This window comes from Pedosphaera parvula Ellin514 (assembly GCF_000172555.1).
Taxonomy (GTDB): Bacteria; Verrucomicrobiota; Verrucomicrobiia; order Limisphaerales; family Pedosphaeraceae; genus Pedosphaera.
On record NZ_ABOX02000019.1, the window covers coordinates 1 to 57,671 of the forward strand.

Below are 57,671 nucleotides of genomic sequence, written 5' to 3' on the forward strand. Positions count from 1 at the left end.
GTTTGGACGCGCGTGTTTGCTTTTGGCGATCAAAATGGCGGAGGAGGGCAGCACACAGGCTTGGACTACTGTCATTATGCCGGCGGCAACTGGCAAAATCTTAATTTGTCGACCACCAGTGGAGGCGTGTATGCGAACAACCCTGGTGGCATTAACGGACAAACAAATGTTCACGTGACGATTGTGGTCGATCCACTTGGAAATCGAATGTTTTATTACAATGGGACGGCGGTGGCCTCGAATCCTGGTGTCAATGGAGGCAGTGTTCCGGCATTGAGTGGCCTAATCGACAGCACCTGCCTGATTGGAAAATCTTTGTATGATGTGGACGCGTTATTGGAAGGAGCCATTTCGGAATTCCGCATCTACCAGGGAGTTATCAGCCCATCCACGCTGGCGTTGAATGATGCCGCGGGACCGGACAATTATGTCACCACTCCGGGCGCTTTACAGGCAGTTCATCTGTCGAGCCCCGCCAATCCGCTGGTTGTAAATCAGAACTCGCAGGAAAATTTTCTGGGCGATTTTGCCAATGTCACCGGGGTGAATCTGAACTTGTACGGCGGTGCCAGTTACGTATCTGGAAATACAAATATTTTAACCGTCAATTCGACGAATGGAACCGTCCACGCCGTGGCATCTGGAACGACCACGGTTATTGCCAGTTACGGAGCCATGAGCGCCACCAACTCACTGACCGTGGTAACCATTCCTGCCGTGTTGACGCATCGTTACAGCTTCAACGCAGATGCCAGTGACTCAGTAGGCAGCGCGAATGGCACACTCATGGGCGCGGCGACAATTGCCGGAGGGAAGGTTGTGCTGGATGGCTCAGGCGGAACCTATATCGACCTGCCAGGCAATATCATCAACATCCAGACCAACAAAGCTGTAACGCTCGAAGCGTGGGTTGATTTTGGCAGCACTCCTAATTGGTGCCGGTTGTTTAACTTTGGCAATGACGGCGGATCCAGCGAAATTTATCTGGCTCCGAACGGACCAGGCAACGGTAATCAACATCGTATCAGCGAAAATATTTCCGGCGGTCGCAATACGGATTGGCGAGGCGCATGGGCCAATCTGAGTGCGCACATTACTGTGGTCATTGATCCGCCTACCGGCACCATGAGTCTCTATCGGGACGGTGTCCTGGAATACGCACGGTATGATGCGATTGCACCGCTTTCACTCATTTCGACAAATCTAGCCGTGATTGGCCGCTCCCTGGTGGGGGTGGATCCTTACATGCCGGGTTCGATTGATGAGTTCCGTATTTATAGCGGTGCCTTGACGCCGGCTGAAATTGCTTTAGCTCATCAGAACGGTCCTAATTCTATTAATCATGACCCGGGTGCACTCGTCTCGATTCAGGTCGCACCCACCGTGTACCCGGCTTTTTCCGGTGTAGTTCCGCCGGTTGTGCTGGCAAATTATGCCAATCTTACAAACTTCCACCTTCAGCCCAACAACAGCGCGGTCATCAATGGCCTGACTGTGACGTCCAGTGATCCCTCGATCATCAAAGTCGGTGCAAACAACATGCTTCAGACTTTCCGACCAGGCACGGTGACGCTGACTGCAAATTATCTGGGCAAGGTTTCGAGTGCGACGGTTACAGTCGAAAACACTGGCACGCTCACCCATCGATACAGCTTTACAAGCGATGCGAACGATTCGGTTGGAACTGCGAATGGAGCTTTGCAAGGCGCAGCCACTATTTCCGGGGGCAGTCTGGTGTTGGATGGAAGCGACGGAACGTATCTGGATTTGTCACCGGGATTGATCGAGGGCTATGATGCAGTGACAGTAGATAGTTGGGTCACTTTCAATGCCGGGGCGCAATGGGCGCGCTTGTGGTTCTTCGGTGACAGTCAGGCGAATGAATTGTATTTGGCGCCGCAATTCGGGCTCCCGAATCCAACTCACAGTCTTATCACCGGTTTCCCGATCGGTGGCGGAGGCGTGAACAGCAGCCCGTCCTGGCAAAATCAAACACTCCACATTACCAGTGTTTACGGAAATGGGGTGATGGCAGTTTATACCAACGGTGTCCTTGAGAGTGGTACAAGCTCCTCAATTGGCCTGGTCAGTGAGGTCGGGAATTCGTTGTGCTGGATTGGCCGGTCCCCATACGCTGATCCCTATATGAACTGCTCGGTTGACGAATTCCGCATTTACCGCGGGCAACTTAGCCCCGAAGAAATATTGGCTACGCAGGTGGTGGGAGCGAACCAATTGCTTACTACGAGCGCCGCGCTTAACGCGACCAGCGCCTCCGGCAACACGGTGCTCAAATGGCCGGTGGCGGCGGCCGGTTTTTCAGTACAGGCGCGGCCCGCAGTCGGCAGTGGCAACTGGACAACGCTCACCAATGCCCCGACCTTGGTAGGCGGCAACTGGCAAGTAACGGTGCCCGCATCCGGCGCGGCCCAGTTTTATCGCCTCTGGAAATAACCAGACAAGTTGTCTTGCCAGCCCGCCCGCGAGGGAGACAAGCCAGATGAAAACGTCTCGCACCGTTAAGGCAGGCATTGCCTTTACGCTGATTGAATTGCTGGTGGTGATTGCCATTATTGCGATTCTGGCCGCGTTGCTTTTACCGGCGCTGGCCAAGGCCAAGGAACGTGCCAAGCGCGCCAATTGTCAAAGCAACCTGCATCAACTGGGCCTCGCAACCCAGATGTATGCGAGTGACAATCAGGACAATTTGCCTGACCTGCAAAACAATGGTGTTTGGTTTTGGGATATGTCACGGTCTGCCGCCAGCAACCTGCTGGAGAACGTCAAACGCACCGATAGCTTCTATTGTCCCAACGAATTTTATCTTTACCAGGACAACGGTCCACCTGATGCCTGGAATGCTTTTCCAAACTATGTGGTGACGGGTTACATCTGGTTATTCCCCAATGCGCCGGGAATAACTGCCAGCCCAGCCTTGAGCGGCACGAACATGGTGACGAAAATAACGAAAGGACGCGCGGATTTGTCCGTCTCTGACACTGAGATGATCGTGGATGCCACCATCTCAGTCCTTGGTGCCAGTGGTGCCCGCAATTACTCTGGCTTTGCTGGTGCAGGCGGCAGCAAGGTGAAAACCGCGCATCTCGAAGGCAAGCTTCCCACGGGCGGCAATATATGTTTTCTGGATAATCACGTGCAGTGGCGCAAATACGTAGCCATGACGAACAAGATTTCGCCTCGTGGTTTGCCGCAGTTTGAATTCTAACCTCCCCGATAGTAACAATTCTCCGCTTTCATATAATCTCCGAGAACCGCAGTGCTCATGTTGATAATCGTACGGCTTTGCTCCAGGTCATTGTCACGGTTTTGTATTGTTCAGGATCTTGTGAAAGCTCGCCTTTCCCGGATGACAAATTATGCCGAAGGAAGTATTCTCCACCCATAATCTGATGTCTCCTCGATTGTTTCTGCCGATGATCGTGCTCGTGTCGTTTTTCTTTAACGCGGCGGCGGCAGTGCCAACCCGGGCAATCTCGCCACGCGGCTATCTTTCGGCGCACGATCCTTCGACCATGATTCAGTGCAAGGATCGCTATTACATTTTCTCCACCGGGCAAGGCATCTTATCGCGGTCTTCCTCCGACCAGGTTTTCTGGTCTTCCGGTCCGGCAATATTTACCAATCCACCGGCCTGGACAACTGCTGCGGTGCCAGGTTTTGCCGGGATATTTTGGGCCCCGGACATACTATTCTTCAACAATAAATATTATCTGTACTACGCCGTATCGACCTTCGGCAGCCAGGTATCGGCCATTGGATTGGCAACAAACACCACGCTGGATCCGATCGACCCGGCGTATCAATGGATCGATCAGGGGCCGGTAATTCAATCGACGAATGGTTCAGCCTACAACACCATCGACCCCAGCTTTACGTGGGATAATGCAGGCAACCTCTGGATGGCTTTTGGGTCTTATTGGAACGGCATTTACCTGGTCCAATTAAGCACGACCAACGGTATGCGCGTGGCAACCAACTCGCCGACATATCACCTTGCTTACAACGGTTCGATAGAGGCTTCGTGCATTTACCGGCGCGGTGGATATTATTATTTGTTCGTGAACTGGGGTTCGTGCTGCTCCGGCGTGAACAGCACCTATAATATTCGTGTCGGCCGCAGCACCAATATTACGGGCCCCTATCTGGATCGCAATGGAGTGGACATGGTGAACGGGGGAGGCACTTTGTTCATGCAGGGGAACGGGAAATACGACGGACCGGGCCACGTTGGAATTATTTCTGATGGCCCGAACCAGTGGTTCACCTACCACTATTACGATGCAAATGCCTGGGCACCGCAATATGGGGCTTATGGGAATGCCGATTTTGATTTCGTGCGGCTCGCCTGGACCGCCGACGATTGGCCGACGTTCACCAACGACTGGTCGGCAACTTATCGCTTTCAGGCCGACGCTGCAGATGACCAGGGCCAATATTCCGGATTGCTCCAGAACGGAGCGACGATTCAGAAAGATTCAGTTCACGATCACGTTCTTAATTTGAATGGAACGAACCAGTATGTCTGGCTGCCGCCGGGAGTAGGCAACGCCAAGACTTTTGTAGCGGTCGTGAAATGGCGCGGCGGCGGGGCGTGGCAACGCATCTTCGACTTTGGCGTTGATACCAGCAAAACCATCATGCTGACGCCGGCGTCCGGGGATAACGTGCTGCGTTGTGACCTCAATCCTGGAGGGAATCTCCAAACTGTGCAGTGGAATCAGCCATTGCCCAGCAATGTTTGGACGCATGTGGCGTTGACTCTGGACGGGACAAAAGGGGTTTTGTACGTCAACGGCGCGGCCGTGGCGACGAATAACGGAATGAACCTGTTGCCGGTGAACGTCGCTTCGCAAACCAACCATCTAGGACGGAGCAAATTTACCGCCGACCCTTATTTCAACGGCCAGTATGCCAGCTTTCGCGTGTATGGACGCGCGCTTTCAGCACAGGAAATTGCTGCGCCGCTGCCGCTCATTTCGGAACCGCACGCTGGTGATGTGTGGTGGCCGGGTGAGTCCATTAACTTTAATGGAGAGGCTACTGATTTTGCTGACGTGCCACTCAGCAGCAGCAATCTGAGTTGGCAGATCAGTTACGTGCAGGACAGTGTGACAAACCTCGTGTTTGGACCGGCCTCAGGCATCTCCAGCGGAATTTACCTGATCCCGACGAGCGCGACGGGTAATGGGAATTATGTGATTACTTTGACCGCCACCGATAATTTTGGCCGTCAGAGTTCCAAATCCATTACGCTTTCCCCGGCGAACCGGGATGCCGGCTGGTCCTCCTATTTTCCGTTGCGTAATAACGCCGCCGATGCGCTGGGGCATTTTAATGGAACACTGAACGGCGCCGCTTCCTTTGTGAATGACAGTGAGCGTGGCCAGGTGTTGAACCTTTCAGGAGCCAATCAATTTGCAACCCTGGCTGGAGGGGCGGGTGCATTTCAAACTTTCATGGGCTGGATCAAGTGGAATGGAGGAGCAGCGTGGCAAAAGATTTTTGACTGTGGAAATGACACCAGTCGATACACCAGCCTGACGCCATCGGCTGCCAATGGCAAACTGCGGTTCAACATCAGTCTCAACAGCATTCCCGGAGAACAGATAGCAGATGCTTCTGCTGCGTTGCCGGTGGGAGTTTGGACCCATGTTGCAGTGGTGCTGAACGGAACGAGCGTGATGTTATACACCAACGGGGCTTTGGTGGCATCAAACCTGTATGCAAACCTGGTTCCGGCAAATCTAAATGCGACGAACTTTTATTTGGGCAAGAGCCAATGGCCAGATCCTTACTTTAATGGGCGATTGAGTTCGATACGGCTCTTTTCCAGACCGCTCGCATCGTGGGAGATTGCCGCGCCTCAGGTCAGCATTGCACAGCCGGCACAAGGCTCAATGTACCAGCCCGGAGATACCATCTCCTTTTCGGGAACTGCCAATGATTTTTATGATACTTCCATCAGTCCCACCGGACTTGTTTGGACGGTGTCTTTCATCAACGGGAGCACGACCAACACTGTCCTTGGACCACTGTCAGGCTCAAGTGGCGGCAGTTTCAATATCCCAACTTCGGGCGCTGGGGCAACCAACGGGTATTATCGCATTGCGCTTTCGGGCACGGATAGTTCCGGTCTTTTGGCCAGCAATTCGGTTTCGATCTTTCCGTTGCCGAACGCATCCGGGACTGAATGGAATGCCTTTTATCCCTTTGACTCAGGAGCGCGGGATGCGGGCAATCGTTACAACGGCAGCCTTTTCGGCGGAGCCGGTGTAACCACTGATCCGACCGAAGGAAGCGTTTTGAACCTGACGGGTGGAAATCAATACATGAACTTGCCGGCTACAGTTGGCATTGCCCGCACCTTCAGTGCCTGGGTGAAATGGCGCGGCGGAAATGCGTGGCAACGAATCTTTGATTTCGGTCGCGATACCCAGCATTGGTTCTTTCTCACACCGAAAGACTCCAGTGGAATGATTCAATGTGGCATCAGTCCGGAGGCCTCAACGTACGTGCAGGTGATTGAATCGCAAATTCCCTTTCCGCTCAACCAATGGTGTCATGTGACTGTGACCATGGACGGTCGTCAGGGAATTCTATTTCTAAACGGCAATGCCATCGCGGTAAACAACAGCGTGAATGTCTGGCCATCGGATGTGGTTCCAGTCAGGGCTTTCATTGGCCGGAGCGAGTACTCCGGTGATCCTTATCTGAATGCGCAACTCGACTCAGTGTATCTCGATTCCGAGCCGCTTTCCTCCCTGCAGGTGATGCAGAACTTTTTGCAACCCACTTTGCGCATGGCTTCGGGTTCGGGTCAGATCGGCCTTTCATGGCCTGCCTGGGCTGGCAGTATGCAGCTCTATACAGCCCCCAGCCTCTCAGGCGCCTGGACTGTCGTCACTAATACGCCGCTGAACTCCGGGACGAATTTCAGCGTTACACTTTCTCTCGCTGACACAAACAGCTACTTCCGCCTGCAGTGGCCTTGAGCCTGCACGAGACGTCCAGTTGTGGAGCGTAAAGGAGGGCTTTGGCAAGGCGTCCAGCTTCAGAAACATCCCCACTTGAAGTCGTTTCAACTGCGTACGAGTTTTATTTGGAGCGTTATATGAATGCAAACATTTTGGTGGGAACGGCAAGCTGGTCAGATCCCGGTTTCATTGCAGACTGGTATCCCCATTCAGTTTCGGCGGCAGACAGGTTGCGCTGGTATGCAGAACACTTCAACCTGGTGGAAGTTAACTCGACTTTTTATCACATTCCCGCCGCGCGCGTGGTGGAGCGATGGTGTGAGCAGACGCCGGAGGGATTTGTGTTTGACGTAAAGTTGCATCGATTGCTTTCACGCCACAGCACCAAACCGGAATTTTTGCCCGCGCGACTGCGGCCGAGCGGGGCCGCGAAGGATAAGAAAGTGCCACTCACACCCGCACTGGAAAAGGCGGTGCTCAAAAGTTTTCTCAGTGGGATTCGTCCCTTGGAAGATGCGGGTAAAGTGGGTGCGCTTTTGTTGCAGCTTTCACCCAGCTTCAGTCCCAAGAAAAACAACCTGACTGAGCTGGATACCATCTATGAGGCGTTGGAGGGCAGGACGCTGGCGGTGGAATTGCGGAATCGGGACTGGGTGACGGGTAAGCAATTGGAGGACACAGAAAAGTATTTTGCAGAACGGGAAATCACTTTTGTGAACGTGGATGGACCAAAGGATACGCATTTCATGGTAATGCCGGGGATTGACCTGGTGACCAATCCGAAGCTTTCCTATCTCAGGGCGCATGGACGCAATGCGAAAGGATTTGTGCGCGGACGGGATGTGGCGACACGATTCAATCACGATTATAAGAAGCCGGAATTGAAACAGATTGCGGAGCGTTCCATTAGGTTAGCCGATCAAGCCAGACAGGTTCACGTGGTCTGCAACAACAATTTCTCCAACTATGCTCCGAAGGCGGCGGCGGCGCTGCAGAAGATGTTTCAGGAGAGAGGTGTTGAAGTGGGAGATGCAGATAAGGCGTTCGCGTTTTGAAGAAGCCGGTTGAGAAACCGGCGCTCCGGGGGGCTGTGTTTCCAGGCTCGACTGAGCGGGTTCAATGGTTGCGAGTGTTCATTTAGCTTTTCATTGGTACTTCCATGCGCAGATAGGAGGATGCATTGGGATTTTACCAGCGGCGCACACGGTAAAACTGCTGGGCGTTGGTGGCGGTGGGGTCGGTGAGAAAGAGCGTGCTGCCATTGCCGGGAACGAGTGGCAGGCTGGTCCAGTTGGTGTCGGAAAGGGAAGCCTTATATTCCAACACGTAAACTTTTCCGCTTTGGGTGGGCAATGAAAGTTTGAAAGTATTGGAACTGGCGGACGGATTACTCAAGGTGGAGTGGGTGACTGGTGGACAGTTTCCGATCAATGCCAGGCTTTGAAACCGGCCAGCGGCAATGGCAACGACGTTAGTGAGTCGTGGCGGAACGTTGGTCTGACCGTAGATGTGCATTCCCCACGCAATGACCGTGCCGTCGGATTTCAGCGCCAGGTTGTGATAATCACCGGCAGCAATGGCCACGACGTTGCTCAAACCGCTGGGGACATTGGTTTGGCCGTTGCTGTTCTCGCCCCAGGCAACGATGGTGCCGTTGTCCCCAAGCGCCAGGCTGTGAGAATAGCCGGCGGCGATCGCCACCACATTGCTCAACCCTGGGGGGACACTGGTCTGGCCAGAATAGTTATTACCCCAAGCGACGACGGTGCCATCGAATTTCAGCGCCAAATTGTGTCCATTGCCTCTGGCGATCGCCACGATATTTGTCAGCCCGGGCTTGCTGGCATTTCCGACAACCGTCCCATTGGTCATTAACGCGAGATAACCGTCATAATTCGGGGTAATCGCCGCGACATTTGTCAGTCCCGGAACGGAACTCTGATACGAATAGACCACGGTGCCGTTTGTTCTCAATCCGAGGGTAGCAGGTCCAGCCCCGGCGATAGCCATAAGATTGGTGTACGTAAATAATGTGGAAGAACCCGGCCAGCTCACCGCCTTGCCGCTTGAATTCAAGGCCAAACAATCAGACGGGCCGCTCCCACCGCTTGATATGGCGATGATATTGGTCAAACCGAGGGAGAGATTGGTTTCGCCAGATACTCCACCCCAGACTGCAACTTCTGAAGGTGTGAGCGTGACCACCTGGCTGATGAGGTTGGTGTAAGCATTGGTAAGAACGACATTGTAGGAACCGAATTGAGCCGGTTGCACATTTGTGAGAACCAGAAAATAGTTGGTTGCGCCGGGGATGTCAGCGCCATTGAACTGCCATTGGTATCCAATGGGGTTCACTCCGATCGCGGCAACATTCAATCTGGCTGGACCACCGATCCACGCTGCCTGGCTTGTTGGCTGGCTGGTGATGGTCAATGGATTGATCGTCAAGGTGACGTTCGAACTTGTCAGGGTGGTGGTGGCATCGCTCGCGGTGACGTTGTAGACCCCGGCCCAACTCATTGACGGATCGATGATTTGCATCGACCCGCCCTGGACAGGTCCAGCCCATGGATTGCCATCGTGAGTCCACTGGTAGGCAACGGGTGAAAGGCCTCCCACGTTGAAGGCAACTGAAACAAGTGTTCCAGCCCCCGCATTGATGGTCGTGGGGGAGATTGAGCACGAAATCCAAGGAACTACAGCCAGCGAGGCATTCGTAGATGTGGACAATCCAAATGAGTTGCTGGCAATGAGGCTGTAGTTGCCCGACTGGATCACCAACGCGTTGGTCAGCGTGAGCTGGCTGTTCGTGGCTCCAGTCAAGTTTGTTCCGTTGAACAACCACTGATATGTGAACGGTCCCTGTCCCACCAGCGCCGAGGTGAATGTCACTTGCGATCCGCCATTCGTAGTGAGGTTGCCCGGCTGAACCGTGACGAGCGAAGGCAACACGGTCAAATAAGCATTGGAACTCAGCGTCGTGCCAAACGCGTTGCTGACGACCACGGCGAAAGCAAGTCCTGAATCACCAAGCTGCGCCGCTGGCCAGATCAAGCTGGTATTTGTCTGGGCAGGGAGATTCGTGCCGTTGCAGAGCCATTGGTAGCTCAGAGGCAGCGAACCAATGGCGCTGACGGAAAATACGGTGTTGGAGGTGGCGGGCACGAGCTGGTTGACGGGTTGTTGAATCACCACCGGCGCTGAAGTGCTGACCGTCAACACAAATGGCACGTGATAGGATCCGTATGTATTGGTTAATGCCAATTCGTACGGGCCGCTGTCAGTCAGCTGGGCATTCGTAAAATTTAACGCTGTGCTGGTCGCCCCTGGGAGGTTCGTTCCACTGAACTGCCATTGAAACGTGGAACCAGAAACGGTAGGCGCAGTCGTCGCGGAAAAACCTGGTGCCATGCCGGTGTAAACGGATTGATTCGTCGGCCATTGCAGGAGGCTGGGCGCGCCGTCGTGGATCACCAGAACATGTTCGCCGCCACCGGAAATGGCGGTCACGTTGGTCAAACCCAACGGTGCGATATTGAGGCCATAGGTGCTTGTGCCCCAGGCCAAGACCGTGCCATCCGATTTCAATGCAACGCTGTAAGCCCCACCCGCGGCGACTGCCACCACATTACTTAAGCCAGTAGGAACATTGGTTTGCCCGGAACTGTTGTCACCCCAGGCCAGGACCGTGCCATCGCCCCGCAAAGCCAGATAATGCGCTCCGCCCACCGCGATGCTGATGACGTTGGTCAAACCAGGCGGCATTGCCGGTTGGTAAAGACCCCATTCGACCACCGTGCCGTCGGTTTTCAGTCCCAACGCGTAGCCAGTGTTGGCAGAGTTTGCAGCGATGGCCTTGATGCCGGTGGCCGAACCTGCCTCTGAAACCTGGCTGTTGGCGTTATCTCCCCACGCGGCTACCGAGCCGTCGTTCCGGAGCGCCAGATTAAAATAATTGCCTGAGGCAATGGCCACCACATTGGTCAATCCTGCGGGCACGTTGGCCTGGCCATAGCCGTTGTAACCCCAGGCCACGACCGTGCTGTTGTTCAACAAGGCCAGACTGTCATTATCACCCGCCGCGACGGCGACGACATTGCTCAATCCCGTCGGCACACTTGTGGCACCGAGAGAAGAGAGGCCCCAGGCGGAAACCGTGCCGTCCGCACGCAATGCAAGACTGTGATTCCATCCGCCGGCGATGGCCACCGCGTTCGTCAAATCTCCCGGCACGTAGGTCTGACCGGAATCACAATAACTGCAGAAAATCGCACCGCGCCCCCATGCCGTCACCGGTCCGCTGGCCCGGGCCGAAAGCGAAAAACAAATGCACCCCAGAATTGTCAGGATGATGGGCAAGAAATGGACTTGGCGTTGTATGTGAATCTGAGATTTCATATGTTGGTCCCCTAATACAACCGGAGATGCTGATTTCGTGAGTTTCTTCATGCTCCCAGGTTTTGCAAGTCTTTTCACGCCAACGCCTGCTCACTGCGCTGATACAGTTCAAACACCTGCGCGCTGAAACATTTGCCAGCAGCGGCAGCAATTTGGAGCGGTTGGATTATGTGAAGTGCGTTTGTGTGTTTCGGGCTCGAGTGATCCAGGTTTGCAGATGCAGCGGTGGTTCAAGGCTGGGAGCAGGGCACCCTGGAGGGCGGACAACTTGCAATCGCGGGTTGTTCGAAATGATGAGGCGCGCAGGCTGACGGGCAAAAATGTCCGTGATAGATACAAAATGTCCGTACCGGGTACATCATTGGCTTTGACCTTGAGTCGGGTGGGGGAGAGAATGGTGTTTGATGAAACAGGAGTCTGCATATGAACGTGTGTCGACGGGCAGGAGGAATGGGAACTCCCAGATGGATGGGGCGGGCAGTGGTCTGTCAGCTCGGGTTAAGTCTGCTTATCTCGGGCTAACTCGCGCTAACTCGGGTTATCTCGTGTTAAAAATTCTTGCAGGCGTATGGACCTGGATTTTGGGTGTTAGAATTCGTGTTTCGAATGGGAAAGGTCTAACGGTATATAACGGTAAATAACGCCTTATAACGCCAAATAACGGTAGAAATTTTTTTTATGGGAGCAAGAGTGAACAGAGGGGGATGGACGAAGGTAATGGCCAGAGGCATGAGGGCGGTATTCAGACCAATCGAGAATCGGAAAGCATTGGTAGGTATCGGAAGCCAACGGAAGGTATCGGAAGGTTCAGGAAATTTCGAATGGCCAGTTTCAACTTCAAAATGGGAGATTCGGACGGTGGATGGCGGTAATAGACGGTGGATGGCGCTGGATGACGCCAATTTTTTTTTGATGCTGAATTTTGGGTGCTTTTTTAATGGAGGAATTGTGAAAAAATGGCCAAAACGGGGAGGGGGAGGATGAATTTCCGGGACGCAAATCAAGACCTTTGGAAAACGCGGAATTTGTCATATCTGCCCTTTGCTTCCTGGGAAAGTTCGTCTAAGTTAAGCGATTGTATTGATCGACAAATTCGCGACACATGGCAAAAGGTTTCATAAAGATTGGCGGGGCTCGTGAGCATAACCTCAAGAACCTCACCTTGAGCATTCCCCGCGACCAACTGGTGGTCATCACCGGTTTGAGCGGTTCGGGGAAGTCGTCGCTTGCCTTTGACACCATCTATGCCGAAGGACAGCGGAAATATGTGGAATCGCTTTCTGCCTATGCGCGGCAATTTCTCGACCAAATGCAAAAGCCGGAGGTGGATTTTATCGAGGGACTTTCGCCGGCAATTGCGATTGAACAGAGAAGTTCCGGGACCAGCCCACGGTCGATCATTGCCACCACCACCGAGATATACGATTACCTGAGGTTGTTATTTGCGCATGTGGGGCAGGCGCATTGTCCAGAGAGTGGGGTGCCGATTGTGGCTCAGACAACGAGCGACATCGTGGACAAGATTCATGCGCTGCCTGTCAAGACGCGGGTGATGATTTTGGCTCCGGTTGTGCGCGATCAAAAAGGAGAGTTTCGCGATGTCGTGGAGCGCCTTGGTCGCGAGGGATTTGTTCGCGCACGCATCGATGGCGAGATGGTGGAGTTGGCCAGTAATGTCAGAGTAAAGCTGGATGCGAAGCAGAAGCACACGATCGAAGCGGTCGTTGATCGGTTGGTGATGGATGAGAAGATTCGCGTGCGGTTAAGTGATTCGGTGGAGACGGCGTTGAGGTGGGGAGAAGGACAGTTGTTGACTTTGCACCAGTTGCCGGGAACGGAATCGACCACCAGCTGGATTGAGACCCTGCATTCCAACCGCAATTACAGTCCTGCGACTGGAATGAGTTTTGAACCGCTCACTCCCAAGCATTTTTCCTTCAATTCACCTGCAGGCGCGTGTCCGGTCTGTCATGGGTTGGGACAGAAGATGGTTTTCGATGAAGGGCTCATTGTCCCTGATCCTGAGAAATCTTTGGAACAAGGTGCGATTTTGCCATGGCGCAGAGGTGGCAAGCGGATGGTTGTCTATTACAAGAGCATGCTGCGCGGTGTGACCGCCCAGTACCAACAGAATCTCGAGGCTCCGTATAAAACCTTGCCGGAAGATTTTAAAAAAATTCTGCTGTGGGGTTCGGGCTCCACCGAGATTGAGTTCAACTTTTGGCGTGCCGGCAAGATGAGCAAGGTGAGCCGCGCGTTCGAGGGAGTTGTTCCGAATCTCGAAAGACTCTATCAGGAGAGCGAAAGTGAGTTCACGAGGAACCGGTTGAAGAGTTTCATGAGCCCTCAATTTTGCGATGCCTGTGGAGGGCGGCGGCTCAAACCGGAAATTCTTGCCGTTACCATTGGCAATGCGGAGCTGAAGGAGAAATTTGGAACCAGGAGTTCCAAGGAACCAAACATTCCCGGGCTTTCCATCATGGATGTCTGCTCCCTCTCAATCGAGGCTGCGGATGATTTTTTTACCAAGCTCAAACTCTCCGAATTTCAACAGAAGATTGCCGCTGAAATTATTCGGGAGGTGCGTTCCCGGTTGGGTTTCCTTAAGAATGTTGGCCTCGGCTATTTAACTCTAAACCGTGAGAGTGGCACCTTGAGCGGTGGCGAAGCGCAACGCATCCGCCTGGCCACCCAGATTGGTGCGGGACTGGTCGGGGTGCTTTATATCCTGGATGAGCCTAGCATCGGTCTGCATCAACGTGACAACGAACGGTTGTTGAAGACCCTCGAAGGGCTGAGAAATCTGGGTAATTCTGTCCTAGTCGTGGAACATGATGAAGACACCATTCGTCGCGCCGATTACATTCTCGATTTGGGGCCGGGCGCCGGAGTGCGCGGCGGAGAAATTGTTGCGGCTGGAACGTTGCCTGAAATATTAGCCTCATCGCGCTCTCTTACCGCCCAATATTTAACTCGCGAGCTCTCGATTGCCGTTCCCAAAAAGCGGATAAAACCGACTCAGGACCGTGGCTGGCTGGAAGTGTTGGGCGCCACCGAAAACAATCTCAAAAACGTTGATCTGCGAATTCCCCTGGGAACACTCACCTGTGTAACGGGAGTGAGCGGTTCGGGGAAAAGTACCGCTGTGGACGACATTTTGCGGCGGGCTCTCTTTCGGAAGTTTCATGGTTCAAAGGAACGGCCAGGGGCACATCGTGAACTGAAGGGATTCGAGAATCTGGATAAGGTCATTGTTATTGATCAGACTCCCATTGGACGGACACCGCGAAGCAACCCAGCGACTTATACCGGGATGTTTAATCACATTCGTGATCTCTTTGCCAAGCTGCCGTCAGCCAAGATTCGCGGCTACGAAGCGGGCCGGTTTAGTTTCAATGTAAAAGGCGGTCGGTGCGAAAAATGCCAGGGCGATGGACTCATCAAAATCGAAATGCATTTCCTGCCACCGGTGTATGTGACCTGCGAAGCGTGCAATGGCCGGCGATATAACCGCGAGACCCTGGAGATTAGCTATAAGGGGATGAATATTGCCGACGTTCTGAACATGACCGTGGACGAGGCGGTGACATTTTTCAGAGCAGTTCCGCAGATTTACGAACCATGCCTGACACTGGCGGATGTGGGATTGGGCTACATCGGTTTAGGCCAGTCGGCCACGACGTTGAGCGGCGGTGAAGCGCAAAGAATCAAGCTAGCGTCCGAGCTCAGTCGCAAGGCGACCGGACGAACGCTTTACATCCTTGACGAACCCACCACTGGCCTGCATTTCCACGATGTCGCAAAATTGCTCGAAGTCCTTTTCAAGCTCCGGGCCTCGGGAAACACACTTCTGATTATTGAACATAATCTCGATGTGATTAAAACTGCTGATTGGATCGTCGATCTTGGACCGGAAGGTGGATCGGGCGGAGGCAGGATCGTGGCTCAAGGAACGCCTGAGGAAGTGGCTGAGTGCCCGGGCAGTTATACCGGCCAATATTTGAGTCGCATCTTGAATGAAACTGTTGGATAAAGAACATCTGAATGAAGTGGAATTTTAAAAGAATCGCTGGCTGCTGGGGTTTTCTGGCCCTGATTCAATTCCTTTTTGCCACGGTCAATTGTAGTGCTGCCGCGACACCAGAAAGCCACGCCTTTGAAGTGGCGGCGGACTTTTTCAAGTCCCACAACTGGGAAAAGGCTGAGGAAAAACTTGCGGACTTTGCAAAGAAATATCCGACATCAGAATTTTTTGCTGATGCGGTTCTGCTACAGGGCGAATCACGTTATGCGTTGGGGCGCGATTCGGGCGTCGTTGAGTTGCTCTCCACGGAGATGCCACATGCAGGAAAACTGGCTGACCAATATCTCTATTGGACAGCTGTGGCCTCCTACCGCAGTGCCAACTATAAAAATGCGGCTGACTCCTTTTCTCGAATCGTCACCGTGTATACCAATTCGGCAAAAAGAGCGGAGGCAATTTTCAGCCAAAGTCAGACCTTGGGAAAAATGGGAGCGTGGCCCGAAGCAATCAAGGAACTACGACAACCTGACGGAGCCTTCCAGCAATTGCTCAAATCCAACCCGACGAATGAATTTGCCATTAAAGGGGTGCTTCTGCTCGCCGAAGCCGATCTGATCCAGAAAGATTACCAGGCCGTATCGGAAGACCTGCGAATTATTTCCCAGCAAAAACTGACCCCGGAGTTTAAGTGGCGAAGTCAGTTGTTGTTTTGTCGTAGCTTGTTTGAAGCCGGGAAAACGGACGAAGCATTACAGGCCGGTACAAATTTGAACACCCTGGCTGTCGAGACCGGCAACCTGGAATTCATTGGTGAAAGCGTGGCGTTTCAGGCAAATGTGTTGGAAAAGTTGGGACGTCTGGCTGACGCCGTGGAGGTCTATGAGAATTTTGAGAAAAAACTTTCTGCAGAGACTCCCAAGGCTCTCCGACGACAGGCGATTTACAAAATCGTTGATCTGAACCTAAAGCAAAACAAACTCGACATCGCAACCCAGAAATTAGATTCATTCTTAAGTAAATTTCCTGAGGACAGAACAGCGGATGTGGCGTTGTTGACATTGGGTGAACTGCAATTGAGGCAGGCTACAACCACCGGACTCACGCCCGCCACCGCGGCAGTGACGTTGCCAGGCACAAATCTGCTTTCACTGGCCAAGGCAAATTTTCAGAAACTTATTAATAGTTTTACGAACAGTGATTTTGTGGGCGCTGCTCAGCTCAATCTGGGATGGTGTTTGTGGCTGGAAAATAAACCTGCCGAGAGCCGGACTGCCTTCAGTAACGCTCTGCAGAGATTGCCCCAATCGGAGTCCCAGGCTGTGGCACGTTTTAAACTGGCGGACATCCAATTCACGGAAAGAGATTTCCACGGTGCACTCACCAATTACATACCGGTGGTTGAGGAATATAAAAACTTTCCACTCGTGCGCAGTAATCTCTTTGAGCGTTCACTTTATCAGATCACCCGGGCTGCGTTGGCCGAAACGAACATCACTCAGGCATCGCAAGCCATGGCAAAGATTCTGGATCTCTATCCGAACACTCTTTTATCAGACAGTTCTGCACTGCTCGTTGGGCAGGGGATGACGGAATATGCTAACCCAGCCGGCGCGCGTGATCTCTTACAGATGTTTATAGAGAAGAGTCCGACCTCGCCGCTTTCGTCAGAGGTTAGACTTGCGATCGCGCATACGTATGAGAAGGAAGGGAACTGGCAGGCGGCAATTACGAATTACGATCGCTTAATTGTCGACTCCACGAATTCGGCCGTGCTGCCAAGAGTTGAGTTCTCACGGGCCATGGCAAACTTCCGGGCCGGCTATGAAACGAACGCTTATTCGATTTTAACCAATTTCGTGGTCAAATTTTCCACCAATCAACTCGCTGCCAAGGCCAAATATTGGATTGGCGATTACTTTTGGCGGCAGGAGGATTTTCCGAGGGCCGAGCGCAGCTATAAGGAAGTCTACCAAAATTGGCCTGCCGCCACCAATGAGGGATTACAGGCCCAGATGATGGCTGGTCGTGCGGCGATGGCTCGTGAGAATTATTACGATGCCACTACTTACTTCACCAATCTGACCATCCTGCCGCAATGCCCGGCTCCCTTGCGCCTGGAAGCGCTTTTTGCCTACGGCTCCGCGATGATGGGACTCGCACCTCTGGACACCACCAATAGCGTCGCCCATTACAACACAGCCATCGGGATCTTCCTTGATATTCAGAAGAATTATTCCACCAACAGTGTCGCTCCCATGGCTGCGGGAGAGGTGGGCAACTGCTATCTGCAAATGGCGGTTCAGGACGCTTCGCAATACGATCGTGCCGCCACCTATTATAAGCAGGCAATCGATTCCCCGGTGGCAGACGTCCATACACGAGGCCTCGCCCAGCTTGGTTTGGCAAAAACGCTGGAAGGGTTGGCTCATACGAACAAGACCGCAGCCGAGCAGGGCCCGTTGTTAAAACAGGCGATGAACCTCTGTGAAGAAGTGGTTTTCACCGCGAATCTTCGCGCGGGAGAGGAAGCCGATCTCTATTGCATCTCGCAAAACGGTTTGGAGGCGGGAAAACTGGCTGAAGAACTTGGATTATGGGAGCATGCCCTTAAACTGTACAGCACGCTCTGTGAAAAATTACCTCCCTTGAAGCCCACGCTGCAGGAAAGAATCACCAAAACCGGCGAGAAACTGGCTCGTCAAAAAGCGGAGCACGGCGTTTGACATCACGATAATCGACGGTTAAATTTCAGTAGTCCGAATGAACACATCCACACCAGCTGATTCCGTAATAACCGTCACCGAAAATGCTGCCAGCCAGATCCGTCACCTGGTGGCGCAGGATCCACAAAATGCAGGCAAACATTTGCGCGTATATGTGGAGCAAGGTGGCTGTTCCGGAATGCAGTATTCCATGGTCTTTGATGAAAAGCGTCCCGATGATTTGATCACCGATATGCATGGAGTCTCCGTCCTCGTGGATCCCTTCAGTGCCAAATATATTACCGGATCGGTGGTTGATTTTAGTGACAGTCTTAACAGTGGGGGATTTAAGATCTCCAATCCAAACGCCAAGCAGAGTTGCGGCTGTGGAAAATCTTTCGACGCCTAGCAGCCCTGTCTGCCAGGTGAAAAAGGCCGTTCCGTGCGATGCGGAACGGCATTATTGTCAGGAGAACCTTTTGGATCACGTTTCGCAAACCAAAAGAATCAAATATCCAGAATCACACTCGCGCTCCAGCCGTTGTCTGTCTTTTCCAGTGCGAAATGATGCAAGGTCACGGCTTTGACGTCTGCGCGCTGGCGATGCCGAACCGGATCGAGCTTTTCTCCATGCGCCTCGCCGGCAAGCTTCCAGTTGTTGCCTTCCCGCGTAATTTGAATCGGCCTCACACGCAAAAGCAATTGCTCGCTATCCTTTAGGTAAATCAACTCCTGCAGCAGATCGAACAATAACATGTCCAACGCACTGTTTGCCAGGCGAAGCTCTCGTCGCTCCTTGAAATCAATGCTGTCCAGATTGTCGATCATCACCTCCATCGTGGCATCCGCGGCCGAAACGAAGACTTCTTCCAGGCTCCTTCCCATGGCCCGAAACGCGATATCAGCCATCGCAACTCCTTCCAGAAATTCGTATGACATAAGTTATGATGCGTCCACTTTGTGTAAAGTGGCAGCTTCCTCACAGGCTCTCAGGCGATTAAGCATCAACTCCTTTGCGTTCGCTAATTGCCTTCCGATGAAAACCAGCACCGTATCTTTGTGGGCGAACGGCTCGAAGTTCCAACGCCCGGCAACGAAGTTGAATAGATAAATTCCGTCGGTGAACCGGATGAAACCTTTCGCGCGATAAACGTCCGGCGCAAGGTTTGCGGCAAATTGCTCGAACTTCTCCCGGTCGAAGATCACGGCGGAGGAATAGCTGAATGAGTCGAACTCGAGTTGATGCACGTGGTGTGGTGGCTCTACTGTTCGTTCCCGCGCGATACCGAAGAGCAAATCCATATCCACATGACAAAATTGCGTGCGGACAATGGGAGCGGTTTGATTGAGTTGTTGCAGTTTCTCCTCCAATGGATGCAACTCGCGTTCCGGGACCAAATCAACTTTGTTCAGGAGCAGCAGATCCGCCGATTCTATTTGCATGCGCGTCGTATGACCTAACGATGGAAAGTTGAGCAAGCCATCCGCATCCATGATTGAAACGATGCCATCCAATCGCACGCGAGAGAGCCTCTCTTCAATGTCGAAAACCAACGCTTCTGGTTCAGCGACTCCGGTTGTTTCCAGCACAATCTTCTCTGGATCCACCGTATCAATCATCTCATTCATCGCGGCCTCAAACTCGCCGATCAACGAACAACAAACACAGCCGCCGGCCAATTCCTTGAGGAGGACGTTTTTTCCTGCGATGACTGTGCCGTCAATCGGAATCTCACCGAATTCGTTCATGACCACTGCCATCGGCTTGGAGACAGAGTTCAAGAGATGGCGGAGCAGGGTAGTCTTTCCGCTCCCCAGCGGTCCGGTGATGATGGTAATGGGCGTGCGCACCTGCATTTTCATCCTTTGATGTTTCCGATGGGGCTGAACCGGGCGACACGTTTGCACAGTCCAGCAGTTTCGGCGGCGTGGATAACCTCATCGATGTCCTTGTAAGCGCTGCCAGCCTCCTCCGCCAGTCCAGCCCATGACGTACTGCGAACATAGATGCCTCGCTGCTCCAGATCGTGTTGAAGCTTTTGTCCACGCCATAGTTTGCGCGCCTTGGTCCGGCTCATGGTACGGCCACTGCCATGCGCGGTGCTGAAGAAGGACTGCGCGCCGCTCGGCACTCCGACCAGCAAATAGGAACCAGTCTCCATGCTGCCGCCGATAATGACAGGCTGGCCGAGTTGCTTGTACTGTTCTGGAACTCCCGCCATTCCCGGTGCGAACGCGCGCGTTGCGCCTTTACGGTGGACCAACAGCATTCGCTCCTGATTGCCCACACGATGACGTTCCAGCTTTGCGGTATTGTGCGCGACGTCATATACCATGCGCAAACCCAGGTCCTCAGCTGAACGCTGGAAAATCGTCGAAAACACTTTGCGGATATGGTGAAGAATAACCTGACGATTGGCGAAGGACATGTTGATGCCGCACTTCATGGCGGCGAAATAGTTTTGCCCTTCGGGAGAGTTGAACGGGGCGCAGGCCAGTTCCCGGTCCAGGATTTTGATCCTGTATTTGTTCTCCATGACTCTCAAAAAGATTTGCAAATAGTCGGTTGCCACCTGATGACCAAAGCCCCGGCTGCCACAGTGAAACATCACCACTACCTGGTCCGGGGCCGTGATGCCAAAAGCGTGTGCTAATTCCTGATCAAAGACGTTTTCCTTTCGGGCCACCTGGACTTCCAGGTAGTGATTTCCCGAGCCCAGGGTGCCGATCTGGTTGAGGCCGCGATCGATGGCGCGCTCGCTGACTTTCAGAGCATCGGCTCCGTCGATGCATCCCTGTTCCTCCGTCAGAGCCAGATCCTCCTCGCAGCCGTAGCCGTTGGCCACGCACCAACGCGCGCCTTCCTCAATCACCCTGCGGAATTCTTCGCGCGTGAGTTTAAGAATCCCGGCGCTGCCCACACCTGCCGGCACTTCTTTGAAGAGCGAGTTTGTTAATTCCTTGATGCGCGGCTTAACCTCGCGCTCAACCAGATTAGTGATCACCAGGCGCATCCCACAGTTGATGTCGAAACCGATCCCACCCGGAGAAATCACGCCGCCTTGCTCCACATCCATGGCGGCGACGCCACCAATCGGAAAACCATAGCCCGAATGTCCATCCGGCATGCAGAGTGCATATTGGGAAATTCCAGGAAGAGTGGCCACGTTGGTGATCTGTTCGTAGACAGTTTCGTCCATCTCCTGGATCAATTTCTCTGTAGCATAAATCCGGGCTGGCACGCGCATGCCCTTTTCGCAATCTCTTGGGATCTCCCAAAGTGTGTCTGAAATCCGCTCAACTTGTAACATGAGTAGTCCTCCGATCCCCGGTCGTTGGCTCGCGGCTTCCGATTTGCCAGTCTGCTAAAAACCTCAACTCTGTTCCCCGCTGGTGCAAGATCCTTCTTCAGCCAAATATTCGAATATGCCTTAGAAGTTGACAGTTTGCTTCTCCATCGCCGTTCAGCATGAAGCAAAATGGCATTTTTGCTTTGCCTTTTATTGAATAAAGGTTTTATTGGCTTCAGATGATCGGCAACCTGCTACAACCTGAACTCGTAGAGCTAATTAAGCAGAGAAATTTTGCGCAATTGAGGGAAATCCTATGCGGGTTTTCACCGATGGAAATTGCGGAGATTTTTACCGACCTGCAATCGGACGATGAGGCGGTGCTTATGCGGATCCTGCCGCACGAGACCGCTGCCGAGGTTTTTGAATATCTTTCGTTGGAGGAGCAGGAGCAGTTGTTACATTCCCTCGGCAGTGAACAGGTGGCGCAGATACTTAATGATATTTCCCCTGACGATCGCACGGCTTTGCTTGAGGAGCTACCTGCTGCCGCCACCCAGAAATTGCTGAATCTGCTATCCCCGAATGAGCGTAAAATTGCTTCCGACCTGCTGGGCTATCCAAAGGATTCCATTGGTCGGCGAATGACTCCGGAGTATGTCGCCATCAAGCAGAGTTGGAATGCGCAGGAAGTCCTAAACTACTTGCGCGTTGAAGGCAGGAAACGCGAGTCCTTAAATCAACTCTACGTGGTCGATGAAAAGGGCAAGTTGGTGGATTGGGTGCGGCTGCGAAATGTCGTGGTTGCCGATCCTCAAACTCCGGTCGTGGAACTCCTTGAGAACCGTAATCTGGCTTTGCGCGCCACGGACGATCAGGAAAGTGCCGTGGCCGCTTTTAGGAAATATGATGTGACGATTCTTCCGGTGGTGGATTCCAAGGATGTTCTCGTAGGCGTGGTCACGGTGGATGATATTTTGGATGTGGCTGAAAAGGAAGCCACGGAAGACATTCAAAAGCTGGGCGGTATGGAGGCCTTGGACGCACCTTACCTGAAGATCACGCTGCTGCAGATGGTCAAAAAGCGCGCGGGCTGGCTTTCGATCCTGTTCGTCAGTGAAATGTTTACGTCCACGGCGATGGGCTACTTTGAAGGTGAAATTGAGAAAGCTGCCATCCTTTCCATATTTCTTCCGCTGATTCTTTCGAGTGGCGGTAACTCCGGATCGCAGGCCACCACGCTTATTATCCGAGCCATGGCGGTCCGTGATGTGGCTCTGCGTGATTGGGCGCGTGTCTTTCGCCGGGAACTCATGGCTGGGCTTTCGCTCGGATTCGTCCTCGCAACGCTCGGATTCGCCCGCATTTTCATCTGGCAACACCTCAAGTTCAAGGATTACGGCCCGCATTATATGAAGGTGGCTCTCACCATCAGCGGCAGTTTGATCGGGGTGGTGCTCTGGGGAAGTCTCGTCGGTGCCATGTTGCCGATGGTTCTGCGCCGCTTGAAATTCGATCCTGCCGTCTGCTCCGCACCGTTTGTGGCAACTCTGGTGGATGTGACCGGCATCGTGATCTATTTCAATGTCGCTTACCAGTTGCTGCACGGAACACTCCTATAATTTTAAGAAAAAACTCGCTCTTTAAAGAAATTCCACGAAACTAATTTTCTGAAGGCATTGTGCTGCGAGGAGTCACGGCATTGCACTCAAAACTGGAATCATGGCATTTGAGATATCAGCACCTCGCCCGCAGCGCAATTTTAGCTGGGTTGATCTGGCAGTTTTGGTCGGACTGGTGGCAGTGATCTATGGAATCACTGCCGTGGCCAGGGAATGGTCCGGACAACTGCAACCGGTCGCAGAGATTCACCTGGATTTAAGGTATCTTCCACTTTATACCCTGTTTAGCCTCACCCGGGGAGTCATTGCTTATGTCATCTCCTTTTTCTTCACGATGACTTACGGTTATGTGGCCGCCCGGGTGAAAGGGTCTGAACGGGTGATGCTTCCCATGCTGGACATTCTTCAGAGCATTCCAGTGCTTGGATTTCTTCCGGGATTCGTCCTGGGTTTGATTCATCTTTTTCCGCATCGCAACCTGGGACTGGAAATCGCTTCCGTATTGATGATTTTTACCGGACAGGTTTGGAACATGACTTTCTCCTTTTACTATTCTTTAAAGTCGGTTCCAGAAGAGCTGAACGCTGTTGCCCGACTTTCGAAACTAACATGGTGGCAGCGCTTTCTGCGGCTGGATTTGTCTTATGCCGCCTCCGGGTTGGTTTGGAACAGCATGCTCTCCATGGCAGGAGGTTGGTTCTTTTTGACGGTCAGCGAAGCGTTCGTGCTGGGTTCGCATGATTTTCGATTGCCCGGTCTGGGCTCGTATATGAGCCTCGCGATCGAGCAGGGGAATGTCACCGCGCAGGTAATGGGGGTGGTGGCCATGGGGTCAATGATAGTGTTTTTGGACCAATTGGTTTGGCGACCGGTTGTTGCCTGGTCCCAAAAATTTAGCGATGAGGATGCCTCGACCCGCGGAGGAACAGAATCATGGCTTTGGGACCGCGTTCGCCGTTCCCGTCTTTGGGGACCTTTTGTCCGCTCGCTTTCCAAACTTTTGCCGCGAGCCAATAAGATGCTTTCGGCCGGCCTGCCTCAGCCGCAATCCCGTTCTCAAAAACGAGTTTTTGCTCAAATTCTGAAATGGTTTTTCGTTATTGCTGCGCTCTCGGGGGCGATATTTGCCGGAATAAAATATTTTCAATTATTGCATTCACTCAGCAAAGCTGACTGGAAGTCGATCCTGCTCAGCACGGCAATGACCTTCGGACGAGTGATTGCGGCGGTCGCTCTGGCCTCGCTTTGGACCATTCCGGTTGGCGTAATGATTGGGCGCAACCCTCGCTGGTCCCGTGCCATGCAGCCGATTATTCAAATGGTAGCCAGCTTTCCCGCCCCGATGTTGTTTCCGATTGTGGTAGCATTAGTGCTCTCCCTGGGGGGTGGGCTGGGCATTGGGTCTGTCTTTCTCCTGCTTTTGGGAACTCAATGGTATGTTTTATTTAACGTGATTTCGGGTAGCAGCGCGATTCCTCGCGAACTCTGGGAAGTATCACGATTGAAACGGTTGTCCCTGTCCGCACGTTGGCGAAAATTGATTTTGCCGGGAATATTTCCGTCACTGCTGACAGGCTGGATCACAGCCATGGGCGGCGCCTGGAATGCCAGTATCGTCGCTGAATATATGAAATATAAAGGACAGACACTTAGCACTATCGGACTTGGGGCGCTTATCAGCCAGGCAACGGACGAGGGCAGATTCGCTTTGCTTGGGGCCGCGGTGGGAGTCATGTCATTTACTGTGGTTCTGGTCAATCGCCTTGTCTGGCGTCCCTTGACTCACCAGGCCCAGACCCGTTACAGCTTGGATAATTGATTTATGGCAGAACTTCTTTTGGAAGCCCAACACATTTCTCACCGTTATGATCTGGCCGGGAGCAAGGCCATGGAGATCCTGCGCGACATCAGTTTGCAGGTGCGTGAACATGAAGTGGTGGCCATGCTTGGCCCATCCGGGTGTGGAAAATCCACATTGCTGCGTATTCTGATTGGCCTGTTGAAGCCGACTTCGGGCGAGGTCTTGTACCGCAATAAGAGCATGCAAGGTTTGAACCCTTCGGCTGCACTGGTATTTCAAAATTTCGCCTTATTTCCGTGGCTCAGCGTCCAGCAAAATATTTCCATGGGGCTGGAGAACCTGCCCTTGTCCGATGCTGAAAAGAGGCAACGGGTCCGTAAAGTAATCGACAAGGTCGGACTGGAAGGGTTTGAGGAAGCTTTTCCCAGAGAACTGTCCGGCGGTATGAAACAGCGCGTTGGCATTGCGCGAGCCCTGGTAGTCGAACCGGAAATTCTTTGCATGGATGAGCCATTCAGTGCGCTGGATGTGATGACCGGCGAAACGCTCCGCAATGAGGTCGTCGATATTTACACGGACAAGGCGTCGCCGGTGAATAGTATTCTAATGGTCACGCACAGCATTTCGGAAGCGGTATTCATGGCCACGCGCATTGTGGTTTTGGGAGCAAATCCGGGAACGCTGCGAGCCGTGCTCGATAACTTCCTGCCTTATCCCCGCGATGAGCATCATCCGGACTTTATCAGGCTAAGTCGACGGCTCCACGCGATTATCACCCAGACTGTGATGCCGGATGAGGTGGTGACACCTGCCGCACCTCCGACGATTCCCGGCATCCCCAATGTTTCTTTACTTGCCACCATCGGCCTGCTGGAAATTCTGGAGAACGAAGGTGAAATGGAATTGTTCGCTTTGGCCAAACAAGTGGACAAAGAGTTTACCCAGATGCTTTTGTTCGTCAAAGCCGCCGAATTGCTTGGCTGGGTAACGACTCCCGGGCAGAATGTTTTGCTCACCTCCGAGGGGAGGAAGTTTCTTGCGGCCGATGTGAATGCTCGCAAGCAATTATTAAACGCCAAGCTGCGGAGCATCTTTGTTTTTGATCTCGTGCTGCGTATGTTAAAAAATGCGGAGAATCATGAACTGGAAGAAGAGGTAGTCCTCAGCGAACTCGCCATGCTTTATCCTCACGAAAAACCGCACCGTGTTTTACGCACCATAATTGCCTGGGGACGTTATGCCGAACTATTCAAATACAACAGCACCCGCAAGGTAATCTATCCCTTTGACCAACCGTCCAGTGGCTCCGAAACGGAGGTTCCAGTGGGCGCGGATAGCGGTATGGAGCCTTGACGCGGCTAATTCAGCGTCCTAGTGTATTAAACGATTTACGGGGAGCCGACCGGTCCCACATGGGTGGGAAAAGGCTGAGAGTGTTGTGCGGGAGCGCAACAGACCCTTTGAACCTGCTCCAGGTAATGCTGGCGAAGGGAACTGAGCTTCTCCAGACTTCCCCGGAGCATTAGCAGATTGAACTGACGCGTACGCGCGCGAATTTAAAACTCAAATTAGAACGACATTATGATCGCACCTAGAGACTCCATCGAGCCAAAGAGTTCGGACCAGTTGCCTAATTCAAAACGCGTTTACGTGCCCGGCAATCTGCATAAGGATATTCGTGTGCCATTCCGCGAGATTACGTTGAATGCCACCAAAAATTTCAAGGGCGAGACTGAACCAAACGAAGCGGTGCGGGTTTATGATTGCAGCGGTCCCTGGGGTGATCCCGGTTATCAAGGTGACGTGACCAAGGGCTTGCCGCGCCTGCGTGAGAAATGGGTGATTGCCCGTGGTGACGTGGAAGCCTACGACGGGCGCAGGGTGAAACCGCAGGACAATGGATATCTTTCGGACGTCCATGCACAGAGCTCCGCTCAGCGAAACAACTCAGCCATCTCAGCCTTGAGTGCTCCGGAGTCAGCCACACACAGGCCACTGCGCGCTTCCAAGGGCCATCCTGTTTCGCAATTGTGGTATGCGCGTCAGGGAATCATCACCCCGGAAATGGAATATATCGCCATCCGCGAAAACATGGGTCGCGAAGCGGCGATGGAACTCATCGAGAATAAGAATGGAGATCGACGAGTGCTTAATCAGCAGCATCTCGGCAATTCCTGGGGCGCCAGCATTCCCAAATTTATCACGCCTGAGTTTGTGCGTGATGAAGTGGCTCGCGGTCGCGCCATTATTCCGGCGAATATCAACCATCCGGAATTGGAACCGATGATCATCGGGCGCAACTTCCTCGTGAAAATAAATGCCAATATTGGCAACTCAGCCGTCGCATCGAGCATTGAAGAAGAAGTTGAGAAGATGCGGTGGTCAACCAAGTGGGGCGCGGACACGGTCATGGATCTTTCCACCGGCAAAAACATTCATGCCACACGGGAATGGATTCTGCGCAATTCGCCTGTCCCCATTGGCACGGTGCCGATTTATCAAGCTTTGGAAAAGGTCGGCGGCAAGGCGGAAGAACTGACCTGGGAAATTTATCGTGATACGCTGCTTGAACAATGCGAGCAGGGGGTCGACTATTTCACCATCCACGCCGGCGTGCTGTTGCGTTTTATCCCGCTCACTGCGAATCGTGCGACCGGTATCGTTTCGCGTGGTGGCAGCATTCTCGCCAAGTGGTGTCTGGCTCATCACAAGGAGAATTTCCTCTACACCCATTGGGACGATATTTGCGAAATCATGGCTGCTTACGACGTCAGCTTTAGTATTGGTGACGGATTGCGGCCTGGTTCCATCGCCGACGCGAACGATGAGGCGCAGTTTGGTGAACTGAAGGTCCAAGGCGATTTAACCAAACGTGCCTGGGATCGTGGTGTGCAGGTCATGAATGAAGGTCCTGGTCACGTGCCAATGCACATGATCCAGGAGAACATGACCAAACAGTTGGAATGGTGCCATGAAGCTCCTTTCTACACGCTCGGGCCGCTCACGACTGACATCGCACCAGGCTACGATCACATCACCAGCGCCATCGGTGCCGCAATGATTGGATGGTATGGCTGTGCGATGCTTTGCTACGTGACTCCGAAGGAACATCTCGGCTTGCCCAACAAGAAGGATGTGAAAGATGGCGTGATCGCCTACAAGATTGCCGCCCATGCCGCTGATTTGGCCAAGGGCCATCCCGGTGCGCAATTTCGCGATAATGCCCTTAGCAAAGCCCGCTTTGAATTCCGTTGGGAAGACCAGTTCAATCTCAGTCTCGATCCTGAAACCGCCCGTGAATTCCACGACGAAACTCTGCCTCAGGATGGAGCCAAGAGCGCACATTTCTGCTCTATGTGCGGCCCACATTTCTGCTCCATGAAAATCACCGAGGACGTGCGCAAGTACGCAGCGGAGCAGGGGATCGCCGAAGAAGAAGCCTTGAAAAAAGGCATGGCTGATAAATCGAAGGAATTTGTCGAGAAAGGTGCCGAGGTTTACGCGAAGGCGTAATTTCCCTGTTTCCATTTAGCAACGTTTAAATGCCGCGGTCGAAGTATTTATCTTCTCCGCGGCATTTGCGTTTCGCCGCCGGTCAGGGGAATTTACCCGGGTTAAGGAAGGCTCCGGGTTGGTTGAAAAGGAAAACGTTGCACAGTACTTGCGCTTGGTGCGGTATGCCTTAAATTTCCAGCTGTGCCGATTTTTTATGAATGTGAGCGCTGCACTGCCTGTTGCCGCTGGCCGGGCCAGGTGCGATTGAGTGATGATGAGATTACCCGCCTCGCGGCTTTTAAAGGATTGAAGGATTACGATTTTATTCAGCAATTCACCAGGTTGACGCAGGATCGCCGTGGGCTTGCCTTGAAGGATAAGGAAAATGGCGAATGTATCTTTTTAGAACAGAATGGCTGTGCTGTTCAGCCAGTGAAGCCGCAACAGTGCCGGGATTTTCCGAATCTTTGGAACTTTCCCGGATTCGAGAAGGTTTGTCATGCGATCCCCAAACTGGTGAGTCCAGAAGAATACGAACGGCTGATAAAAAGAGCCACCAAGCCGGCCAACGAACTGGATTAGCCGAGTTTCTGACCTGGCTTTAAACTGTGCCCTGTCAGAAAGTCCTGTGCATTCATCCTCCGTCCGCCCTCGCGTTGCAAAGTGGTTACTTTCAAAGCCTTCTCTCCGCATGCGATGATAATGCCAGTTTTGTCTGCGGACAGGATTTCTCCAGGATTACCCGATGCTCCTTCAATCACTTCGGCCTGCCATATTTTGAGGAGCAAAGGTTTGGGCTCGGCTGGGAGGTGGGTAAACGCGCCTGGCCAGGGGGTGAAGCCGCGAACGCGGTTCCATAACACGTGAGCTGGTTGAGTCCAATCGAGCTTGCCGTCCTCTTTCAAAATCTTCCTGGCATAACTGACTCCTTCCACAGGCTGAGGCCGGGCGATAATCTTGCCGGACACGAATTCGCGAATGGTCGGAACCAGAAGCGCCGCCCCAATCTGTGCAAGCCGGTCATGCAAAAGCTGGGAGTTATCCTCGTGCTGAATAGGAGTGGTCTCCTGAGTCAGGATGTCACCCGTATCGAGACCGGCATCCATCTTCATGATGGTAACGCCTGTCACCGGTTCGCCATCGAGAATAGCCCATTGAATAGGCGCCGCTCCGCGATATTTTGGCAGGAGCGAGGTATGAACATTCAAGCAGCCGAAGCGTGGCAATTCCAAAATCGATTTTGGCAGGATCTGTCCGTAGGCAGCAACGACGATCAAGTCCGGTTTAAATTCTGCAAGGCTCTGTACAAATTCCGGATTGCGGGCACGTTCGGGTTGCAGGACAGGCAACGCATGCTTCAATGCGACCTGTTTAACTGGAGAGGGCTGTAATTTTAAATCCCGGCCTTTCGGTCGATCGGGTTGAGTGACCACGGCAACTACCGAAAAATCAGTTTGTTGGGTCAATGCTTCCAGACTGGCGCAGGCCAGTTCGGCGGTACCCATGAAAATGATGCGCAGGCGCTCCATGATAAAGAAGGAAAGGCCTTTGCTAACGGGTTATCAATTTGCGAGGCGCCTGAGCTCGCCGTTGCGGTCGTGCCTCAGGTTTCAAAGGTGAAGCTTTAGTCTCGCGCTCTCCCAATGAAGTGGCACAGCGGGAACAAACATATTCGTGTAACTCGCCTGATGGCAGGACCAGCAGGAGCCTTTCCCTGACAGGCTGCGATCGTTTGCACTTGGGGCAATATAGTTCGCTCGCGGTAAACGCTCCAAATTGCTGTGACATGCTAAATTTTTGTGATGTGACGCAAGATGTCGAACATGACCTTGGCAGGTGTCTGGGTCGAATCAATCTTGTGTACCATCTCCTTCCCGTAAAAATTTAGCACAGGTTTGGTTTCGCGCTCGTAAGTTTTCAAGCGATGTTTGATCACTTCCAAACTGGCATCATCCAACCGGTTTTCTCTCAGCGCCCGACGTTGGAGACGCTCCACCAATTTGTTCATGTTCGGACAGCGAAGATAGAAAATGGCACGCACATCTAGCGTATCTTTTAGCATTTCAGCCTGGGCTACGTTGCGTGGAATGCCATCGAGAATCAGCGTGTCGGTATCCGGATTAAAACGTCCCGATTTCTTATTGTTTTCGATAAACTGTTCCCAAAGTTCCACTGTGGGTTTATCGGGAACGAGCGAACCACGATTGGCATATTCGAGAAAAATGCGACCAATGGGACTGTCCGGCTTCAGGCTGCGAAATACATCGCCACAAGCGCAATGGAAGAAATTCGGGATGGTTCCCAGAATCTTACCCTGGGTCCCTTTGCCCGCTCCAGGGGCGCCAAACAGGAGTGTCGTGCGGTACTTCATACGTGGTCAGTCAGTTTTTAATCTTTTATGGCAGGATGGGTTCTGCGGCAGGTCCCGATTGCTTTTAGATTTATGGTGCGTCCCTATGTTTGACCTGCACTTCCTGAATCTCGATGAAAGGGATGGTTACATCATGAGAAGCGCCTTCTTTTTCCACCTGCAGGTTAACTTCGGTCATGGACACGCGGCTGATGCGCTGAGCAGTGTAGGTGCCGCGACTGGAACGAACGTTCATGACCATGTCCCTATCAGCCTCGGCGCGAACAACGGCAAAAAACCCCGGTACCTGGGTTTCAAAGAACCTGCGGTTAAAGGTAAATTGTCCTCGCGCAAAAATCTTGGCTGGGGGATATGAAGTCGCAACCGGTTGGGCTGCCGTGTGCGCAGCAGAAGCGACTTCCGCCGCGGAAGCTTCTTCTGCGGCAGCCGGAATCGGTTCCTCGATATACTCTTCGGCAGGCGGTTGCCACTCGGTCTCCTTGTGTTTTATCTTGGTCGGCATCGACAAAAATATAATGGGCCCGATGATGGGTAAAACAGCTGCCACTCCGCAAACCAATCCCGGAGACTGGGCACGGAAAAGCGCAATTTCATACGCCGCGTAAATGTTGGCGGCATAAATCAACACGAAAAGAAAAATTCCAATTCCCGAAGTAAAGATGCCGCCAATAAGCGACCGTGTGGCAGGCCGTTCCAGGCGCGGCACTGGTCGGATCTCGATTTCGGTTCGCTTGGCTTTATCCTGAGCGCTCAGCTCGATGAATGGCTCAACAAACTGGGCCGCCTTGGGATTGCCCTGTAGATCCTTGAGGTTATCCTGGGAAAGTTTTGCCCAGCCGATATGGTCGCTGTACTTGCCATCCGCCTGACGCAGAACGATTCCTCGCTCGTCCATGGAGACGACATCACCAGCCACGGTCTGACCGTCGGTAAGATGCAGAGTTTGAGTTTCAGCATTAGCCGTCCCGTTCAACAGGCCAAAGAGACCCAAAAGAATACAAAATGAATAAAACTTATGCACAATGGAATTTTGCATAGGAGAGGGACGCAGGCCAAGGAAGAAAATTAACATTAAATGTCAGATTAAGAGCCAGATCGGCAGTTCAGGAAGGTTTGGATGGGGGAAGATCCTGCAATTCGGGAACAACGCTGCCCAGTTCTTTGAGCAAATCCTCCACGATCCAGTTGTTTCGGGTGGCGGTTAATTTATCCGCAGTGGCGCCATGTTGCCAAACAGCATAGCGAAGCGTCTTTAACGGATCAACTTGCAAGGTGGGCTGGGCGAGCAGCCCGGCCAGGTATCCCGACAAGGCGTCACCACTGCCGCCCTGGGCGAGATAAGGGTTTCCAGATGGATTTACGTAAATTTCACCCGAACTTCGACCGATAAGTGTTTGATTTCCTTTTAAAACCACCCAACAGTTGCCAAGGCGTTTGGATACCTCACGCAAGGCATTCGGGCGGTTCGCCTCGACCTGTTTGGCTGAACAACGCAGGATGCGGCTGGCTTCGCCGGGATGCGGTGTGATGACACGGATCGCATTCTTGGGGAAAGGAGCCAGAGGCAACCAATCAAGCGCGCTGGCATCAACCACTACCGGAACCGCGGCATCACGCCACACATGTCGCGTCATCATTTTCATGTCATCGGGAATGTCCCCGGCAGCCAGACCGGGCCCAATTAGGACGGCATTGAAATCGCCCGGCAGGCTGAGTTTCGAGTTCCAAATTGAAACCATTACCGCTTGCAACTGTGGTGCGATGGAATGATAAACCTCTTCATTGGTATATAACGTGATTAGGCCGGGTTGAGCACGCTGGGCGCCGCGTGCAGCTAATACTGCCGCGCCATGATAACCAAGGCTTCCCGCTATAATGGCAATCCTGCCAAAATTTCCCTTGTGTGCGGTTGCGGGACGCTCAGGAGGGAAATTATTAAAATCTTCGGGAAGCGTCCAATTTGTTTCGCCAGTGAATGGACATTTTGCCAGTCCAATGTCCGGCACGACCTCCAAACGACCAACATAAGGCCAAGCCGATGGAAGCAGGAGCCCTTGCTTTGGCGCACCCAGAGTCATGGTAACAGAAGCCCGGATTGCAGTGCCCATGGGCTCGCCCGTATCCGCATTGAGCCCTGAAGGCACATCAATGGAGAGAACCTTCGTTTGCAAATCATTAATGCGCTGGATGAGTGCGGCCCAGTGTTCGTCCAGAGGTCGGTTAATTCCAATGCCGAAGAGGCCGTCAATTATCAAGGCCGGGCGCTGGTCGAGAATCTGATGGAGCTCGGAAATTCCTTCCTGCGGATTCGAAACGTCTTGGAGGTAAACAGGCCAGTCAGCCAGGTGCTCACGCGCACGTCGCGCGTCATTCCCATTATTGCCTTTGCCAGCCAGAACGAGAACAAGTTGACCGGGACGAACCATTTGCGATGCCCGCCGGGCTACAAGCTGGCCAACCCGCATAATGACTTCGGATTCCGTTTTGCCGGCTTCCCAAGAGGCCTTTTCCCATTCACGCATTTGCGCGACGTTGATAACAGGTATGGGCATGGCGAAAAATTTAACTATTTCTCAGCAACAGAGAATTACTGGGCTGCGGTCCAAACAAAATTGGCAACCGTGTCATGGCACCAGGTTTCTGGACTAAACTTTCTTATATAGGTTCTCAACATATTTGCCGTATCCGTTGAAAGGCTCGGTTTTTACCAGGTCACCACTATCAATCATTCGCTCAGTGGCTTGTGACCAACGTGGGTGGGGAACTGCCGGATTTACGTTCGATTCAAAGGGATATTCACTGGGAGCAAGCGTTTCCCACAGTGTGGCCGGTTGGGTCTCAACTAAATCAATCTTCACAATCGATTTGATGCTTTTGTACCCATATTTCCACGGAACAATGATCCGAATGGGAGCGCCATGCTGTTTCGGCAGCGGCTTGCCATAAATGCCAGTCACCACCATGGTCAGAGGGTTCATGGCTTCTTCCAAACGCAAACCCTCCGTGTAGGGCCAGGGATAATCGCTCAGTCTTGCAATTCCCGGCGCCTGATCAGGCCGGTTGAATGTTTCGAACCGCACAAACCTGGCCCCGGATTTTGGTGCGATTTTATCAAGCAGTTTTTTCAATGGAAACCCGGTCCAGGGAACAATCATTGCCCAGGCCTCCACGCAACGGAAACGATAGACCCGCTCCTCCAGCGTCATCATCTCGATCATTTCCTGCACATCCACCTTCATCGGTTTTTCAATCAGGCCACCGATCTGGATGGGCCAGGGTGAAGTCACAAACTTATCAGTGAGCTTGTGCACCCGATCTTTCACCGTGGAGAACTCGTAAAAATTATTGTAAGTGGCGGCAGTCTTTTCATTCGTCAGTGGCCAACCGGGATTGAACTCGGGATTGCGCGGCGCGGGATATTTGGAAGAATCTGATTTGGCCGACTGCACCGCACCGGTGGTAACACCAGAACCTGAACCGCCGGATTCGGATACAGGCTTGGAACAACCGATCATTGTGCTGGAAAGGATTCCAGCTCCCAGAAAGCCCATCTGCTTCAAAAAACTCCGGCGATTCCAATAGAGTGACTCAGGAGTCACCAATTTTTCAGGAATGTGCCAACCGGGTCGTTTAATGATGTTAGCCATAAACGTAAGATGAGTCAGAATTGCAAATATTCAAAGTTTGATTTCGATTTATCCGCCTCAGTCCAGATAAGGCTCAATGACCTGTTTCCAAATCTTATATCCTTGCTCATTCATGTGCAAACGGTCACTCACATATATTTCCGGGCGCGGTTTGCCTTCCGGACTAAGCATGGGATGAAATACATCTATGAAGACGAGGTTGTTTGCTTTGCAGAAGGTTTCAACCAATTGATTTGCCTGCTTTACCTTTTCGACTTCCGACCAACGTGAAGGATTCGTGGCGATGGAGATAAAAGCAATTTTTGTTTGCGGCAGCTTCTCGTGGACTTTGGTTACAAATGTCTTGAAGTCGCTGAAAACCTGTTCAGGACTTTTCCCATAATTAATGTCATTGCCTCCGGCATAAATGACAATCATTTTGGGTTGATAGGGGATTACAATCCGATCGGCAAAGGCAATTGAGTCGCTGATATGTGAGCCGCCGAATCCACGATTGATCACCTTATGCGTGGGAAAATCCGCTGTCAGGGTGGTCCACTTCCGGATGCTGGAACTACCAACGAACAAGATGACGTTCTTGGGAGGAGGATTAGTTTTGTCCGCAGCCTCAAACGCGGCAATTTCCTTTTCGAACAGCGTTTCACTATGCTCTGGTTTTGTTTTGGTCTGGGCATGACCTGTGACTGAGAAAAGGGAAAGTAGAAGGGCAGCGGTAACAAAAGTTCTGCGGGATAAATGGTTGATCGACATGATTGGATAATGGTTGGATGAAGATGGCAAATAAAGACAAAATATAGCCTGTTTGTGCACTTTTTACTTCATGCCGGAGGACGGTTGAGCCATTGTTAATCCATGGGTTCGTTATCCGATGAAGAAATCAAACACGCAGTAAAGCAGGCTCTTGCCGAAGATGTCGGCACCGGAGATGTGACTACCCTTTCCACCGTGCCTGAAACCGCCAAGCTGAAAGCGGTGATGAAAGCTCGCGAGCCTCTAGTCGTCGCAGGATTGGCCTTTGCAGAAACTGCCTTTCGCGAACTCTCCGCCGACGTAAAGCTTCAAACTGGCTCAAAAGATGGTAAGGCCCTCAAAGCAGGACAAGACCTGTTACATATTGAAGGACCAGCGCGTGCCGTCCTCACTGCAGAACGGGTCGCCCTGAATTTCGTGCAACGACTCTCCGGTGTAGCGACCATTACTGCCCGATATGTCGAAGCCATCAAGGGGACTCGCGCCAGGATTTTGGATACACGCAAAACCACTCCCGGTTGGCGGCGCTTTGAGAAATATGCGGTCGCCTGTGGTGGAGGGCAGAATCATCGCATCGGTCTTTATGACATGGTGCTAATCAAGGACAATCATCTTGCCGCCTTGCGGGACGAGTTGCCAAATGCCATTGAAGTGGCCGTGAAACGGGCGCGGGAGAAGTACCCGGAGCTCAAGGTGGAAGTGGAAGCGGACACACTTGAGCAGGTGGAGCAGGCTGCTTCCGCCGGGGCGGACTTTATACTCCTGGATAACATGAATCCGGACCAGTTGCGTGCCGCCATCCAATTGATCAAAGGCCGCTCCCAAACCGAAGCCAGTGGCGGAGTGAACCTATCCACAATTCGTGGGATTGCGGAAAGCGGGGTTGATTTTATTTCAGTAGGTGCGCTCACGCATTCGGCGCGGGCGGTGGATATTGGATTGGATTTTGAAGAATAAAGTTGAAATGACAATCGACACTCAGATTCTCGCCGCCTTGCGTGCCGCCGGAACCAACGGCGTGGCGGGCACGGAACTTTCTCAGAAACTGGGCATCAGCCGGGCGGCCATTTGGGCGCGGATTGAAGAGTTGCGCAAGTTGGGTTATGAAATTGAGGCCAGCCCGCATCTTGGATATTGCCTGTTGAGCGTTCCCGATGTGTTGCATGCGGATGATTTGCTTTCCAGTCTTAAGACCGAAGTTATTGGCCGCGACATCCGTGTTTTCGAGGAGACTACTTCGACCAATGATGTGGTCGAACGTCTCGCTCGCGATGGCGTCAAGGAAGGGGTCGTGGTCTTTGCCGAATCACAGACGAAGGGCAGGGGAAGGTTGGGACGCATATGGATGTCGCCCGCACGTCAAGGATTATGGTTTTCCATTCTGCTTCGACCGCAGTTGCGGCCCACCTCAGTGACTCAGTTGACCATTGCGGCTGCGACTGCCTTGTTCCGGGCTATTCGCAGCCAAACTGGTGTCAGGCCTGAAATTAAGTGGCCCAATGACATTTTGATAGATGGGAAGAAAGTTGCCGGCATCCTTACGGAGCTGAGCGCCGAACTGGACAAGGTCAAATATATCATTCTTGGCGTCGGTGTGGACGTCAACTTGAGCGCCGCTGATTTCCCACCCGAACTGCGTAAAATTGCCACTTCGCTCAAGGTTGAATCCGGTCAGCGGATAAATCGCGCCGAACTGGCAGTCAGGATTCTTCAGGAAATGGATCGGGATTATGAGCGGGTATGCTCTGGCCAGTTTGAATCCGTGGCTGGTGAGTGGGCGGAACACTGTTCAACCATTGGACGTAACGTCACCATTCATGTAGGTGATAGAAAAATACAAGGCTGCGCGGAGTCCCTGGATACAGATGGGGCATTGCTTGTGCGCACCCAGCACGGCCACCTGGAAAGAATCATTGGTGGCGATGTCAAGCTGGAGAAATAGAAACTACATTCATTCACTAAGAAAACCATGATACTGCTTTTCGATATTGGTAATACCAATACTCATCTCGGACTGGCTGATAAGTCACGGGTGATCCGGCAGGCGAATGTTCCCACTGCCAGTTGGTTTAAGGGTGAGGCCGGTAAATTGGTGGAAAAGTTTGTCGGCAGGAATAAACTGGAGGGAGTCTCCATGTGCAGTGTGGTGCCCCGTGCCACGCCCAGAGTCAAACGGACCGCCAAGCAGACTTGGGGACTGGACTGTCTTGAATTGAGTCCTAGAACGATTTGCGGAGTGGGAATCGAATATCCAAAACCAAAAACAATTGGACCAGATCGTTTGGCAAATGCGGTAGCTGTCACTCATCATTTTGGAGCTCCGGCAGTCGTAGTCGATTTCGGCACCGCTGTGACTTTTGACGTCGTTGATGTTGCGCGGAACTATGTCGGCGGCATTATTGCCCCGGGCCTGGCTGCCATGACGGAGTATCTTCACGAAAAAACCGCGCTACTGCCCCGGATCAAGATTCGCGAGGAAAAAGCTGTTATCGGCAAGAATACCCGGCAGGCAATGTTGATCGGCGCTGTCCACGGTTATCGCGGTCTCATTCGCGAACTTATTGCCGAACTTAAGCGCGATTTGAAAGCTTCAAGGCTGCCGGTCGTGGCCACCGGTGGTTACGCCGAATTGATCGCGGCGAAATTGCCGGAAATTACTGCTGTCGACCAGTTGCTCACCCTGGAGGGGTTGCGGCTCGTTTGGAATGGAAATAAGAATTTGAAAACCGCCGGATCACGGTGACAAGGATTTCAATCACTTTCTCAACCCTCGACACAACACGACTTTATTGGCAATCTCCGCCCGAATGAATCGCATTGTCGAACGCTTCGCCGGACTGAAAAACCGCGGGCAAAAGGGATTTGTCGTGTATATTGGCGCTGGTGATCCCAATCTTGAAGCCACGCGCCAGTTGGCGCTCGCTTTTGATAAAATCGGCGTGGATGTGTTGGAGTTGGGTGTCCCCTTCAGCGATCCGTTGGCAGACGGCCTGGTAAACCAACTGGCCGCCCAACGCGGCTTGGAGTCCGGCACCACACCCACCAAGGTTTTGGAGACGATAAAATCCATTCGCAAGGAATCCAAAATACCGCTCGTCCTTTACATTTATTTCAACTTGCTGCATCGCCACGGGTTTCAAAAATTTATTCAGGACGCAGCTGCTGCGGGTGTGGACGGCTTGCTTGTTCTCGATCTTCCGCCGGAGGAGTCTGAGAACTATGAGGCAATGATGCGTGAGGCTGGACTTTGCGTGATTTATCTCGTGGCCCCCACCACGCCGGATGATCGCATTGGGCTGATTGTGAAACGTGGAATGGGATTCATCTACTATGTTTCGCGCGAAGGGGTAACCGGCATGCAAACCAAGGTTTCCGACACCATCTCGACCATGACGGCAAAGATTCGGGCTCATACCCAATTGCCCATCGCGGTCGGGTTTGGAATTTCGAATCCCGAGCAGGCGCGCGCGGTGGCGGCCAGCGCGGAAGCCATAGTTGTTGGCAGCGCAATCGTGAACCAGATTGCTCAGCATGGGAAGAGCCCGGATTTGGTTCCCAAAGGTCACTGAATTTGTAAAGTCACTGGCGGATGCAAATTAAGAAATAGTTTTGGTTTAAGCTCGTTCTGAACCAGAGTTGAAGCTGAAAAAGGATTATGCGAGGCAAAACTGATACGAATAATCGGTACGTGATCATCATGGCTGGCGGCAAGGGTGAACGATTCTGGCCCGTAAGCCGTCAAAAGACACCGAAACAACTCATTACACTGCTGGGGAAACGTTCCTTTCTACAGCAGGCGGTTGATCGTGTTCTACCGCTGGTGCCTCTCAAGAACATCATCATTATCACCAATGAAGTGCAGGCGCCGACAGTGCGTAAGCAACTACCGAAGTTGCCGAAGGAAAACATCATTGCTGAGCCATGCGGCCGCGATACCTGTGCCGCTGTCACTCTGGGTGCGGCCATTGTTGGCGCCCGTTCAACCACTGCCGTGATGGCAGTCCTGCCCGCCGACCATGTTATTCCCGAGGAGAAAAAGTTTCAGCAGGTACTTTCGGATGCATTCAATCTCGCGGCACGGGGCCAGGTTATTGTGACCATCGGCATCAAGCCAACTGAAGCAGCCACAGGTTATGGTTATATCCATACCGGCGCAGCGCTTCCAACTCCTGAAGGTGCAAAGCCGAGCAAAACAACCTTCTACAAAGCTGAGCGATTCGTCGAGAAGCCTGACTATGACAGGGCTGTGGAATATCTAAACAGCGGGCAATACCGTTGGAATGCCGGAATGTTTATTTGGTCTTTTGTTACCGTGACCGAAGGCTTGCAGAAACATCAGCCGGAAATGTACGAAGCCTGCCAGCGCTGGTTCAAGGTCGCCAACAATCCCGCCAAACTGAAGCGGGTTTTGGAGAAGGAGTATCCGAACATCAAAAAAATCTCCATCGACTTTGCTTTGATGGAACACGCACAGAACGTGGTAGTGGCGGACGGATCATTTGAGTGGGACGATCTCGGTTCCTGGACAGCCCTGGCGCGACATTTGAAACCCGATGCTGAAGGGAATTGTGCCGTGGGCGATTTCATTCATGTCGATGCCGCACGTAATATTATCTTTGATGCCCGCACAAAAAACCGCACTCCTATTGCTGTGGTTGGACTGAGGGATTCGATTCTGGTTCAGACGGATGATGCCATTTTGCTCGCCCACAAGAGCCAGGCCCAGAAAATCAAGGAATTGGTGGTCAAACTCACCAACGATAAAGCCTACAAAAAACTTGTTTAAACCGAGTTACCCTAAAAACCATGCTTGGCTAAAAAACTTTCTCCAGTTGAATCTCCTCTTTCTCCATCCCCGATAGAATAAAGTAAAACTCGCTGCCTTGGCCAGGCCAGCTCCTGACGCCAATCCGTCCCCCGTGGGCGATGACAATTTCTCGTGCGATGGATAGACCCAGTCCGGCGCCGGTCTTTGTCTGGCCGGGCACACGATAGAAACGATCAAAGATGTGGTCCTGATACTCCTCCGGAATTCCAGGACCGAAGTCACGCACGATAAACTGGACATCGAAATCATCGGACCACCTCGCCGAGAAAATGACGCGGCTTCCGATGGGAGAGTATTTGATGGCGTTGTTTAACAGGTTCGTGAACACGTGGTCAATGCGCTGGCGATCGACCCAGACGAGAGGCAATTCCGGATCCACCTCGCACACGAGATTCAGTTCACGTGCGGCGGCGGCATCATGCACAATGTCATTTATGTGCCGGACCAATTCAGCTGGCGAGGTCTTCTCTTTGTACAGGTCAGAATTGCCTTGCTCCAGCCTGGTCAAATCGAGCAGGTCATTCAAAATCCGTAATAGTCGTTCTGAATCATCGCGGGCGGTTTCGATCAATTCGGATTGCTTGGGAGTTAACACGCCGACAGTTTTTTCCAGCAAAAGATGAAGCACCATCCGGACACTGGTCAGAGGTGTTCTGATTTCATGGCTGACGGTGGCGACCAGATTGGTCTTGGCATCGTCCAACAGCCGAAAGCGGGTGACATCATACAAAACAATCGCCACGCCAAAGAGATCTTCATCCTCATTCCTCATCGGAAGAATGCGAGGCAAATAAAACCGTTCATCTCCCCCCAACCTGAAGTGAACCACTTCCTTAAAGCTGTTGGGCAGGAAACTCTCACCATCAGCCAGCGCCTTGCGAGCCGTTTTCTGCAGCCGCTCGGGCAGCTCATTTTTCAGGTCCAAGTCTTCGGCAAGATCCATGGCGGCCGGATTCATCAACTCAATCCTGCCTTCCTTGTTGAGTACAAAAATGGGATCAGGAAAGGTGGCCAGGGTGGACTCCATGGTTTTGTGAAGCCGAATGATTTTCTCCGCCGTGGTTTCACGATAGGCACGCAACCGTGCGGCCATTTTGTTAAAAGATTCCGCCAGGTCGCCGAGTTCATCACGCGTGGTAACCGGCACCAGTTGGTCGAGGTTTCCTTCACCCAATTCATGGGTCGCGCGCGTGAGGGCTTGTATGGGCTGCAGAATGGAACGGGCGAGATGGAAACAGGCATAGCTGGCTATTACCAGGGCTATCAACATTCCAATGATCATCAACTGGGTGACGTAAGTGGAGATTTTCTTTACATTTTGCGTGGTGGCCAGGATGGCATTTTGGTTTTCGTTATGAATTTTTTCCAATTCGGAGAAAAGGCCGTCGTGTGCTGGAATCAAATTCCGCTGATATACCTGTACCTGCGTGTTGTGGTTGGTATGAGAGAGAATGTTTCTGCCGGCATCCCTGAAGGCCTCGTAGAAGACTTTTAACCGGAGATCAGCCGCCTGCGCAGCCGCCGTCTTGGGATTGCCCAGGTGAATCGCAAGACTTTCTTCAAATGCCTTCCGGTTTTGCTCGAAAATGGACTTCCCCAGGCCCTTGCTCGCGCGGTTGGCCTGCGGATCATCCAGGAGCAGGTTCTTGACCGGATCCCACATGCGATCCAATGCATAGGTCATTTCCTTCGCCGCAATGACACTGCGGTAATTTCCAGTGACGTTTACATCGACGTTGGCGGTAATTCGTGAGAAGAGGACGATGGCATAAATCCCAATTGCCAGCAGGATTACCACGAAAGGAACCAGGCTCAAAAATAAACGTGTACGCAACATAATGCTGGAATATTTTCTGGTAAATTAGTGCGATTTTAATTCCCCCCACCAGAAGAATTTCTTCCACAGGGCGAGGCTGGGCAGTTGGTTTCTCAAAGTGATATTTTCTTGCGTTTGCGATAAAGGGTGGCGGGATCAATGCCAAGGATTTGAGCGGCCTCTTCCATGGTGGTGGTGCGTTCGATCACCTTTCTGATGTGTTCGTTTTCAAGCTCCTCGAGCGTAATCAGGGCGCCTAAGTGAGTGGATCGGCTTTCATTCAGAAGCACTGACTGGCTCATCTTGTCGGGAAGGTCAATGACTTCCAGCTGGCTGCCACCAGCCAGGATGACTGCTCGCTCCACTATGTTCCGCAACTCGCGGAGATTACCCGGCCAATTATAATTTTGGACCGCCTGTTCTGCCGCTGGCGAAAAGCCCTTGATCTGTTTGCCACATTGTTTCGCGAAAAAACGGAGGTAACCGTTAGCGATCCGTTGAACGTCCGCTGAACGTTCCCGCAGGGGAGGCAGACTGAGGGAAATGACATTCAGACGGTAGAAAAGATCTTCCCGGAACTTGCCCTCCTGAACCGCCTGTTCAAGATTGCGATTTGTTGCCGCGATCACACGCACGTTGGCATGACGGATCTTGTTTTCACCGACCCTTTCATATTCCTTTTCCTGTAAAAGTCGCAATAACTTCGGTTGAATCTCCAGAGGTAGATCGCCAATTTCATCCATGAACAAGGTGCCGCCATCGGCGAGCGAAACTTTGCCCCACGTTTCCGTGATTGCTCCAGTGAACGCACCTTTAACATGGCCGAATAATTCGCTCTCCAACAGCTCACGGGAAAGACTCGGGCAACTTACCGTCACAAAAGCATTTTCCCTCTGAGGACTGTTTTCATGAATGGTCCGGGCCAAAACCGTCTTGCCGGTTCCGCTTTCGCCAAGGATCATAATGGTCGCCGGGCTCCCGGCAGCCTTGAAGGCAATCTCAAAAACCCGCTGTACTGCCGGCTCGGAAGTGGTCAGGTCAGTGGTGGGAGAGTCTGTGGACAAACGGGTTTCCAACTCAGCTACACGGCCTTCGAGCTTGCGACGCTGAACGATTTTTGACAGCACCTGCCGAAGTTGGTCGGGGGTAAAAGGCTTTGCCAAAAAATCCACAGCGCCAGCGCGAATTGCTTCCACTGCGTTTTCGATGGTTGAAAAGGCCGTAAAGACCACAATGTCCAGACGAGGATTGATTTTCAGCAGCTTGGGAAGAACATCCAATCCATTTTCACTACCTAACTTCAGGTCCAAAAAGGCGACATCGAAGTGCGAGCCATCAAGGTTTTTAAGGGCCACGGCACTGGTTTCGGCTCCCAAGGTTTCATACCCCATGCCTTCCAGCGCTATGGCGGTGGTTTTCCGAATGTTTGCCTCGTCGTCAATTATCAGCAGGCGCATACAATTTTGAATTATTTCGGCTAATGATAGCCTATTGAAGTTGAGAAGGTAAGTGTTAAAAATATGGAAATAGGAACGACTTTTACCAATGCGGGAACGGAAAAGAAGAACCCCAAACTCTGGGATAAGGGGAAGCAGAGTTTGGGGTTGGGGGTGGGACAAGTCCGTTTATATGTAACTACACGATAAAGCTGATTTGAATATCTCCGGTACCTGCATGCTATTTCCCTCTCGGATTCTTCGTAACCCTTTTCTTTTCACAAGTGCTTGCTGGTTAAAAGTTGGGTGGCTGATTGTCCGGAGCGGAGATATCCCATTTAGTTAAACTTTGATTTGGCGTTCTCATACGCCTGCTGCAGATTGTTAAATGCCGTCGTACAGCCGTCTTTGGCTTTGTCCCAAACTTCCTGGCTCGAACTCTTTAACTCATCAAACTTTTTGCCAACCGTATCTCTTTGTTCCCGCAGGGAAGAGATGGTCTTGTCTGCCTGAACTTTGGCATCATCCTTGTAACTCTCAGATTTTTTTGACAATTCACCGATCTTGGAATCCAGGTCTTTCATTTGCGTTTCAAATGCTGAGACGACCTGATCCTTGCTCTTTCCGGCGAAATCCCTGGCACTGCCCAGTGCGTCTTTTGACTTTTGCACCGCATTGTGGGCGGCCGCACTAGCCGCATCGGCGGATTGATCCTCACGAGTGCACCCCACAACCGTTGTGGTAATAAGCAGTGCAGCAAGATAACAATTCATTTTCATTCGTTCTTTTGTTTCCAATGGTTTCACACTCGTTGGATTTTTCGGACCAAATCTAAAGTCAAGCATTCAAGCCCGTTTGCGACCCACAATTAAAGACACTAAAAACATGATTAAAAAAATGGCGAACAATAATTGCGCGATCCCCGCTGCTGTGCCGGCAATGCCGGTAAAACCAAGTAACGCCGCGAGCAACGCAATGATTAGGAAAGTCAGAGTCCAACTTAACATATCAATTCCTTTGTCAGGACGATTTGGGATTGGGGAGGTTTTAAAGCAGTTGCCTGCTTGGACTGGCGACTTGCCACAACACTGGAGCAACGAATTTGACCACGGATTGGGTGGATCTTGCGAATGTGTATTTCCCTGGCCTCATCGACCCACCACGCAGGCTGGATAACGCGAGCTACCTGAGGCGCTGCTTTCATCCCGAGTTTTGCTGGTTTATCATTCATGGTTGCTTCTCCGTGTTGCAAGTTCACCACTAAGCGTAAGGTGTGCCAAGTGGAATGGTAGAACATAAACCCTTGCGGGTCAGGAGCTAATAAATATTAAGAAAGCTTGGCTGATTCGCGTCCAGGGTGTTGTTTCCATGCAAGATGCGAACTGCTCTGTCTCAGCGAATTGCACAATGCACGAACAACTCCTTCGAATTCAGAAGAAAAAAACCGATCTCCGGCGGGCCTGCCGAAGATCGGTTTGAAAAATGAAAGGCGGGCTACGATTCCCGAACTGTGGCCTGAATGGTGCGCTTCAACTGTTCCACCAGTTTTTCCTGCGCCGCGTTTACTTCGGCATCCGTCAGGGTGCGCTCTGGATTGCGGTAGGTGAAGGCATAAGCCATGCTCTTTTGTCCATCCGGGACGTTCTTCCCTCTGAAAACGTCAAACAGTTCGATCGCCTCAAGGTTTTGGGGCTTGGTTTGCCTGACCGTGTTTAGCACCGCTTCGTGCGTCGTAGCTTCTGGAACCAGCATGGCTACGTCGCGGCGAATGGCAGGATAGGCCGGAAGCGCTTTAAAGGTCTTGGATTGATTGCGACGGGCGAGCAGGAGATCGAGATTCAACTCGGCGAGCAACACCGCATCGCGCAGGTCATAATGTTTTGCCAAAGCGGGTAGTAACTGGCCCATCTCGCCAAGGGCATTCTTCCCGAGACTAATCGTGGCCGATTCAAGAAAGAGCCCGGTGCTGTCCGGGCGACGGGCATGGTTCACTCCACGCACGCCGAAGTGTTCCAGGAACTCTTCGAGAATGCCTTTTAAGTCATAGACATCAACTTTGGGCTTCGCGGTCCTCACCTGACCAGAACAGGGAATGACGCCGTCCGGTAAGGGCAATTGAAACCCGACGCTCTTCCTTAATCTGGCCATTCGTTTGCGTGAAGACACGGCCAATTTCAAATAGCGCTACATCCCCATTCTTTCTGTTTAGGTTATGGTGAAGCGAATCCAGCAGGCCTGGGAGCAGACTTGGCCGCAAGACGTTCATTTCACTGCTGAGCGGGTTTTCCAACGCAACCAAATCGGCACTGGTCAACCTGGCGGAAGCATCTGAAATTAATGTCTGGCCCTGGGCTTCATTAAGTCCCAATCCGGTGAGCAGGCGACGGGCTTCAGAGATTTCATCGAAGATGGGATCAAACTCATTCAATCCAATGACGCCGCGCGGAGGTGTGGCGGGAATATTATCGATTCCATACATCCGGGCGATTTCCTCGACGAGATCAATCTCACTCTTTAGGTCAACCCGAAAGGTTGGCACTTCAACCATGCAATATTCATCCGCATTTTGGATGGGAACCTGCAAACCGAGTTGGCGCAGATACTGCAGGTTCTGTGTGGGCGTAATTTTCACTCCCATCAAGTCACTGACTTTATGGTGGCGCAGAGTGAGCTCCTTGCGATGAGCCGGGTGAGGGTAAGCATCAATTACTCCCTCGCAAAGCTGACCGCCAGCCGTTTGAAGAATGAGTTGCGCAGCGCGCTGGCTGGCCCAATCGCAGATGCCCACATCAGCACCACGTTCGAAGCGGTAGGAGGATTCTGTGCGGAGCTCCAACTTTTTGGAGGTGGCGCGAATATTCTGCGGTTTGAAATACGCACTCTCAATCAGGACATCAACTGTCTGATCGTTAATCTCCGTGTTCTGTCCACCCATGATGCCGGCAAGCGCAATTGGCTTGGTTTCATCCGCGATGAGCAGGGCTTGATTTGTTAATGTGCGTTCCTGGCCATCAAGCGTTTTGAATTTTTCACCTTCGAGGGCGCGGCGGACCACAATCGTAGGACGAGTGCCTTCTTTTGCCTGCAACAGGTGATAATCAAACGCGTGCAACGGTTGGCCAATTTCCAGCATCACATAATTAGTCACATCAACAACGTTGCTGATGCTGCGAATGCCAACCTTTTCGAGGCTGTTGCGCAGCCAATCGGGGCTGGGACCAACTTTTACACCACGAATGATGCGCGCCGAATACCGCGGGCAGAGTTCTGCATCTTCGACGCGAACACCCACCAGGCTGTTCACCTTGTCTTGGGATATGGAAGTCGTCGGGATTTCAATGCCTGGCATCCTCAATGGATTGCCGGTGACTGCGCTGATCTCGCGGGCAATGCCAATCACGCTGTTCAAATCGGGACGGTTGGGCGTGATCTCCAGGTCATACACCACATCTCCAGCTGAACGACCGAGATATTCCGCAAAAGGCTGGCCCACCTTGGCGTCGGGAGAGAGAATCAAAAGTCCATCCACCTGGTCCGGCAGGCCGAGTTCTTGAGGTGAGCAGAGCATGCCTTGAGATTCCACACCGCGAATCTTGCCCACCTTGATGGTGAAAGGCTGCTCACCGGGCTTGGCGGGCAGGGAGGCTCCGGGAAGAATTAGCGGCACCTTGTCACCAGCACTGAAATTCTGTGCGCCGCAAACGATCTGGCGTTCGGTCATGCCGTCGTTGACCCGACAAAGCGAGAGACGATCGGCATTCGGGTGCTTGTCTTTGGTGATGACCTGCGCGACTACAACTCCTTCAAATTCGCCGCCGAGCTTTTCCACGCCCTCCACCTCGATGCCAATCATCGTCAGGCGATCCGCCAATTGCTCGGGCGACCAGTTGAAATCCACGTATTGCTTAAGCCAGTTGAGAGTGACTTTCATGGGATAAATCGAATCAAAATTGTTTCAGAAAACGCACATCGTTCTCATAGAAGAGACGGATGTCATTGATTTCATAACGGAGCATGGCGATGCGTTCGATGCCGAAACCAAATGCCCAGCCAGTCCAGATTTCCGGATCATAGCCGACGGTTTCGAACACCTTGGGATGCACCATCCCGCAGCCGGCAATTTCCAGCCATTCCTTCCCCATCTTTCGAACCATCGCGCTCGAAAAATCGATTTCAAAACTTGGCTCTGTATATGAAAAGTAATGTGGGCGAAACCGGACTCGCACATCGTTTCCCAATAATTCCTGAAAAACGAATTCCACCGTGCCCTTCAAATCCCCAATGGTCACGCGCTTGTCAACGTAAAGGCCTTCAATCTGTTGGAAGGTCGGATTATGTGTGGCGTCCGCATTGTCCCGGCGATAAACGCGTCCCGGAGCAATGATGCGCACGGGCGGTGGTTGCTTCTCCATCACACGAATCTGGACGGAGGAAGTATGTGTGCGCAGCAACTGCCGGTTTGGCGTGGCCAGATAAAAAGTATCCTGCGAATCACGGGCGGGATGATCGGCCGGGGTGTTGAGCGCGTCGAAGCAATGGTATTCATCCTCAATCTCCGGACCGTCCGCGACTGCGAATCCAATTTTGCGAAATGCGCGAACGATATCCTCGGTAACCTGGGTGAGGGGATGCAGCTTGCCCAATGTGCGACGACGTCCTGGCAGAGTGAAATCAGTCGGTTCCTTCGGCAGGGCCGCTTTGAGTTCCAATTCCGCGCGGCGAGCGACGAGCGCTGCTTCCAATTCTGCCTTCGCCTGGTTGATAAGCTTTCCGGCGGCTGGTTTTTCCTCTTTCGAGAGAGTCCCGAGTTGCTTCATCAAGCCGGTGAACTTGCCTTGTGCGCCAAGATAGGAGCCTTTGGTTTGCTCCAATGCTCCGAGATCGGTGGCGGCGTGGAGGTCAGCAATGGCAGCCTGCTTGAGCGGTTCAATTTGATCCAGGAATGACATAAATTCGATCGGTTCAATAAAAAACGGGCGTCCAGAGACTGGTCGCCCGTTGGTTGAATCAAAATGGATTGTGAATTAAGCCTTGGCGGCTTTGGTCTTCAACGCGTTTTGGGCAACTTTGACCAATTCGCCAAATGCTGCATTGTCGGTGGCAGCAATGTCGGCCAGGACCTTGCGATCCAGCGCGACTTTGGCGGCTTTGAGGCCTTCCATGAAGCGGCTGTAGGTGGTGCCAGCCGCGCGGGCGGAAGCATTGATGCGCGCCTGCCAGAGTTGGCGGAAGGTGCGCTTCTTGGCACGGCGGTCGCGGAAAGCGTATTGCTTGCCGTGATCCGTCGCATCTGCGGCGTAACGGTACAATTTGGAACGGCGACCGCGAAAGCCTTTGGCCGCTTTAATTGTGCGTATGCGGCGCTTGCGCGAAGCTGGGGCATTAGTAACTCGCATAAAAAATAATCAGTTGAGATTGAAATTCGGTTAACGGCTGAAGGGCAGGTTCTGCTTGATACGATAAGTGTCGGTGGAATCGACTTCCTTGGAGGTGCCGAGGTTACGACGGCGTTTTGCATTCTTCGATGCGAGCAAGTGGCGTCTGCCGGCGCGGGAACGCATGACCTTGCCGGTGGCGGTGATCTTAAAGCGTTTAGCTACGGACTTCTTCGTTTTGATACCTTTGGGGCGTCTCATAAATTCACATTCTTTCCAAAAGAGCGCGCAATATAGGGTGTGCCGGAAGACGAATCAAGCGGTATTTTTCGCTTTCTTCCAGCCCAAAACCCTTATCAGTATTGCACTAAGCTCTTAAAGAGGGATTATTTAGCACGAAACTGTGGTGTTTGCACCTCAATCTTTTGGCAAACTCGCAGGCAAACCGATCTTTGTCCAGTCAAACAACACGCCGGGATTGATCCAATTACGGATATTCGCAATCGAAGAGGTGCGTTTTTCGAGGAAAATAGTTCAGTTCAAATAGTTAGGCCTGCAAACCGGAGTGCTCTTCAAGCGCCTTATTGTAGGCGTCTCGTATCGGTTTGAGCAATGGGGAACGTTGGAGGTTGTTTCCATCCAAGGTGACAGCCTCAACAATTCCCCAGGAACTTAACGAAAGAAAAACTCCCTGGGATTGGAGCAATTTTCCCGGAGTGGTGGTGGTCTGCATGGCGGGGATGTTGAGCCTCTCACAAAGCTCAAGCACCATGGCGCGGGTTACCCCGGGAAGAATCGTGCCCGCCAGGGGAGGGGTGCAAACTGTGCCATGCTCGATCCAAAATAGATTGCTGCTGGATGCCTCAGCCACTTCACCGGAGGTGGCGAGCAGGAGAGCTTCATTCGCACCATGAGCATCAGCCTCGGAACGGGCGAGCACCTGCGAGAGTTTGTTGCAGGTTTTGGATTGGGTGAGCGGATCATTGGCTGGCAACCGGACCGAGGAGGTAATGAGAGTCCACTGTGGCGGGTGCCCTGGATCGATCACGGGCGCAGGATGCAACGACATAACCACAGAGGGATGATCCGCACCTTTGGGTGAATAGCCGCGTGCGCCGATGCCCCGGGAAATGATGAGGCGCAAAATGGAATCCGGCATCTCGTTTTGCCTTATCAACTCTGCGGCATGTTCGCGGAGTTGCCCTGACGTGTAGGGCATTGGCAGCTTCAATAAATCAATGCCTTGCTGCAAACGGCGCATGTGTTGCTCCCACAAAAACGGTTTCCCTCTGCAAATGCGGAAGGCTTCGAACAAACCATCGCCGTACAAGAAGCCGCGATCGAAGACAGATATCACTGCCTTCTCTTCGGGAACAAACTGGCCGTTTAGAAATACGATCATCGGTATTCTCTGAAGCATCAAATCTTCACGCTTAGTGTGCCTTCCGGCTTTTTAAGCTAAGGGCTGTGCAGTTAGCCTGTAAAGGAGAGATTGAGCACTGCAGCTCCGTTTAAGCAAGAAGCGCCTTCACCACCTCGCCATGAACATCGGTGAGCCGAAAGTCGCGGCCTTGGAATCGATAGGTGAGTTTGGTGTGTTCGAGCCCAAGGCAGTGGAGAATGGTAGCTTGTAAATCGTGAACGTGGACCTTGCCCTCGACCACGTTGTAGCCAAAATCATCGGTGGCACCATGGGTATAACCTCCTTTGATTCCGCCGCCAGCCATCCAGAGACTGAATGCTTTTGGGTGATGGTCGCGACCAAGGTATTTTGAACCGTCGCGCTCTTCGTTCATGGGCGTGCGACCGAACTCACCGCCCCAAATGACGAGCGTATCTTCAAGTAATCCTCGTTGTTTTAGGTCTTTGATGAGAGCGGCCATTGGCCGATCAGTTTCACGACATTGCTTGGGAAGTCCCTCTGGATTGACGATATCTGTATTGGGAGCCGTGCCATGGTGATCCCAGCCGCGATGGTAGAGTTGTACAAATCGCGAGCCACGTTCGATCAGGCGGCGCGCCAGCAGACAATTGTTGGCGAACGCAACTTTTCCTGGCTCGGTGCCATACATTTCGTGGATGTATTGAGGTTCCTTGGAAATGTCCATCAACTCCGGTGCGCTGGTCTGCATCTTGTACGCCATCTCAAAGGAGTTGATACGTGTGGCAATTTCGGGATCGCCGGTGGCATTCAGCTCCATTTCATTCAGGTCATGCAGAGCGTCGAGTGCGCGGCGTCGGTCCTGCACGCTCATGCCTGCAGGATTGGAAAGGAAAAGCACTGGATCGCCTTGGGACCGAAATTGTACGCCTTGATAAACCGTGGGCAGGAAACCGCTACTCCAACACGCTGTGCCGCCGCTGGGTTGGCCACCGCCGGAAAGCATCACGACGAAACCGGGAAGATCCTGCGATTCACTGCCAAGACCGTAGTTTAACCACGAGCCCATGCTCGGACGACCAATCTGCGTGGAGCCGGAATTCAGAAAAATTTGGGCGGGCGCATGATTAAAAGCGTCAGTGACCATTGACCGGACCAAAGTGATATCGTCAGCGACGGTTGCCAGATGTGGCAGCAGCTCGGAAAGCTCCATGCCGCATTTGCCATGCCTCGCAAATTTATGTGGCGTGGCAAGAATTTTGGGAACTCCCTTGATGAAGGCAAACCTTTCGCCCTTGATCATCTCCTCGGGACAAGGCTTCATGTTCAAGGGCTCCAACTTTGGTTTGTAATCGAAGAGGTCGAGTTGAGAGGGCGCTCCCTCCATGAACAAATAAATCACCCGCTTCGCTTTAGGAGTGAAATGAGGTGCTTTGGGTGACAGTGGGTTGATCAGGCTGTGGGCCGACTTCGTGGCTGCAAAAAGTTTGTCGTCGAGCATCGAAGCAAGAGCTACGCTGCCAATGCCCCAGGCGCACTTGCTAAAGAAATGACGGCGCGTGAGGCCGTGAAGCTTTTGTTGTGAGAGCGGGGTTGATTGGCAATTCATATTATCCCTTGGTAATGGTCTCGTCCAGGTTGAGAAGGACGTTCGCGACGACAGTCCATGCCGCCAGTTCGTCAACCCCCAGTCCCTCAGGAGCCTTGCCCAGTTCACTGGTCGCCATCTTTTCAGCAGCGGCGTGATCGTTCTTAAACCGGGTGAGTTCCTGTTCGTAGAGGGCAAGGATGCGTTTAAGTTCCCCGTCTTGAGGCCGGCGCGAAATGCAAAGCCGGAAAGCATAGACCGCCCGTTTCGAATTGTCCGCGCCACCTTCTTTCAGCACGCGCCGAGCCAGGGCCTGCGCTGCTTCAACATAAGCAGGATCGTTCATCGTATCCAACGCTTGAAGCGGAGTGTTGGAACGGGGACGACGGGTGCAGATGAGTTCGCGGCTGGGAGCATCAAATGACATGAAAGCCGGGTATGGCGAGGTGCGCCGCCAAAATGTGTAGAGACCCCGTCGATATTTGTCTTCACCTTTGCTCGTTTCCCATTTGTCGCCGCTGTAAATCTGGGTCCAAATGCCGTCCGGTTGATAGGGGAAAACACTGGGGCCGCCGATCTTTGAGCTAAGCAGCCCACTTGCTTTGAGGGTGATGTCGCGAACGCCTTCGGCAGGAACGCGGAAACGGGGGCCGCGCGCCAACAATCGATTGTAAGGATCGCGTTCAAGGAGTTCCGGTGAAGCTTTGGAAACCTGGCGATAAGCGGCCGAGGTCACAATCAGACGATGCATGGCTTTCATACTCCAGCCTTGGCGAATGAATTCCGTGGCGAGCCAGTCAAGCAGTTCGGGATGAGTGGGAGCTTCGCCCTGACTGCCGAAATCTTCAACCGTTTCCACAATTCCATGACCAAAGTATTGTTCCCAGATACGGTTGACAGTAACTCGGGCGGTCAGCGGATTCTCGGGACTGATGAGCCAGTGCGCGAGTGTCAGGCGATTCGTTGGTTGGTTTGCAGGAAGCGATGGCAATGCTGCCGGGACGTTGGCATAAACGCGATCGCCGACATTGAGAAAATTGCCGCGCATAAAAATGTGCGTTTCACGCGGGGCTTCGCGCTCCTTCATCACGAGAGTGGTGGGAATCTGCTTCTTGAGTTCAGTCTCCTCCTTGCGCAGGTCGGCCAGTTGTTGTCGAATCACCTTCAATTCGGGTGCATCCACCCTGAAGCGGCTCAGCACCTCTGCCTTCTGCTTTTCATTTCGCTGATCAGGCGCAACCGTAAGGGCGTTCAGCACCGCAACCGGCAACTTGGAGGCTGCGGTTGGATTTACGTTGGTTGTTATGGCCAAGCGGAAACGTCCGATGTTTGCCTCAGGCCATTTCGAAGCATGCCTGAGGGTGATGGTGAGCAGTGTGCCATTGGTAAAATTGATCGGTTTTTCGCATTCGAAATATGCCGCATGTTCAGTCTTGAAGTCTGCATGATCAGCGGAGGTTGGCCAGCCAGCATCAGCTTTGCCATCAAGTAGTGTGGTCAGCTTGCGTCCTTCCGAAGTGTAATCGGCAATGGCTGTTTTCAGAGTAATTGATTGGGCAGCTTGCGAGTTGTCCCTGGGAGCAGCAGCAACTTCGAAACGATTCAGCACAAAACTGCCGTTCGAACGACGGCCGGAAGATTGATCGGGCAGGCTCGCATCAGGAATAATTTCCAGACGCAAACCAGTGATGTTTCGCAAAACGGTCCCGGCCGTGACCGTGTAAGTATCGTTGGAAGGATTTATGCCGCTCGCAAGCAATGACTTATCCTCGAGCTTTGTAAATTTGGCTCCTCCAGCCGAAGTAAACGAAGTCGGGTCCAGTGTGGCCCATGGAATCGCTTCGGCGAGTTGTCTCTTCTCCCAAACGATCTGCACGGCAGCTAACTCCGGAGTTTCCTTTTTGAATTCAGCATCCAGACGGGTGGTTTCAGTTTGTATTTCCTTCAACCGGGAGGTTTGCCGGGAGGTGGGAACACTTAGGTCTGGTTCGTCAGCGTTGTTGAAGAAGGCGAATAGCTGGTAGTATTCCTTCAATGTGAAGGGATCGTATTTATGCGTGTGACATTGAGCGCAAGCCAGTGTCGATCCAAGCCAGACAGTTGATGTGGTGTTCACGCGATCCACGATGGTTTCAACCCGGGCTTGTTCCTTGTCCACGCCTCCTTCGGTGTTCAACATCGTGTTGCGATGAAAACCGCTGGCGATCTGTTGCTCAATTGTTGGGTTCGGCAGCATGTCCCCGGCGAGTTGCTCAATGGTGAATTGATCAAACGGAACATCGCGGTTGAAAGCATTGATGACCCAATCGCGATACAGCCACATGCTGCGGGCCGGGTCTCTTTCGTAACCGGTGGTGTCGGCATAACGGGCGAGGTCCAGCCAGTGTCGCGCCCACTTCTCTCCATAATGCGGTGTTGCAAGGAGACGTTCCACCAACTTTTCGTAGGCATCCTTGCTCTTGTCAGCCACGAAGGCGTCCACCTCTTCGATGTCCGGTGGCAACCCGGTCAAATCCAAACTGAGTCGGCGAATCAAAGTCGCTCGATCTGCTTCGGCGGATGGCTTTAAGTTTTCCTTCTGCAACCGGGCGAGGATAAAATTATCGATTGGGTTTCGCACCCAGCGGGAGTTTTTGACCTTGGGCGGCTCGGGACGTTTAGGTTTTACGTAAGCCCAATGTTTCTTCGGACCGGTGCTGTTCGCTGGAAAAGAAGCCCCCTGATCAATCCACGCTTCGAGCAACCCGATCTGTGTCGGAGTGAGCCGCTCACCTTTTGGGGGCATGATTTCATCTTGGGCAACCAAACCAGCCACACGCAGGATCAATTGACTGTCACGACTTTTACCAGCAACAAGCGCGGGCTTGCCGGAATCCCCGCCGCGCAGAACGCTATCCTTGTCGTCCAATCGCAAACCGCTCTTTTGCTTCTTCGCACTGTGACAATCAAAACAATGTTTTTCCAGGATGGGTTGAATATCGTGAGCGAAATCTACCTTGATGCTGGCGGCAGGTGGCAAGTCACTGGCTCCCCTGGCCGAATCAACGGCAAGGCAGATTCCTAACATGTAAAAGATGACAGCTAACGCGCGTCGCCGCATAAACTCAGGAGTCCGAGTGAAGATAGGACGCCTCGCAACGTTTGTGAATTCGACAGGGCTGAGCACATGACTATTCTTTTTGCCAGAAGAGCTTTAGCAAGCTTTGTTTTTGGACTTTGTCTTAAGGCTGAGGGGTTGGCAACGGCGGAGGAGATTGCTGGCCCAATGCCGGTAAAAAAACCGTATCCGGTGTTTTGACCAAGTAACGGTGGGTGGCCAGATTTCTAAACTCAGACCGGAGCTTCTGGGATGAGTAAATAATCCAGAAAATGGGCCAGCCTACGAAAAACACGACTCCAAAACACCAGAACATAACGGAAATCAACGGGAGCAGCAGAATGAAACCGATGGTCTTTAAAATGGCTGTGGTTTCGTTTTTGGAGGAGAGACCAAACCACATGCCGCTCCAACACAGTGCGAAGATGTCGAGAGTGAAGATGGCAAGATATGCGAGACCGAAGAACAGCGAGAAACCAAGGGATTCCAAGCGGAAATTATTGTCAACCACGGCAATTCCGAGGAGCAGGCCTCCAATCTCAATTACCAGGATCAAAAGAATGGGGAAGAGGAAAGAGCATTTCAAGGCAAGGACCTGGCCGCGAATTATTTCATCAACCGTCAATGGGGTTGAAAGAAGCATTTCGAGGGCATTATTCTGGCGGGCTTCGGCAAGACAATGACACGACTGGACGGCGACCCACATCTTCAACAAAAAGTTGATGGCCACAGTGCAGCTCACGTAGGCGGTCATCCAGTTGAGACTGCCGACCCAGATGAAAAGGGCGTGTAATAGAATGATGGCAAGTGCAACGAGATAGAGGGCCAATCCCTGGCCTGTGTTGCGAGCAGCCAGCCAAAACGCAGGATTTATGTTTAACAGGCGGGTTCGAAGTTCTGCTCTTTTCGCGGGTTTGCCACGCCTTCCTTGCAGTGCACGTTTCCACCAGCTTGACAGAGAGCTGGTGGAAAAATCTTTCTGAAAACGATTAGGCAAAACCAGCGATGCCCAGATGAGCAAAGCCCAGCTTAACCCGTGCATGATCAGTATGGAATTCCAGTAACCGGAGGGAGCGTATTTAAAAACGGCATCAAAGGCGGTTCTATAGGCAAACGCGGGACTGACTGGATGGAGACTGGGTTGGCCAGTTAAAAAGGGACCTATTGTCAGGATGACTATAAACACCAGGGTGGTTCCAAGCGCTTGTCTTTCTACCCGGTTATATGCCGAGGCCCAGATTCCGATGCACAAGGAAAGAAACAGGATGCTCAGCAGGGCGAGAGACATGCGCCAAAATTCCACCGGTGTCACCCCGCCCATCAGCAGTGAAAGCGCCAGGATGGGCAGGACTGCGAGGAGGGAATAGATTGCATTGAGGGAAGTCGCGGCGAGCTTTCCCAATACCACATCATAGCCACGCAGATCGGTCAAGAACAGCAGGCCGAGCGTTCCTTCACGTCGCTCGGAGCTAAGGCAATCCGCAGTTCTGCGTGCACCTTCGATAAAGCAAAGCAACATGGTCAGGTACGAAAGTGTGTGGAACATGGCTTTCCCGACCTGCGAATGAAATGAACTCAATACGCCGAATACCAACATGGCCATCGCGACGACGGTCAACGCCCCGGCTGCGATGGCGCGAATCCAATACGTGCTGCGCAGCCGCGATGCAACACGTAGTTCGCGTTCGACTAGTGGCAAAAATGTCATGTTAAAGGGAACCGCTCATCAACCTGGCACGCAGAAGGTAGCAAATCAGGAGGCGCTTTGGGGAGAAAATTCTGCCTGGCCCTGCAAGTCGAGCGCGGATAGGAACCCGCGAGCTTTGGCGATGGTTTCGTCATACTCGGCGGCCGGGTTGGAATCTGCGACAATGCCCGCGCCTACATTGAACCAGGCAACATCATTTTTGCGAATGGCAGTTCGGATGGCGATATTCAATTGGCTCTCTCGATTGAAGCCCAGATAACCGATCGAACCGGTATAAGGACCGCGGGTGATTGGTTCCAGTTCATCAATGATTTCCATCGCGCGAATTTTTGGGGCGCCCGTGATGCTCCCGCCTGGAAAGCATGAGGCAAAGGCAGCGAAATGCGTCACATCCGGTCGAAGACGACCCTCCACCGTGGATACGAGATGTTGCACCTGAGGATAGCGTTCGAGGCGGACCAGTTCAGGGACGCGCACAGATCCGTATTCACAAACGCGGCCAAGATCGTTCCGCAACAGGTCGGTAATCATGACCAACTCGGCCATCTCCTTGGGACTGGTTTGCAGTTCGTAGGTCAGACGCGCATCCTGGTCGGGATCGGCAGAGCGCGGACGCGTGCCTTTGATGGGACGTGTCAGGATGTGCGAACCACTCAGACGCAGAAACAATTCAGGTGACGAAGAGGCAATTTGGAAATCATCGCAATCCAGATAGGCAGAAAATGGAGCCGGTGAAACCGCGGCCAGTCGCTGGAACAATTTCCAACCGGAATACGGGCAGGGGGCGGATAAACGGTGCGAGAGGTTCACCTGGTAGATATCACCAGCGTGAATGTATTCCCGGACGCGCTGGACGCGGGAAATGAAATCTGCACGGGATAGATTGGAAGAAATGGTCTGGTCCGCTGATTCTTGTGCAGTGCTGCCAATTTGCTCGGAAGGCGTGCTGGTGAGCAGTTGTCGCCAGAACTCCAGTTGGTTGCGAGCTTGAGTTTCGTGGCGGGAGCCGTCGAGCTTCAGACCGGTGGAAACAATCCATGTCTTGGACAATCGATGATCAAAAACGACGAGACTATCGTAGAAACCCACGTGGCAATCCGGCAGTTCCTGTTCATTCACTGCACGACGGGGAAGCTTTGGTTCAACAAAGTTTTTCAGGTCATAACCCCAATAGCCAAAGCAGCCGCCGAGCGGAAATGGCAAGTCTACTTCATCCAGAAGTTCATAGCGGGCCATGAGACCATCGAGAACATGCCACGGATTGCCGAATTGCACGTGGGTTGCTCCAGCGAAGATCAATTCACAACGAGAGCCGAACGAGCGAACAGTCAGAAAAGGTCTTGCTGC

42 protein-coding genes (1 of these 42 running past the window's edge) are annotated in these 57,671 nt (G+C 52.6%); 18 read left to right on the forward strand and 24 right to left on the reverse strand.

The window, feature by feature from the left end; all coding sequences use genetic code 11:
- The 4 genes from CFLAV_RS15560 to CFLAV_RS15575 all read left to right on the forward strand — a co-directional run.
- The coding region (locus tag CFLAV_RS15560) for a LamG domain-containing protein (RefSeq protein ID WP_007415723.1) at window positions 1-2,454 on the forward strand (2,454 nt) is incomplete at its 5' end.
- 46 nt (window positions 2,455-2,500) lie between these two features.
- Window positions 2,501-3,226 carry a DUF1559 family PulG-like putative transporter gene (locus tag CFLAV_RS32425; protein WP_007415724.1) on the forward strand — a complete coding sequence of 242 codons (726 nt, stop codon included), beginning with the start codon at window positions 2,501-2,503 and terminating at the stop codon, window positions 3,224-3,226.
- A 151-nt stretch (window positions 3,227-3,377) separates the two neighbouring features.
- Window positions 3,378-7,013, forward strand: coding sequence for a LamG-like jellyroll fold domain-containing protein (locus CFLAV_RS32430; RefSeq protein WP_007415725.1), 3,636 nt, complete (start codon window positions 3,378-3,380; stop codon window positions 7,011-7,013).
- A 119-nt stretch (window positions 7,014-7,132) separates the two neighbouring features.
- The gene (locus CFLAV_RS15575) at window positions 7,133-8,050 is read left to right on the forward strand and encodes a DUF72 domain-containing protein (RefSeq protein ID WP_007415726.1); all 918 of its coding nucleotides are present in this window, start codon (window positions 7,133-7,135) and stop codon (window positions 8,048-8,050) included.
- A 133-nt stretch (window positions 8,051-8,183) separates the two neighbouring features.
- On the opposite strand, the gene CFLAV_RS32435 is transcribed toward CFLAV_RS15575, so the two are convergent.
- Entirely contained in the window at window positions 8,184-11,393 is a 3,210-nt protein-coding gene (locus tag CFLAV_RS32435; protein ID WP_160164593.1) for a hypothetical protein, read from the reverse strand.
- A 1,102-nt stretch (window positions 11,394-12,495) separates the two neighbouring features.
- On the opposite strand from CFLAV_RS32435, the gene uvrA reads away from it, so the two are divergent.
- From uvrA to CFLAV_RS15600, 3 genes are read left to right on the forward strand one after another with little or no spacing between them, the layout of a single operon-like run.
- The gene (uvrA, locus tag CFLAV_RS15590; protein ID WP_007415729.1) at window positions 12,496-15,426 is read left to right on the forward strand and encodes an excinuclease ABC subunit UvrA; all 2,931 of its coding nucleotides are present in this window, start codon (window positions 12,496-12,498) and stop codon (window positions 15,424-15,426) included.
- An 11-nt stretch (window positions 15,427-15,437) separates the two neighbouring features.
- Window positions 15,438-18,140, forward strand: coding sequence for a tetratricopeptide repeat protein (locus CFLAV_RS15595; protein WP_007415730.1), 2,703 nt, complete (start codon window positions 15,438-15,440; stop codon window positions 18,138-18,140).
- 37 nt (window positions 18,141-18,177) lie between these two features.
- Complete coding sequence (locus CFLAV_RS15600; protein ID WP_007415731.1) at window positions 18,178-18,528, forward strand: HesB/IscA family protein; 351 nt, start codon at window positions 18,178-18,180, stop codon at window positions 18,526-18,528.
- Window positions 18,529-18,626: 98 nt separating this feature from the next.
- Here the strand turns inward: CFLAV_RS15600 and CFLAV_RS15605 are convergent, their stop codons facing one another.
- From CFLAV_RS15605 to CFLAV_RS15615, 3 genes are read right to left on the reverse strand one after another with little or no spacing between them, the layout of a single operon-like run.
- The gene (locus CFLAV_RS15605) at window positions 18,627-19,058 is read right to left on the reverse strand and encodes an archease (RefSeq protein WP_040549036.1); all 432 of its coding nucleotides are present in this window, start codon (window positions 19,056-19,058) and stop codon (window positions 18,627-18,629) included.
- A 3-nt stretch (window positions 19,059-19,061) separates the two neighbouring features.
- A complete protein-coding gene (locus CFLAV_RS15610; protein ID WP_007415733.1) occupies window positions 19,062-19,976 on the reverse strand; it encodes a CobW family GTP-binding protein in 915 nt (304 codons plus the stop codon).
- A 2-nt stretch (window positions 19,977-19,978) separates the two neighbouring features.
- Window positions 19,979-21,430 (reverse strand): RtcB family protein, encoded by a 1,452-nt coding sequence (locus tag CFLAV_RS15615; protein ID WP_007415734.1) that lies wholly within the window; start codon window positions 21,428-21,430, stop codon window positions 19,979-19,981.
- 218 nt (window positions 21,431-21,648) lie between these two features.
- Here CFLAV_RS15615 and mgtE point away from each other — a divergent pair, with 218 nt between their 5' ends.
- The 5 genes from mgtE (at window position 21,649) to CFLAV_RS15640 (ending at window position 28,909) form a co-directional block, all read left to right on the forward strand.
- On the forward strand, window positions 21,649-23,031 hold the full coding sequence (mgtE, locus tag CFLAV_RS15620; RefSeq protein WP_007415735.1) for a magnesium transporter: 1,383 nt from the start codon (window positions 21,649-21,651) through the stop codon (window positions 23,029-23,031).
- A 100-nt stretch (window positions 23,032-23,131) separates the two neighbouring features.
- Complete coding sequence (locus CFLAV_RS15625) at window positions 23,132-24,850, forward strand: ABC transporter permease (protein ID WP_007415736.1); 1,719 nt, start codon at window positions 23,132-23,134, stop codon at window positions 24,848-24,850.
- A gap of 3 nt (window positions 24,851-24,853) precedes the next feature.
- Window positions 24,854-26,185 carry an ABC transporter ATP-binding protein gene (locus tag CFLAV_RS15630; RefSeq protein WP_007415737.1) on the forward strand — a complete coding sequence of 444 codons (1,332 nt, stop codon included), beginning with the start codon at window positions 24,854-24,856 and terminating at the stop codon, window positions 26,183-26,185.
- A 228-nt stretch (window positions 26,186-26,413) separates the two neighbouring features.
- Window positions 26,414-28,345 carry a phosphomethylpyrimidine synthase ThiC gene (gene thiC, locus CFLAV_RS15635; protein ID WP_007415738.1) on the forward strand — a complete coding sequence of 644 codons (1,932 nt, stop codon included), beginning with the start codon at window positions 26,414-26,416 and terminating at the stop codon, window positions 28,343-28,345.
- A 183-nt stretch (window positions 28,346-28,528) separates the two neighbouring features.
- Window positions 28,529-28,909 carry a YkgJ family cysteine cluster protein gene (locus tag CFLAV_RS15640; protein WP_007415739.1) on the forward strand — a complete coding sequence of 127 codons (381 nt, stop codon included), beginning with the start codon at window positions 28,529-28,531 and terminating at the stop codon, window positions 28,907-28,909.
- Here CFLAV_RS15640 and fmt read toward each other — a convergent pair.
- The 6 genes from fmt to CFLAV_RS15670 all read right to left on the reverse strand — a co-directional run bounded on the left by fmt (window position 28,906) and on the right by CFLAV_RS15670 (window position 35,095).
- Entirely contained in the window at window positions 28,906-29,856 is a 951-nt protein-coding gene (gene fmt / locus CFLAV_RS15645; RefSeq protein WP_007415740.1) for a methionyl-tRNA formyltransferase, read from the reverse strand. The two genes, CFLAV_RS15640 and fmt, sit on opposite strands and share 4 nt — an antisense overlap.
- Window positions 29,857-30,116: 260 nt before the next feature.
- Window positions 30,117-30,698 carry an adenylate kinase family protein gene (locus CFLAV_RS15650; protein WP_007415741.1) on the reverse strand — a complete coding sequence of 194 codons (582 nt, stop codon included), beginning with the start codon at window positions 30,696-30,698 and terminating at the stop codon, window positions 30,117-30,119.
- 70 nt (window positions 30,699-30,768) lie between these two features.
- Complete coding sequence (locus CFLAV_RS15655; RefSeq protein ID WP_040549037.1) at window positions 30,769-31,734, reverse strand: hypothetical protein; 966 nt, start codon at window positions 31,732-31,734, stop codon at window positions 30,769-30,771.
- A 67-nt stretch (window positions 31,735-31,801) separates the two neighbouring features.
- Complete coding sequence (locus CFLAV_RS15660) at window positions 31,802-33,250, reverse strand: NAD(P)H-hydrate dehydratase (RefSeq protein ID WP_007415743.1); 1,449 nt, start codon at window positions 33,248-33,250, stop codon at window positions 31,802-31,804.
- A 93-nt stretch (window positions 33,251-33,343) separates the two neighbouring features.
- Window positions 33,344-34,345: a protein-methionine-sulfoxide reductase catalytic subunit MsrP gene (gene msrP / locus CFLAV_RS15665; RefSeq protein ID WP_007415744.1), complete on the reverse strand. Its 1,002-nt coding sequence runs from the start codon at window positions 34,343-34,345 to the stop codon at window positions 33,344-33,346.
- 57 nt (window positions 34,346-34,402) lie between these two features.
- A complete protein-coding gene (locus tag CFLAV_RS15670) occupies window positions 34,403-35,095 on the reverse strand; it encodes an SGNH/GDSL hydrolase family protein (protein WP_007415745.1) in 693 nt (230 codons plus the stop codon).
- A 102-nt stretch (window positions 35,096-35,197) separates the two neighbouring features.
- Here CFLAV_RS15670 and nadC point away from each other — a divergent pair, with 102 nt between their 5' ends.
- The 5 genes from nadC (at window position 35,198) to CFLAV_RS15695 (ending at window position 39,881) form a co-directional block, all read left to right on the forward strand.
- A complete protein-coding gene (gene nadC / locus CFLAV_RS15675) occupies window positions 35,198-36,052 on the forward strand; it encodes a carboxylating nicotinate-nucleotide diphosphorylase (protein ID WP_007415746.1) in 855 nt (284 codons plus the stop codon).
- Window positions 36,053-36,059: 7 nt separating this feature from the next.
- On the forward strand, window positions 36,060-37,037 hold the full coding sequence (locus CFLAV_RS15680) for a biotin--[acetyl-CoA-carboxylase] ligase (protein ID WP_007415747.1): 978 nt from the start codon (window positions 36,060-36,062) through the stop codon (window positions 37,035-37,037).
- Between the two features lie 27 nt (window positions 37,038-37,064).
- A complete protein-coding gene (locus CFLAV_RS15685; RefSeq protein ID WP_007415748.1) occupies window positions 37,065-37,838 on the forward strand; it encodes a type III pantothenate kinase in 774 nt (257 codons plus the stop codon).
- Between the two features lie 64 nt (window positions 37,839-37,902).
- Window positions 37,903-38,664 (forward strand): tryptophan synthase subunit alpha, encoded by a 762-nt coding sequence (trpA, locus tag CFLAV_RS15690; protein WP_007415749.1) that lies wholly within the window; start codon window positions 37,903-37,905, stop codon window positions 38,662-38,664.
- A gap of 86 nt (window positions 38,665-38,750) precedes the next feature.
- Window positions 38,751-39,881, forward strand: a complete 1,131-nt coding sequence (locus tag CFLAV_RS15695) for a mannose-1-phosphate guanylyltransferase (protein ID WP_007415750.1) — start codon at window positions 38,751-38,753, stop codon at window positions 39,879-39,881.
- Window positions 39,882-39,909: 28 nt separating this feature from the next.
- On the opposite strand, the gene CFLAV_RS15700 is transcribed toward CFLAV_RS15695, so the two are convergent.
- The gene (locus CFLAV_RS15700; protein ID WP_007415751.1) at window positions 39,910-41,760 is read right to left on the reverse strand and encodes a HAMP domain-containing sensor histidine kinase; all 1,851 of its coding nucleotides are present in this window, start codon (window positions 41,758-41,760) and stop codon (window positions 39,910-39,912) included.
- A gap of 92 nt (window positions 41,761-41,852) precedes the next feature.
- Complete coding sequence (locus CFLAV_RS15705; protein ID WP_007415752.1) at window positions 41,853-43,196, reverse strand: sigma-54-dependent transcriptional regulator; 1,344 nt, start codon at window positions 43,194-43,196, stop codon at window positions 41,853-41,855.
- Window positions 43,197-43,259: 63 nt separating this feature from the next.
- Here CFLAV_RS15705 and CFLAV_RS36960 point away from each other — a divergent pair, with 63 nt between their 5' ends.
- Window positions 43,260-43,385 (forward strand): hypothetical protein, encoded by a 126-nt coding sequence (locus tag CFLAV_RS36960; protein ID WP_007415753.1) that lies wholly within the window; start codon window positions 43,260-43,262, stop codon window positions 43,383-43,385.
- Between the two features lie 128 nt (window positions 43,386-43,513).
- Here CFLAV_RS36960 and CFLAV_RS15710 read toward each other — a convergent pair whose 3' ends face one another.
- From CFLAV_RS15710 to pabB, 12 genes are all read right to left on the reverse strand, one after another.
- Window positions 43,514-43,954, reverse strand: a complete 441-nt coding sequence (locus CFLAV_RS15710) for a sll1863 family stress response protein (RefSeq protein ID WP_150107448.1) — start codon at window positions 43,952-43,954, stop codon at window positions 43,514-43,516.
- Between the two features lie 66 nt (window positions 43,955-44,020).
- A complete protein-coding gene (locus CFLAV_RS34170) occupies window positions 44,021-44,182 on the reverse strand; it encodes a DUF1328 domain-containing protein (protein ID WP_007415755.1) in 162 nt (53 codons plus the stop codon).
- A 487-nt stretch (window positions 44,183-44,669) separates the two neighbouring features.
- Window positions 44,670-45,251 (reverse strand): phenylalanine--tRNA ligase subunit beta-related protein, encoded by a 582-nt coding sequence (locus tag CFLAV_RS36140; protein WP_007415757.1) that lies wholly within the window; start codon window positions 45,249-45,251, stop codon window positions 44,670-44,672.
- A complete protein-coding gene (gene pheT / locus CFLAV_RS15725; RefSeq protein ID WP_007415758.1) occupies window positions 45,226-47,106 on the reverse strand; it encodes a phenylalanine--tRNA ligase subunit beta in 1,881 nt (626 codons plus the stop codon). The genes CFLAV_RS36140 and pheT overlap by 26 nt, the downstream gene beginning before the upstream one ends.
- Before the next feature lie 13 nt (window positions 47,107-47,119).
- On the reverse strand, window positions 47,120-48,124 hold the full coding sequence (gene pheS, locus CFLAV_RS15730) for a phenylalanine--tRNA ligase subunit alpha (protein ID WP_007415759.1): 1,005 nt from the start codon (window positions 48,122-48,124) through the stop codon (window positions 47,120-47,122).
- Window positions 48,125-48,199: 75 nt separating this feature from the next.
- On the reverse strand, window positions 48,200-48,571 hold the full coding sequence (gene rplT / locus CFLAV_RS15735) for a 50S ribosomal protein L20 (protein ID WP_007415760.1): 372 nt from the start codon (window positions 48,569-48,571) through the stop codon (window positions 48,200-48,202).
- A gap of 30 nt (window positions 48,572-48,601) precedes the next feature.
- Window positions 48,602-48,811 (reverse strand): 50S ribosomal protein L35, encoded by a 210-nt coding sequence (gene rpmI, locus CFLAV_RS15740; RefSeq protein ID WP_007415761.1) that lies wholly within the window; start codon window positions 48,809-48,811, stop codon window positions 48,602-48,604.
- 286 nt (window positions 48,812-49,097) lie between these two features.
- A complete protein-coding gene (locus tag CFLAV_RS15745) occupies window positions 49,098-49,952 on the reverse strand; it encodes an aminotransferase class IV (protein ID WP_007415762.1) in 855 nt (284 codons plus the stop codon).
- Between the two features lie 109 nt (window positions 49,953-50,061).
- Window positions 50,062-51,540 carry a DUF1501 domain-containing protein gene (locus tag CFLAV_RS15750; protein WP_007415763.1) on the reverse strand — a complete coding sequence of 493 codons (1,479 nt, stop codon included), beginning with the start codon at window positions 51,538-51,540 and terminating at the stop codon, window positions 50,062-50,064.
- Window position 51,541: 1 nt separating this feature from the next.
- Window positions 51,542-54,586, reverse strand: coding sequence for a PSD1 and planctomycete cytochrome C domain-containing protein (locus tag CFLAV_RS15755; protein WP_160164594.1), 3,045 nt, complete (start codon window positions 54,584-54,586; stop codon window positions 51,542-51,544).
- A gap of 154 nt (window positions 54,587-54,740) precedes the next feature.
- A complete protein-coding gene (locus tag CFLAV_RS15760) occupies window positions 54,741-56,324 on the reverse strand; it encodes an ABC transporter permease subunit (protein ID WP_007415765.1) in 1,584 nt (527 codons plus the stop codon).
- Window positions 56,325-56,369: 45 nt separating this feature from the next.
- Window positions 56,370-57,671 carry the 3' portion of an aminodeoxychorismate synthase component I gene (gene pabB, locus CFLAV_RS15765; RefSeq protein ID WP_007415766.1) on the reverse strand. The gene runs 135 nt beyond the window's last position, so 1,302 of the gene's 1,437 nt are visible here — the last part of the coding sequence; the start codon falls outside the window, past its right edge — the gene reads right to left on this strand; its stop codon occupies window positions 56,370-56,372.

Excerpts from the sequence above, each read along its gene's own strand:
- CFLAV_RS32425 (WP_007415724.1), top strand. The coding sequence starts at position 2,501 with ATGAAAACGTCTCGCACCGTTAAGGCAGGCATTGCCTTTACGCTGATT.
- CFLAV_RS15605 (WP_040549036.1), bottom strand. The coding sequence starts at position 19,058 with ATGTCATACGAATTTCTGGAAGGAGTTGCGATGGCTGATATCGCGTTT.
- CFLAV_RS15685 (WP_007415748.1), top strand. The coding sequence starts at position 37,065 with ATGATACTGCTTTTCGATATTGGTAATACCAATACTCATCTCGGACTG.
- uvrA (WP_007415729.1), top strand. The coding sequence starts at position 12,496 with ATGGCAAAAGGTTTCATAAAGATTGGCGGGGCTCGTGAGCATAACCTC.
- mgtE (WP_007415735.1), top strand. The coding sequence starts at position 21,649 with ATGATCGGCAACCTGCTACAACCTGAACTCGTAGAGCTAATTAAGCAG.
- fmt (WP_007415740.1), bottom strand. The coding sequence starts at position 29,856 with ATGGAGCGCCTGCGCATCATTTTCATGGGTACCGCCGAACTGGCCTGC.
- trpA (WP_007415749.1), top strand. The coding sequence starts at position 37,903 with ATGAATCGCATTGTCGAACGCTTCGCCGGACTGAAAAACCGCGGGCAA.
- rpmI (WP_007415761.1), bottom strand. The coding sequence starts at position 48,811 with ATGAGACGCCCCAAAGGTATCAAAACGAAGAAGTCCGTAGCTAAACGC.
- CFLAV_RS15750 (WP_007415763.1), bottom strand. The coding sequence starts at position 51,540 with ATGAATTGCCAATCAACCCCGCTCTCACAACAAAAGCTTCACGGCCTC.
- pheS (WP_007415759.1), bottom strand. The coding sequence starts at position 48,124 with ATGTCATTCCTGGATCAAATTGAACCGCTCAAGCAGGCTGCCATTGCT.
- thiC (WP_007415738.1), top strand. The coding sequence starts at position 26,414 with ATGATCGCACCTAGAGACTCCATCGAGCCAAAGAGTTCGGACCAGTTG.
- CFLAV_RS15695 (WP_007415750.1), top strand. The coding sequence starts at position 38,751 with ATGCGAGGCAAAACTGATACGAATAATCGGTACGTGATCATCATGGCT.
- msrP (WP_007415744.1), bottom strand. The coding sequence starts at position 34,345 with ATGGCTAACATCATTAAACGACCCGGTTGGCACATTCCTGAAAAATTG.
- CFLAV_RS15610 (WP_007415733.1), bottom strand. The coding sequence starts at position 19,976 with ATGCAGGTGCGCACGCCCATTACCATCATCACCGGACCGCTGGGGAGC.
- CFLAV_RS15745 (WP_007415762.1), bottom strand. The coding sequence starts at position 49,952 with ATGATCGTATTTCTAAACGGCCAGTTTGTTCCCGAAGAGAAGGCAGTG.
- CFLAV_RS15655 (WP_040549037.1), bottom strand. The coding sequence starts at position 31,734 with ATGCAAAATTCCATTGTGCATAAGTTTTATTCATTTTGTATTCTTTTG.
- CFLAV_RS15575 (WP_007415726.1), top strand. The coding sequence starts at position 7,133 with ATGAATGCAAACATTTTGGTGGGAACGGCAAGCTGGTCAGATCCCGGT.
- nadC (WP_007415746.1), top strand. The coding sequence starts at position 35,198 with ATGGGTTCGTTATCCGATGAAGAAATCAAACACGCAGTAAAGCAGGCT.
- CFLAV_RS15700 (WP_007415751.1), bottom strand. The coding sequence starts at position 41,760 with ATGTTGCGTACACGTTTATTTTTGAGCCTGGTTCCTTTCGTGGTAATC.
- pheT (WP_007415758.1), bottom strand. The coding sequence starts at position 47,106 with ATGAAAGTCACTCTCAACTGGCTTAAGCAATACGTGGATTTCAACTGG.
- CFLAV_RS15600 (WP_007415731.1), top strand. The coding sequence starts at position 18,178 with ATGAACACATCCACACCAGCTGATTCCGTAATAACCGTCACCGAAAAT.
- CFLAV_RS15755 (WP_160164594.1), bottom strand. The coding sequence starts at position 54,586 with ATGTTAGGAATCTGCCTTGCCGTTGATTCGGCCAGGGGAGCCAGTGAC.
- CFLAV_RS36960 (WP_007415753.1), top strand. The coding sequence starts at position 43,260 with ATGGAAATAGGAACGACTTTTACCAATGCGGGAACGGAAAAGAAGAAC.
- CFLAV_RS15595 (WP_007415730.1), top strand. The coding sequence starts at position 15,438 with ATGAAGTGGAATTTTAAAAGAATCGCTGGCTGCTGGGGTTTTCTGGCC.
- CFLAV_RS34170 (WP_007415755.1), bottom strand. The coding sequence starts at position 44,182 with ATGTTAAGTTGGACTCTGACTTTCCTAATCATTGCGTTGCTCGCGGCG.
- CFLAV_RS15760 (WP_007415765.1), bottom strand. The coding sequence starts at position 56,324 with ATGACATTTTTGCCACTAGTCGAACGCGAACTACGTGTTGCATCGCGG.
- CFLAV_RS15625 (WP_007415736.1), top strand. The coding sequence starts at position 23,132 with ATGGCATTTGAGATATCAGCACCTCGCCCGCAGCGCAATTTTAGCTGG.
- CFLAV_RS15630 (WP_007415737.1), top strand. The coding sequence starts at position 24,854 with ATGGCAGAACTTCTTTTGGAAGCCCAACACATTTCTCACCGTTATGAT.
- CFLAV_RS15615 (WP_007415734.1), bottom strand. The coding sequence starts at position 21,430 with ATGTTACAAGTTGAGCGGATTTCAGACACACTTTGGGAGATCCCAAGA.
- CFLAV_RS32435 (WP_160164593.1), bottom strand. The coding sequence starts at position 11,393 with ATGAAATCTCAGATTCACATACAACGCCAAGTCCATTTCTTGCCCATC.
- CFLAV_RS15710 (WP_150107448.1), bottom strand. The coding sequence starts at position 43,954 with ATGAAAATGAATTGTTATCTTGCTGCACTGCTTATTACCACAACGGTT.
- CFLAV_RS15680 (WP_007415747.1), top strand. The coding sequence starts at position 36,060 with ATGACAATCGACACTCAGATTCTCGCCGCCTTGCGTGCCGCCGGAACC.
- CFLAV_RS15670 (WP_007415745.1), bottom strand. The coding sequence starts at position 35,095 with ATGTCGATCAACCATTTATCCCGCAGAACTTTTGTTACCGCTGCCCTT.
- CFLAV_RS15650 (WP_007415741.1), bottom strand. The coding sequence starts at position 30,698 with ATGAAGTACCGCACGACACTCCTGTTTGGCGCCCCTGGAGCGGGCAAA.
- CFLAV_RS15705 (WP_007415752.1), bottom strand. The coding sequence starts at position 43,196 with ATGCGCCTGCTGATAATTGACGACGAGGCAAACATTCGGAAAACCACC.
- CFLAV_RS32430 (WP_007415725.1), top strand. The coding sequence starts at position 3,378 with ATGCCGAAGGAAGTATTCTCCACCCATAATCTGATGTCTCCTCGATTG.
- CFLAV_RS15660 (WP_007415743.1), bottom strand. The coding sequence starts at position 33,250 with ATGCCCATACCTGTTATCAACGTCGCGCAAATGCGTGAATGGGAAAAG.
- rplT (WP_007415760.1), bottom strand. The coding sequence starts at position 48,571 with ATGCGAGTTACTAATGCCCCAGCTTCGCGCAAGCGCCGCATACGCACA.